Source organism: Actinokineospora xionganensis (assembly GCF_014323725.1).
GTDB lineage: Bacteria > Actinomycetota > Actinomycetes > Mycobacteriales > Pseudonocardiaceae > Actinokineospora > Actinokineospora xionganensis.
Map to the genome: position 1 here is coordinate 113595 of NZ_JABVED010000007.1, position 57671 is coordinate 171265.

The following is a 57671-nucleotide window of genomic DNA, read 5'->3' on the forward strand; positions in this document are numbered from 1 at the left end:
CGACCAGGTGCTCGGCGAGGCTGCAGCCACGCCGCAGGTCGAAGCACAGCGACGGCGCGGCCAGCGGCGGCACGAGCAGCACCGGGTCGCCGGACGCGGGCATGTTCCCCTCCGCGAACCGGTACACCGACCGCATACGGCCCTTGTCGATCAGTGTCCGCGGCATCGGCCGAAGATCGGCCACGCCCCCGCGCGTGACCTTCGCGGCCACGTTCTCCGCCGCCGCCGTGACCCACTCGGTTACGCCCACCGCGCCCACCTCCGCCCCAAGTCTGCCCTGCTCGACGGGACCACACCCGCCGGTCAGGTCAACGAGGCCCGTCTTCGCGCGGATACGTCAGTGAGACCGCCGTTACCTGAGGCCCAGCTCACGCGCGATGAGCATGCGCTGGACCTCGCTGGTGCCCTCACCGATCTCCAGGATCTTGGCGTCGCGGTAGAAGCGGCCGACGGGGAACTCGTTCATGAAGCCGTAGCCGCCGAAGATCTGGGTGGCGTCGCGGGCGTTGTCCATCGCGGCGTTGGAGGCGTGCAGCTTGGCGATGGCCGCCTCCTTCTTGAACGGCTCGCCGCGCAGCATCTTCGCCGCCGCCGCGTAGTAGGCCAGGCGGGCGGTGTGGGCGCGCAGCTCCATGTCGGCGATCTTGAACTGGATCGCCTGGTACTCGCCGATCTTGCGTCCGAACGCCTCGCGCTCGCCGACGTACTTCAGCGACTCGTCGATGCACCCCTGCGCCAGGCCGACCGACAGCGCGGCGATCGCGACCCGGCCCTCGTCCAGGGTGGACAGGAACTGCGCGTACCCGCGGCCCTGCTCGCCGAGGAGGTTCTCCTTCGGCACGCGGACGTCGGCGAAGGACAGCTCACGGGTGTCGGAGGCGCTCCAGCCGACCTTCGAGTACTTCTTCGACACGGTGAACCCGGGCGTGCCCGACGGCACGATGATCGCCGAGATCTCCTTGCGGCCGTTGTCCTTCACGCCGGTGACGGCGGTGACGGTGACCAGCCCGGTGATGTCGGTGCCGGAGTTGGTGATGAACGCCTTGGAGCCGTTGATGACCCATTCGTCGCCGTCGAGGCGCGCTGTGGTGCGGGTGGCGCCCGCGTCGGAGCCGCCGCCGGGCTCGGTGAGGCCGAACGCGCCGAGTCGCTCGGCGGTGGTCAGCTTCGGCAGCCAGGTCTGCTTCTGCTCCTCGGTGCCGAACCGGTAGAGCGGCATCGCACCCAGCGAGACACCGGCCTCCAGGGTGATCGCCACCGACGAGTCCACCCGGGCCAGCTCCTCCAGGGCCAGGCACAGGGCGAAGTAGTCGCCGCCCATGCCGCCGTACTCCTCGGAGATCGGCAGGCCGAACAGGCCCATGTGGCCCATCTTGGCGACGATCTCGTAGGGGAACTCCCCGCGCTCGTAGAAGTCCCCGATGACCGGGGCGACCTCCTCACGCGCGAACTCTTGGACGGTCTTGCGGAGCGCCTCGTGCTCCTCGCCCAGCGTGAAGTTGATCATGACTGGTCCTCCGATGGGGTCACCACGGTGAGAATCTGGTTCAGCGCGACCTGTTGGCCCGCATGGACGTTCAGTTCGGAGACGACACCGTCGACCTTGGCCGTGATGGTGTGCTCCATCTTCATCGCCTCGACGACGAGCAGCGGCTGCCCGGCGGTCACGTGGTCGCCCGCGGCGACCTTGACCACCAGGACCGTGCCCGGCATCGGGCTGGTCACCGGCCCGCCCGCGGCGGCCGACGAGCCCGCGCCTTCGAGCATCGAGTGCTCGGCCACGGCCCAGGCCTGGCCGCAGGCCGCGAGCCAGAGGACGTCGCCGTCCTGGGCCCGGGCATAGCGCAGGTTGCGGCCGCCGTAGGTGACCCGCAGTTCACCGTCCACACGCGACACGGACGCCTGGACGGGGTCGCCGTCGTCGATCGTCACGGTCGCGGCCGACGGGCTGCCCGAGAGCCGGACCCGCACGTCGCGGTCGCCGCAGGTCAGGCGCAGCGGGACCACCGCGGCCCGGCCGAGGCGCCAGCCGTTGGGGACCGACCACGGGTCGATCACCGGTCCGGCGGGCTGCATGGTGAGCAGTTCGTCGAGGGCCGCCGCGGCGAAGACCTCGTCCGACACCGGCACCGCGCGGGTGAGCTCGTCGAGCTTGCGTTCGACGAGTTGGGTGTCGAGCCTGCCCGCGCGCACGTCCTCGTCCGCCAGCAGCGCGCGCAGGAACGTGATGTTCGTGCCGACGCCGAGCACGACGGTGTCGGCGAGTGCGTCGGAGAGTCGGGCCAACGCCTGCTCGCGGTCCTCACCCCAGGTGATGACCTTCGCCAGCATCGGGTCGTAGTCCGAGCCGACGACAGAACCGGCCAGCAGCCCGGAGTCCGTCCGCGCCCACTCCTCGGTGGACTGCGCCAGACCCAGCACGCGACCGCCGGTCGGCAGGAAGCCGGTCGACGGGTCCTCGGCGTAGACGCGGGCCTCGACCGAGTGCCCGCGAAGCTCCACCTCGGACTGCTTGACCGACAGCGGCTCCCCCGCGGCCACCCGCACCTGCTGCTCGACCAGGTCGAGCCCGGTGACCTGCTCGGTGACCGGGTGCTCGACCTGCAGCCGGGTGTTCATCTCCATGAAGAAGAACTCGTCGGGCCGGTCGGCGGAGACGATGAACTCCACCGTGCCCGCGCCGGTGTAGCCGACGGACTTGGCCGCGTCGACCGCCGCGGTGCCCATCCGTTCCCGCATGAGCGCGTCGAGCAGCGGCGACGGCGCTTCCTCGATGATCTTCTGGTGCCGCCGCTGCAGGCTGCACTCGCGCTCGCCGAGGTGGATCACATTGCCGTGCGCGTCGGCGAGGACCTGGATCTCGATGTGCCGGGGCCGCTGGACGAACCGCTCGATCAGCAGGGTCTCGTCGCCGAAGGAGCCACGGGCCTCGCGGCGCGCCGACTCGATCGCCGAGCGGAGCGCGTCGGGCTCGGTGACCAGCCGCATGCCCTTGCCACCGCCGCCGGCGGACGGCTTGAGCAGCACCGGGTAGCCGATCTCGGTCGCGGCGGACACCAGGTCGTCATCGGACATCCCGGGCTCGGTGCGGCCGGGAACGACCGGCACGCCCGCGGCGATGACCGTCAGCTTCGCGCGGATCTTGTCGCCCATGGCGTCGATCGCCGAGGCGGGCGGGCCGATGAAGACCAGCCCGGCGTCCGCGCAGGCCCGGGCGAACTCGACGTTCTCGGCGAGGAACCCGTAGCCGGGGTGCACCGCCTCGGCGCCGGTCTCGCGGGCCGCCGCGACGATGTTCGGAATGGACAGGTAGCTCTCGCGCGCGGCGGCGGGCCCGATGCGGACGGCGACGTCGGCCTCCCGGACGTGCCGGGCGCCCGCGTCGGCGTCGCTGTAGACCGCGACCGACCGGATGCGCATCCGGCGGAGCGTGTCGATGACGCGGCAGGCGATCTCGCCGCGGTTGGCGATCAGAACGCTGGTGAACATCGCACTCACATCCGGAAGACGCCGTAGCCGACAGGGTTCAACGGTGCGTTGGCCGCGGCGGAAAGCGCGAGGCCGAGCACCTGGCGGGTGTCCGCCGGGTCGATCACACCGTCGTCCCACAGCCGGGCCGTGGAGTAATAGGGGTTGCCCTGCTCCTCGTACTGCTGCCGGATCGGCTCCTTGAACGCGTCCTCGTCCTCGGCGGACCACTCCTCACCGCGCGCCTCGATCTGGTCGCGGCGGACGGTGGACAGCACGGACGCGGCCTGCTCGCCGCCCATGACCGAGATGCGCGCGTTGGGCCACATCCAGAGGAACCGCGGTGAATAAGCACGACCGCACATCGAGTAGTTGCCCGCGCCGAACGAGCCGCCGACGACGACCGTGAACTTCGGTACGCGCGCGCACGCCGTCGCCATGACCATCTTGGCGCCGTGCTTGGCGATGCCACCGGCCTCGTAGTCGCGCCCGACCATGAAGCCGGTGATGTTCTGCAGGTACAGCAACGGGATGCTGCGCTGGTCGCACAGCTCGATGAAGTGCGCGCCCTTCATGGCCGACTCGCTGAACAGCACGCCGTTGTTGGCCACGATGCCGACCGGGTGCCCGTGGATCCGGGCGAACCCGGTGACCAGGGTCGAGCCGTACTCCTTCTTGAACTCGCGGAACCGGCTGCCGTCCACGATGCGGGCGATCACCTCGCGCACGTCGTACGGCGTGCGCGAGTCGGTCGGGACGACGCCGTACAGCGTGGCCGGGTCGACCGCGGGCTCCTCGACCGGCGCGACGTCCCAGGGACGTGGAGCACGCGGGCCGAGGGTGCTGACGATGGAGCGGACGATCCGCAGCGCGTGCGCGTCGTCGTCGGCCAGGTGGTCGGTGACGCCGGAGGTGCGCGAGTGCACGTCGCCGCCACCGAGGTCCTCGGCGGTGACGACCTCGCCGGTCGCGGCCTTCACCAGCGGCGGGCCGCCGAGGAAGATCGTCCCCTGGTTGCGCACGATCACGGCCTCGTCGCTCATCGCGGGGACGTAGGCGCCGCCCGCGGTGCAGGAACCGAGGACCGCGGCGATCTGCGGGATCCCCTGGGCGGACATGGTGGCCTGGTTGAAGAAGATCCGGCCGAAGTGGTCGCGGTCGGGGAACACGTCGTCCTGCTTGGGCAGGAACGCGCCGCCGGAGTCGACCAGGTAGACGCACGGCAGGTTGTTCTGCAGCGCCACTTCCTGGGCGCGCAGGTGCTTCTTGACCGTCATCGGGTAGTAGGTGCCGCCCTTGACGGTGGCGTCGTTGGTGACGATGACGCACTCGCGGCCGGACACCCGGCCGACGCCGGTGATGACCCCAGCGGCGGGGGCGTCGTCGCCGTACATCCCGGTGGCGGCCAGCGGGGAGAGTTCCAAAAACGGGGACCCGGGATCGACCAGCGAGTCGACCCGGTCACGGGGCAGCAGCTTGCCCCGCTCGACATGGCGGGTGCGGGCCTTCTCGGGTCCGCCGAGCGCCGCCGTACCGAGGCGTTCCCGCAGGTCGTCGACGAGCACCCGGTGCTCTTTGACGTTGCGCTGGAATGCCTCGTCGGCGGGATCGGCGTCGCTGCGCAGGACGGGCGCGTCCATCTCAGGTCCTCGCGATCGCAGGTTAGTCACCGTTAACTATGTGACCAATGTTAGCGCTCGCTAACGTCCGCGTCCACTCACGGCGAAGGCCACCCCCGATCGGGGGTGGCCTTCGTGGAACTCGGGCGGGGGATCAGCCGGTCACGGCACGCACGGCGGCGTAGTAGCCACCGTTCTGACCAGCCGCGTTCGGGTGGTAGGACTCCTCGACGGGCCAGGCCCAGCTGTTGATCCAGCGGGTCCCGGAGGCACAGATCTCATGCCCGGCGAAGGCGGTGCGGCCGTCGACGAACGTGAAGCCCTTGGCGGCCGCACGGCCCCGGGTGACGTCGGCCAGCACGTCGGCCGACTGGTTGATCGCCGCCCGCTTGGTCTCGCTCAGACCCGCGTAGCAGTAGCCGGGGACCTTGTACATGCGCGGATAGCCGACCACCAGCACCCGAGCGCTGGGCGCGCGGCTGCGGATCTGGGCGTAGACCGCGTCCAGCTTCGGGGGCAACTGGGTGCGGGCGTAGTTCTGCGCCTCCTGGTTGCGCTGCACGCAAGTGGAGTCGGAGCCAAAGTTGCAGTCGGTCATGACACCGGCGAACCCGGCGTCGTTGCCGCCGATGGAGATGGTGACCAGGGCGGTGTCGGCGGTGACCGCGCCGATCTGGTTCGCGAGGACATCGCCGGTGCGCGCGCCGGAACAGGCGACGAAGGCGAAGGAGGACGGGGAGTGGGAGTTGGCCCAGAGCTGGGGATACGCGTTGGAACTGCGCTTGCACGAACCGCTGCTGCCGTAGCTGCCCGCGCCCAGCCCCGAGGAGTAGGAGTCGCCGAGCGCCACGTACTTGCCGGTCGCGGCCGATGCGGGCACCGCGAATCCGGCCATGGATAACAGGGTGAGCAGGGTGATCGCTAGGGACTTGGAGAAACGCATGCCTAACCTCCGCCGTTGGAGGGGATTCCCGACACGACATGACTACCAGCGACCAACCGGATACGGAACTGCTCGGTAACTTATTAAGGGTTGCCGGTTTTACCAGCCGACATCGAACACCAGAGAGACAGCACGCGGGGGCGTGTTTGGCCCGCGATCAACGCCGGCGAGCGAACAGGGGTACCGGGCGCATCGGCGAACGGTTAGCGGTCGCTAACCGCCCTGCAATACGATGTGCCCGTGCCCCCAGCAGCCGAACCAGCGAAAACCGGCCCCAGTCGGCGTGAGCAGATCCTCGCCGCGGCGGCGGAGTTGTTCGCCCGGCACGGTTTCCACGGTGTCGGCATCGATGACATCGGCTCCGCCGTGGGCATTTCCGGACCCGCGCTCTACCGGCATTTCCGGTCGAAGGACGCGATGCTCGGCGAGATGCTGACCTCGATCTCGGAAGAGCTGCTCGACGGGGGCCTCGCCCGCATCAGCTCCGCGACGGGCGCACAGGAGGCGCTGGGCGACCTTGTGCGGTTCCACGTCGACTTCGCGCTGGACAACCCGTCGCTGATCACGGTGCAGGAGCGCAACCTCGGCAACCTGACCGACCCCGACCGGCGCAAGGTCCGCGCCCTGCAGCGCCGCTACGTCGAGGCCTGGGTCGAGGTCATCCGCGACGCCGTCCCGGCCATCCCCGAACCCACCGCCCGCGCCGCCGCGCACGCGGTGTTCGGGCTGATCAACTCCACCCCGCACAGCAGGCACCTCGACCGGGACCAGATGGCCGACCTGCTCACCGCGATGGCCCTCACCGCCCTGGTCCACACCCCTGTCTCCTGACCTACCCCCTAGGCGCGCCTAGATCCCGGGTCTCCGGGAGTTGCAGGAAGCCCGCTGACCGGTAGGTGGCCACCGCGCCGACATTGGCGCTCGGGGTGCTGACGATCGCACTGGACGAACCCAGTTCCCGCAGTGCCGCCGCCGCGGCGAGAGTGATCGCCTTCCCGTAGCCGCGACCCCGGTGTTCGCTATGCACGCCCATCGGCTCGAGCAACCCGGGCTTCCCCGGACCGGCCGACCACACCGTCACCGCCGCCACCGCCTCGCCCTGATCGTCGTAGGCGACCAGACACCGAGCGTCGGCGTACGGCGACCCGGCCGCCATCGCCAGCCAGCGCTCGCCCGTGAACGTCGATTCGCCGAAAGCCGCCCGCTGCACTGCGGCCCGCAAACGCGCCCGCTCCGGCCCGATCGCCTCGATCCGCACATCCGGGTCCTCCACCGGCGCAGTGAGATCACGGCGCAGCGGCGTCCACGGCTCGTCGGCGTTCCAGCCACCATCTAGCAGCAGGTCTTGGACCAACGCGTCCATTGGCGCCTCGACGTACGCCTTCCCGGTGAACACACCGCGTTCTGGCTCGGCCAGGTCCTCGACCAGGCGCCGCGCCAGTTCCTCGTCCTGCCGGGCTTCCGGCGCGATCGTCATCCGCAACAATTCGGGTTCATCCAGCAGCCCGACGGCGAGAATCCGCCCGCCCCGGCTCCACGTCCGGACCGCCGCGGCCGTCGCCTCCGCGCCGAACCGCCAGAACCACCCCAGGTCCCCCGGATGCAGCTGCGTCGGCGGCCCGTCGTGCTGCCACTCCCGCAGCACACCCACCGCCTCGCTCAGCCCGCCGACTCCGGGCGTGCCCAGCACGATCGTCATACGGCTGATCACACACCACGCGCCCACCGCAGGCAGCCCAATTTGAGATTGGTAAGACCACTTGACCTCTAGCCACCTCGCTTCTACCGTCGTGAACATGGTGTTCCAGCCCGTTGCCCGGCGGTCCGTTCCCGACGAGGTGTTCGCCCAACTGCTGCGCGCTGTGATCGACGGCGGTGTCGCGGCGGGTGAGTCCCTGCCCAGCGAGCGCGCGCTCGCCGAAGTGCTCGGGGTGTCGCGGCCCGCGGTCCGCGAAGCACTGCAACGGATGTCGCAGGCTCGACTGGTCGACGTTCGCCAAGGCGATGGCACGGTCGTACGGGACTTCCGGCGCAGCGCGGGCCTCGACCTGCTGCCGCGCCTGCTGCTGCGCGGTGAGACCGTCGACCTCGCGGTGGTCCGCGACATCCTCGACGCCCGGCTGCTCATCGGCCCCGAGGTCGCCGCCCTGGCCGCGGCACGCGCGGGCGACCGCCTCTCCCGGCCGCTGTCGGACGCGATCGACGCGCTCGCCGTGACCGAGGACCCAGTGGCATCGCAGCGGCACGCGCTCGCGTACTGGGACCACTTGGTCGACGGCGCCGACTCGATCGTCTACCGGCTCGTGTTCAACAGCCTCCGCGCCGCCTACGAGCCCGCGCTCGACCTCCTCGGGCCGCTGATGGCCGCCGAGGTGTCGCGCACCGACGCGTACCGCGCGGTCGCCGCCGCGGTCACCGAAGCGAATCCCGACCACGCGCGCTCGGCCGCGCTCGATTTGCTGAGCCCGGCCACCGAGGCGTTCCTGACCGTCATCAAGGAGCTGACATGAGCCGAAGGCAGGTGTCCCTGGCGGACTGCGCGCGGGAGTTCGCACGCCACCCTTCTCCGTGGCTGATCGGTGGCACGCTCGTCGCCGCGGTCATCGCCCGCGTCGCGGTCGGCCACTGGTGGTCGAGCGACACCCTGCTGCCGTTCGTCATGCTGGCCTTGTTCCCGTTCTTCGAGTGGACCGTGCACGTCTGCGTCCTGCACTGGCGTCCGCGCAAGATCGCCGCGTTGACGATCGATCCGCTGCTCGCGCGTAAGCACCGCGAACACCACGCCGATCCGCGCGATGTCCCGTTGGTCTTCATCCCGTGGCCGGTCCTGCTGTGGCTGTTGCCGGTCGTCACCGCGATCGCCCTCACCGCGTTCAGCCGGATCGCGTTGGGGCTCACATTCCTCTGCTTCGTCGCGGCCCTCGGGCTCGCCTACGAATGGACGCACTACCTGATCCACAGCGACTACCAGCCCAAATCCCGGCTGTACCGGGCGGTGTGGCGCAACCATCGGCTGCACCACTTCAAGAACGAGCACTACTGGTTCACCGTCACCACCACGGGTACAGCCGATCGGGTCATGCGCACCTACCCCGATCCGCGTACCGTCACCAACTCGCCCTCCGTCAAGGATTTGCACAACACGTCGCGTGATCCACTGTCGGATCCCCTGGTCGGGTGAGTAATCTCTACGGGTCACCAAGCGATCGCGGAGAGTGGGTGTCGTGGCCGAATCGACGACGTGGGTGCCCGAGGGCATCGACCTGGACAGACCAAGCGCAGCACGGCTCTATGACTACCTCTTGGGCGGCGGGCACAACTTCGCCCATGACCGGGAGCTCGCACACCGGTTCCTGCAGGCGCAGCCGCAAGCTCGGGAGATCGCCCGGCACAACCGGTCCTTCCTCCGCCGAAGCGTGCTGTTCATGATCGAGAACGGCATCCGGCAGTTCCTCGACCTCGGCTCGGGCATCCCGACGGTCGGCAACGTGCACGAGATCGCGCACAACGCCGACCCCGCGTGCCGGGTCGTCTACGTCGACTACGAGGAAGTCGCCTGCGCGCACAGCAACCTCATGCTGGCGAGCAACCCGAACGCGACGATCGTGCAGGCCGACCTGACCATCCCCGAGGACGTGCTGGCCGCCACGCGGGGCACGGGGCTGCTCGACTTCGACCAGCCGATCGGCGTGATCATGGCCGGGGTGTTCCACTTCGTGCCCGACGCGAAGGACCCGAAGCGGATCATCGGGCGCTACCGCGACGCCACCCCCACGGGCAGCATGCTGGCGTTCTCGCAGTTCACCCGGGACCTGATGCCCGAGGAGATGGACCGCATCGTCGAGGTCATGAAGTCCAGCCGCGACCCGATGTTCCCCCGCACCCGCGAAGAGATCATCGACCTGTTCGACGGCTACGAGATCGTCGAGCCGGGCATCGTCCCGACGGCGCTGTGGCGACCGGACGCGGGCCTGGACGACGGCCAGGATCCCAACACGGCGGGCATCCTCGCCGGCGTGGGACGCAAGCGCTGAGACGTTGATGGCCGAGCCCACCGTGCGCGTCCGGACGGACCAGGACACCCTGGTCCGTTCGTGGCTGCGCGCGGTGGCTGCCACCGCATACGTGCCGCGAACGTCGCAGGAGATCACCGCCGACCTCACCGAGATGGTCGACGCACTCGTCGCCGCGATGGCCGCCGAGCCGTTCGACACCGCGCCGGGCACCGCGGTCGGCGAGCGCATGGTCACCGACGGACTGATCGGAGAGACCACGCTGCAGCGGTCGGTCGCCGCCCTCGCCGAAGGTCTGCACGGGTCGGCCGACCGGAAGGTGTCGCTCCTGGTCGCGGTCTCCTCCGGCTACGCGAACGCCCTGCGGAACCGGACGTTGGCGCAGCAGGAGAACATGAAGATCGCGCTGCACAACGCGATGCGCCAGGCCGAGCGCGACCGCCGGGCCACCGAGAGCCGCTTCCGGGAGGTGTTCGCCAGTTCCGCCGTCGGTATCGCGATCACCGAGCTCGACGGTCGGTTCGTGGAGACCAACCCGGCCCTGGCCACGATCCTGGCCTGCGATACCGGCGACCTGGCGGGCCGCTCACTGGCCGAGTTCATCTCCAACGAGCCCGACGTCTCGGGCAGTCCGCTCGCGCACCTGCCCGACCGGCAGCGGCTGCGCAGGCTCAACGGCGAGACGGCGTGGGTCTACGCGAAGTCGTCGCTGCTGCCCGACGAATCCGGCGGGCCCGCCTACCGGGTGACGATGGTCCAGGACCTCAGCGAGCTGCACCTACTGGGCGATCGGCTCAGCCACCAGTTGCTGCACGACGCGCTCACCGGGGTGGCGAACCGGATCAGCTTCGAGTCACGGCTCGAGACCATGCACGGGAAAGCGGCGCCGACCAGCACGCTCACCCTGTGCTGCCTCGATCTCGACGCCTTCTCCATGGTCAACACCACCTACGGGCACGAGGTCGGCAACCGGGTGCTGCGCACGGTCGCGCAGCGACTCGAAGCGGTGGCGGGCGAGAAGGCGGTGGTCGCGCGCGTCGGCAGCGACGAGTTCGCCGTCCTCATCCTCGACGCGCCGCCGGTGTCCCAACTCGTCGACGCGATCAACTCCGAACTGTCCGAGCCGGACTACACCGACGGCGTGGGTCTGGCGGTCAGCGCGAGCATCGGCGTGGTGCGGGCAGGGCCGTCGGCGATGTCGAGCGCCGAACTGTTCCGCGCGGGCGAATCAGCGCTGCGACAGGCGCGCGCGGCGGGCAGGCGGCAGTGGGTCGAGTTCGACCACGACGTCGACAAGCGCGACCGCGCCATCGGGTCCGCGGCGAGCGCGCTGCCCGCGGCGTGGGAGAACGGCGAACTGGACCTGCGCTACGACGTCGTCGCCCGGCTGGCCGACAACAAGCCGGTGCGGGTCAGCGCGGTGCCCGACGTCGAGCGGTCCGCCGCGGGCCTGCCGTCTGCGGTGGACCTGGCGGAGACGACGGGGCTGTCGGTGGCGCTGGGACCGTGGCTGCTGTCCCGGTCCACCGAGCAGGTACCCGTGTGGCGGGCGCTGTTCGGGTCGGAACCGGTGCACCGGGTGCTGCTCTCGCCGCTGCAGTCCGCCGACGCGGAACTGTCGGGGGTGATCAACCGGGCCATCGCGGCCACCGGGATCCCGCCGGGCCTGCTGGAGGTCGGGCTGCACACCGGGACGGTCACCTTCAACGGCGACGCCCAGGACAACCTGCGCACCCTCGGCGACATCGGCGTGGTCACCGCGCTGCACGGATTCTCGGGCGGACCGCGCGAGGTCACCATGGCCGAGCGGTTCAAGGTCGGCTCAGTGCTGCTGGCCGACCCGTTCGAGGGATGGCGGCCGGATTGGCTGCCACACGACTGCGTCCAGGTCGAGACCACCCGCGGCTTGATCGACACGATGCGTTCGATCGGCGTGTCCGTGGGCGTGCGCGGGGTACGTGACCTGGCCGAAGCCCGGTGGTGGGCCGAGTTGGGCGCCGACACCGCGGAGGGACCGGTGTTCGGTGTCGGCTTCGCGGTGGAGGACGTGCTCAGCCGCGTCCGGTCCGCCAAGTGAACGAATCGCCCGGCGTCGATCTCCCCGCGGGCACGCGGGCTGTTGCAGGATGAGGAACGTGGAACCCGACAGCGAGCCGGACCCGAACCGCCGCGAACGCCTCATCGACACCGCGTGCGCGGCTCTCGCCGCCATGCGCGCGGGCGAGGACGACGGGGCACTCGACCAAATCGCGTCGGCCGTCCAGTCCGCGCCCAACAGCCACGCCGACGCGCGCGAACTGATGCTGCTGCTGTTCCACGAGTGCAGCGCGATGGTGGCCGAACTCGGCTCCGGTGGCTCGGCCCCGGTGAAGATGCAGGTCTACGACGACGACGGCCAGGAGGTCCCGATCGACGAGGCCGACCCCCCGGTCCGCACGGCGGTTCGGACCCTGCTCGCCGAGGTCCACGGTGACCAGGACGGGGCGAAGGTCCAGATCGAGATCGCCCTGGCCAACGCGGACCCCGATGAAATGGCGGCCCTGATGGTGCAGGCGCTGCGGTGGACGCTGCGCCTGTCGGACGAATGTCTGAGCCGAGACCTGCCGGTGCCCGCCTGGATTCGCGACTGACAGTCCACAGTAGACTTTCCGGCAGGCCTCCGGGTTGTCCACAGGCCGTCGCACGCCCGTTGACGTGCCCTGACCCGAGGACGACGATCAGGGCATGCGCCCAGCAGCCTTGATCCTCGTCTTGACGATGCTCGCCACCGTCACGATCCCCGCGTCGGCGGCGTCGCCCGGCCGGGACTACGTCGCCCTGGGCGATTCCTACGCGGCGGGGCCCGGCATCCCGGTCCAGAACGCGACCCCGCCGGGCTGCGCCCGCTCCGACCAGAACTACGCCGCGCAACTGGCCCGCTGGCTCAACGTCGACACATTCCGCGACGTCACCTGCAGCGGCGCCACCACAGTGCACATGACCGCGCCCCAACAGGTCTCCGGCGGCCCCAACCCACCCCAACTCGACGCGTTGAGCCCCCAGACCGACCTGGTCACCCTGACGATTGGCGGCAACGACATCGGCTTCGGCGAGATCCTGGCCCGCTGCGGCCAAGAGGGCGCCAAAGACCCGACGGGGAACCCTTGCCGGCGGTACTACACCCAGTCCGGCCGCGACATCCTCGCCGACCGTGTCACCGCCGTCGCCCCGAAGATCGCCCAGACCCTGGACGGCATCAGAAAGCGGGCGCCCCACGCCAAGATCCTCGTGGTCGGCTATCTGAGAATCCTGCCCCCACACACCGGCTGCTGGCCCTCAGTGCCCTTCGCCGCGGGCGACACCGCCTACTTCGACGGTGTCGAACGAGCCCTCAACGCCACCACGGCCGCCACCACCCACGCGGCAGGCGCACACTTCGTCGACCCGTACTACTTCTCCCTCGACCACGACGCCTGCCAACCCCGCGACCGCCGCTGGGTGGAGCCGCTGCAGCCAGCCAACCCCGCCGCCCCCATCCACCCCAACGCTACCGGAATGCGGGTGGTCGCAGGCCTCACCTGGGCAACCCACTTACTCACCCGCCGCTGACCCGGCCTCCGCGACAGGCGACCCAGGCGGCGCTCCTCAGCCGGCCGGCGCTGGCTGATCACCCGCCGAAATCCGGCACCGCTCAGACAACCCTCGCCGGCGCCTGCCCCAGACCGCCTACCACGAGGTGGTCGCTACCCCACCACCAACCGATAGCCCCCCACTGACCCGCACAAGAATCCGAAGACCACCGCCGGCCACCCAACCCTCGCCACTCGATCTCACCAACCAAACGTCACCACCTACACCCCCACCGCGACCGGATGCTCCAGCGCTCCTTGGCCCTTGATACGAGAGAAGATCTGTCCCCATAGGACAAGAGCGCTACCTTGATGCAAAAGGACAAGGGAGCGTCATGATCACCGTGCAAGGAGTCGTGGACCGCGTAGGCCCCACCCTCCTCCGCATAGTCGCCCCACACGACCCCACCCCCCAGGTCAGCGACGTGATCATCGCCGAGGCGGGCAAACGCACCCACATAGCCACCGGCGACCTCGTCCTCGGCATCGCCGTCTCCTCGACCGCCGAGGCCGTCGAACTGGTCCGCCACAGCGGCAGCCACGCCGCGGCGGCCGTGCTCCTCAAACCTCCACACGCCTCCCGCAGCGCCGTCAAGACCGCCGCCCAGCGCGGGGGCACGGCTGTCGTGGAGGTGCATTCCGGCGCCGCCTGGGCCCAACTCGTGTGGCTGTTGCGCTCGGTTCTCGACGCCGCCGCCGACGAGTCCGACTCCTCCGGCACCGTCACCGACGCGGGCCCCTTCGGCGACCTCTTTCGGCTCGCCGACGCGGCCGCTGCCGTCATCGACGCGCCGGTCACGATCGAGGACGCCAACTCCCGTGTCCTCGCGTACTCCGCCCGACAGGACCGGACCGACCCTGCGCGCGTGTCCACGATCATGGGCAGGCGAGTCCCGGACGATGTCCTGGCCCGGTTCCGCTCCCGCGGTGTTTTCCGCGAGCTGAGCCGCGGCCGAACCACGATCTTCGTGCCCGCGCAGCGCGATGGCACCTTGCCCCGCCTGATCGTGCCGATCCGCATGGGCGGGGAGCTACTGGGCTCGATGTGGGCGGTCGTCCCGGGTCCCGTCCAGGACGCGCGGGCCGCCGCGTTCGCCGACACAGCACCGGTCGTGGCCCTGCACCTGTTGCGACGCCGGGCCCGGGAGGACAGCGAGCGCAGGCGGACCGCCGAGTTGGTCCGCTCGGCGCTGCAGGGCACGGGCAGCGCGCGGCTGGTCGCCGCCGAACTGGATCTGGCCCCGGACACCGCCCACCGGGTCGTGGCGATCGACGTGCAGACTGAGGACGCCCTGGGTGGCGAAGGCGTGCGCCTCGCCCTGGTCCAACGGCTGACCGACGGCATCGGCCGCCGCCCCGCGGTGGCCGACATGCATGGCGTCCTCTACGCCGTGGTTCCCGACCAGCCGGGCGACACCGGGTGGACCGAGGTCCGCGCCGCCTTGGCCGCGTCCAGCGGCGCCCTGGTCGCGGCTGGCTCACCGGTGGATGTCGCCGACCTGGCCCGGTCGCGCACCGAGGCCGATGAAGCACTCAGCCTCCTGCGCGCGGGTCTCGTGGAGGGCCCGGTGGCCGTCCACGACGACGTGTGGGCGGTGCTCGTCCTGCACCGGGCGGCGGTGGCCGCGGCCGGGGTCACCTCGTTCGGGCCGCTCGCCGCGCTCCGCGCCGCCGACGAGGAATCCGACGGCTGGTACCTGGACACGCTCTACGAGTGGCTCCGCCACTCCGGCGATCCCCGCTCCGCCGCGGCCGCCCTGCGGATCCACCCGAACACCCTCCGATACCGCATGTCACGGGTGACCGCGGCGCTCGACGCCGACCTGACCGAGCCCGATGTCCGACTCGCGCTACTCACACAGTTAGTAGCCATCCGCTGGGCGTGATGTGCTCGTAGCACAACTGACCCGGGTCAGCCTCGTGCCCACGACACGATGACACCGCCGCACGCGTGTCCGACCGTGGTACAGCACACCCCGAATGGCCCAGAGAGGACATCCCGTTGAAGATCGCCGTCCCCCGCGAGATCAAGAACCACGAGTACCGGGTGGCGCTCACGCCAGCGGGTGCCCATGAGCTGACCAGCCGCGGCCACGATGTCTTCATCGAGGCCGGCGCGGGCTTGGGCTCGGCCATCACCGATGAGGAATACCTCGGCGCGGGCGCGAAGGTCCTCGCGACCGCCGACGAGGTGTGGGCCGAGGGCGACCTGGTCCTGAAGGTCAAGGAGCCCATCGCGGTCGAGTACCCGCGGCTGCGCAAGGGCCAGACCCTCTTCACCTACCTGCACCTGGCCGCCGACGAGGCGTTGACCAAGGCCCTGCTGGAGTCGGGCGTCACCGCCATCGCGTACGAGACCGTGCAGACGAGCAACGGCGCGCTGCCGCTGCTGGCGCCGATGTCCGAGGTCGCGGGCCGGCTGTCCGCTCAGGTCGGCGCGTTCGCCCTGATGAAGCCGTCCGGTGGGCGCGGTGTGCTCCCCGGTGGCGTGCCGGGTGTGACCCCGGCGAAGGTCGTCGTCATCGGGGGCGGCGTCGCGGGTGTGAACGCGGCCACCATCGCTCTGGGCATGGGCGCTGAGGTGCAGGTCCTGGACACCAACGTGGATCGGCTGCGCCAGATCGACAACCAGTTCGGCGGCCGCGTCCGCACTGTCGCGTCGAACCGCTACGCCGTCGAGCAGGCCGCCCGCGAGGCGGACCTGGTGATCGGCGCCGTCCTGGTGCCGGGCGCCAAGGCCCCGAAGCTGATCAGCAACGCGCTGGTGGCGGAGATGCAGCCGGGTTCGGTGCTCGTCGACATCGCCATCGACCAGGGCGGCTGCTTCGAGGACTCGCGCCCCACGACGCACGCGGACCCGACCTACCCGGTGCACAACTCGATCTTCTACTGCGTCGCGAACATGCCTGGCGCGGTCCCGAGGACGTCGACCTACGCGCTGACGAACGTCACGTTGCCGTACGCGGTGGCTTTGGCCGACAAGGGCTGGAAGACCGCCCTGCGCGACGACGCCGCTCTGGCTCTGGGCTTGAACACCCACGACGGCCTGCTGACCAACGCTCCGGTCGCGACCGCCCATGCCCTGCCCGCGACCTCGCTGGACTCCGTCCTCGCCTGAGGTTTCCGTCCCGGCCCCACCCGGCGGGCCGGGACTCCCTCTGGCTTGATTGTTCAACTCTCGATCGGTATCAAGGGCGGCCAGGACGAGGGAGCAGGGGAAGTGCAGGGATTAACGGCATCGCCGGGGCAAGCTGGTTCGGGGTCAGCCTGGGTGTGCGTTTGAGCTGCGATGCGGATGCGGCAACAACAATCCACAGTGAGGCACACACCCACCCACCCCCAGCTTGGCCCGCGCCACTACGCGCAGGTTTGGCAATGGGCCCGGCCCCACTCGCCATCCGCCATCCGCCCGTGGCCCGTGGCCCGTGGCCCGTGGCCCACCGTGCCTCACACCCTGCGACGCGCGCAGCCACTGACTCACACCCGCCGATGCGCGCAGCGCGAGCCCAACTGCCGGGTGCGGACTGGAATGCCCACCGATCCACCGTGGGCGACATGCCTATTGGTTACACACCCGATGCGCGCAGCGCGAGCCCCCACTGGTCCGGCAGGGCTGGGATGGCCACCGATCGCACCGTGGGGGTCCGGGGGGTCGCCCCCCGGGTCAAGATGACGAAAATCCCCCGGCGAGCGCTCTCCGCGAGCATGTGGACGCGGATTTGAGGGCGGCCCGCTCAACCAGCCTGGGGGTCACTGGGAGCGGGCCGCCACCTATAGCTTAGGCATATTCGGTCTTGAGCGCCGCATCGGGGGGCAGGCGAGTTGTGAATATTTGTCCACGGACAGTAGGTACGTTCCGGTGAACTGTTCACGACCAGCGCACATTCGGGTGAATACCCCCGGTAGGGGTAGTGAGTTCCCCCTGTAGGACCGATGTTCCCTCTGTGACTGAGCCCCGGTGGTACGTCGGTTGCCATGATCCGTTCGGCAGGGATCGGGCGTTGACGGTGTTGGTCGAGGATGACCGTGTCGTGTTGGTGCCGCCGCCCGGTGCTTCGGCTGTGTTGTCGGCGCAGCAGACGCGGTCGTTGGGTCTGGTGTTGGATCAGGCCGCGGGCCGCGCGGATGAAGTCCGGGCCTGATGGCAGACGATCCGTTGCGTGAGGCCGTGTTGCGTCGGTTGGCGCTGCTGGACGAGGCCGCGGGCAATGCTGATGCGGATACGTTGCTTCCGTTGGCGCGCAGCGAGATCACCAGGTTGGCCGATGGGTGGCGGCTGTTGCTCACGGTCCACCAGCAGGGGGCTGATCTGCGGTGTCAGGCTTGCCCGCCGGGGTGGGGCGGGTTCCGTGGCAGGCGTTGGCCGTGCCAGGTGTGGAAGATGGCTCATGAGCATCTGATCGGCGAGGGCGTTCCGCACCGTGAGCGGACGAAGCCGCTGCGCAATCCGTTTGGGAAGCCGGGGCGGGTGGTCCCGCCGGAGTCTCCCGCGGAGGTCACGACCGAGATCCCGGTGGTTCGCTGACGGCGATCGTCCATCACGCTGGGTGAACAATGGCGCCAGTCCTCCCGTGTCGCGACGCGGTGTAGTCGTCATGGGGCAAGATGGCCGCCACGACAGCCTGGCGAGCAGGAGGGGCCCTGTGCAGGACGGTAGCGGTCGCATCGTGGTGCAGAACCTGACCAAGAACTTCGGTCAGGTCGCCGCGGTGCAGAACCTGAGTTTCCATGTGGAGCCGGGGTCGGTCACCGGCTTCCTCGGGCCGAACGGCGCGGGCAAGACGACGACGCTTCGGATGTTGCTCGGCCTTGTGCGGCCGACGGCTGGCCACTCGACGATCAACGGGCAGCCGTTCGAGCGGTTGGGCAACCCTGGTCGGGTTGTCGGCGCGGTGCTCGAGGCGCAGGGGTTTCACCCCACACGGTCGGCGCTCAACCATCTGCGGGTTTACGCCGCGGCGATGGGGTTGCCTGATCAGCGTGCGCATGAGGTGATCCAGCTTGTCGGGCTGGCTGGTGCGGCGCATCGGGCGGCGGGTGGTTTCTCGCTGGGTATGAAGCAGCGGTTGGCTTTGGCCACCGCGCTCTTGGGCGACCCGCAGGTGCTGGTGCTCGACGAGCCGGCGAACGGGCTCGACCCGGAGGGCATCGCCTGGCTGCGCACGTTCCTGCGGACGTTCGCCGCGTCCGGTCGGACCGTGCTGATCTCCAGCCACCTGTTGGCCGAGGTCGAGCAGACCATCGACCAGGTGGTGATCATCAGCCGCGGGCAGACCGTCTTCTACGGAATGCTCGACGATCTGCGCCGCTCGCAGCAGTCGCGGGTGCTCGTGCAGCCCGCGGACGCGTCCGCGTTCGTCGCGGCGTTGCAGGCGGCCGGGATCAACGGCATCCAGCCGATGCCGGACGGCAGGGTCGCGGTCACCGACGCCACGATCCAGCAGATCGGCGACGTGGCGGCCAAGGCGGGCGTCGCGACGTACGGCATGCAGGAGGAGAAGGTCGACCTGGAGCAGCTGTTCTTCCGGCTGACCAGCGGCCAGTACACCGCACCGGGCTACGCGGCGCCGGGCTACGCACCACCGCCTCAGCACGGCGGTTACGCGCTTCCCGCTGAGGCCTACCAGCAGCAGCAATACCAACAGCAGCAATACCAGCAGCAGCAATACCAGCAGCAGCAATACCAGCAGCCGCCGCAGCAGGCTTACCAGCAGCAGGCCTATCAGCCGCCGCCGCAGGACTACGCCCAGCAGTACCAGCCACCGGTCCAGGAGTCCTCGCCGTATCAGCCGCCCGCGCCGGATCCGACGCCCGCGCCGCAGCAGGACAACACCGGACAGGGAGGCAACGCCTGATGGGCAACATGATCAAGGCGGAGTTCCGCAAGATCCTGACCACCAAGCTGTGGTGGGCCATGATGATCCCCGCGTTCCTGGTGGCGGGCGGCTGGGCGCTCGGCGGCGCCGCGCTGACCACGGAGATCGCCAACGACCTGTCCCGCGAGGACGTCATCCAGCAGTTCGACATCCCGATCAACGAGGTGTCGTGGTCGGTGATCGCGCTGGCCCGCGCGATGAACATCGCGTCGATCTTCCCGATGCTCTTCGGCGCCCTCGGCCTCGCGAGCGAGTTGCACCGCCGCACGATCACGACCACGTTCCTGACCGCGTCGACCCGCCCGGGCGTGCTCACCGCCAAGGCGATCGTCTACACGGTGTGGGGTGTGATCTACGGGCTGGTCATCGCCGTCGCGGTCTCGTTCGGCGCGCTGCTCGGGTCGGACAGCAACCACCTGCCCGACGGCAAGCAGTGGGCCCTGGTGCTGCTCGCGGGCGTGATCATGTGCACCCTGTGGACGCTGTTCGGTCTCGGGGTCGGCGCGCTGATCGGGTCGCCGGTGGGCACGATCGTGATCCTGCTGATCTACGCGCTCGTCATCGGCCCGTTCGGCGAGTTCGTGCTCTTCTCCGCGACCGACGGCTCGAACCTGCCCGGCTTCCTGCCGAACGGCTCGGCCAATGGCATGACCGGCTCGACCGCGAGCGCGCTGCTGTTCGAGCAGATCCAGGCCCTGGTCCTCAACCTGGGCGGGGAGATGGTCACCGAAGACCGGCGCGAGACCTTCGACCAGGCCATCCGCGCGGTGGCGGGTGCGCCCGGCGCGCTCTCGCTGTGGCTGAGCACCCTGGTCTTCCTGGCCTGGACAGCCTTGTTCTTCGGCACCGGCATGTGGCGCAACCAGACCCGCGACATCACCTGATACTAGTCCGCCACCCCGGAATTTTAGGTTGAGTCACCTTGGCATGCAGCCGCGGCGGAAAGTGGGTAACCGTGGTCAGGCCGCGTCACGGTCCCCTTGGGCGGCGGTCGGTTTGTCGGACAGGACCTAATCTGGCGGGGTGCCCCACAACCCTGGCTGGATCCGCAGACTGACCGCCGCGTGCTGGCGACACCGCCGACTGGTGGTGTTCTCGGTCGTCGCGTCGGTGATCGGTGTCGGTTTCCAGGCGGCCGGTCCGCTCTTGGTCAAATTCGTCGTCGACGACGCCATAGCGGGCACGACGGAGCGCCTTGTCTGGTTGGTGGTCGCGCTGGTCGCGATGGAGCTGCTGACCTTCGGCAGCGCGTTCATGCGCCGGTATCTGGGCGGGCGCCTGGCTTTGGACGTGCAGCACGACCTGCGCCAGGCTGTGTTCGGCGCGGTGCAGCGGCTCGACGGCGGCAAGCAGGACGCGATGCGCACCGGGCAGGTGGTGTCGCGGTCGATCACCGACCTGCAACTCGTGCAGGGCCTGCTGATGATGGTGCCGCTCTCGATCGGCACGGTCGTGTTCGCGTTCATGGCGTTGGCCGCCATGCTGTGGCTCTCACCGCTGCTGACGGTCGTGGCCTTGGTCGTCACCCCCGCCGTCGCCTTCGTGGCGATGCGCAGCAGGCTCACGCTGTTCCCGGCGACGTGGTCGGCCCAGCAGCGCGCCGCCGACCTCGCACAGCACGTCGAGGAGACGGTCACCGGTGTCCGGGTGGTGAAGGGGTTCGGTCAGGAAGCCCGCGAGATCTCCCGGCTGGAGAAGTCCGCCCGGTCCCTGTTCGCCGAGCGGATGCGGGCGGCGGCGCTCACGTCGAAACCGGCCGCGACCTTGGTCGCGATGCCGTCGGCGGGTCAGGTGGCGGTGCTCGCGCTGGGTGGCTGGATGGCGCTCGACGGTCAGGTCACGCTCGGCACCTTCCTGGCGTTCACCACCTATGTGGCGAACCTGGTCGGCCCCACCAGGTTGCTGTCCGGTCTGCTGATCAACGCGCAGCTGGCGCGGGCGGGCGTGGAGCGGGTCTACGAGCTGATCGACTCGCAGCCCGACGTCACCGACAAACCCGACGCGGCCGACGTGCCGGACGGACCGGTCGACGTTCGGCTCGACGGTGTCACCTTCGGCTACACGCGAAGCGATCCGGTGCTCGACGGGGTGTCGCTGCGGGTCTCCCCCGGCCAGACGCTCGCCCTGGTCGGCACAGCGGGCTCGGGCAAATCCACGGTTTCCCTGCTGCTGCCAAGGTTCTACGACGTACACGCGGGGTCGATCAAGGTCGGCGGAGTCGACGTGCGCGATCTCCGGCTGGCGTCGCTGCGGGGCGCCGTCGGTGTGGTGTTCGAGGAGGCGTTCCTGTTCTCCGACTCCGTGCGCGCGAACATCGCCTACGGCCGGGCGGACGCGACCGAGGACGACATCCGGGCGGCGGCGAAGGCCGCGCAGGCGCACGAGTTCATCGAGGCGCTCCCCCACGGCTACGACACGGTGGTCGGCGAGCGCGGCCTGACGCTGTCGGGCGGTCAGCGGCAGCGGGTGGCGCTCGCCCGTGCCCTGCTTTCCGACCCGAGGGTGCTGGTGCTCGACGACGCCACGTCGGCGGTGGACGCGGCCACCGAGTCGGCCATCCACGACACGCTGCGCGAGGTCACCGCCGAGCGCACGACCCTGCTGATCGCCCACCGCCGCTCGACGCTGAGCCTGGCCGACCGCATCGCCGTCCTCGACCGGGGCCGCGTGGTCGATGTCGGCACCCACGCGGAGCTGTCCGGGCGCTGCGAGCTCTACCAGTCGCTGCTGGCCGGTCCGGGTGACGTGATCGAAGATCCGACCCGCGGTGCCGACGAAGACCTGGTTCCCGGTCCCGACGGGATCACCGAGTCGCTCTGGCCCGCCCCGACCGAACCGGACCCCGCGACGGCCGCACCCGCCACCCGAGTCACCGGACGCATGGGCGGGGGCACCGGCGACGCGGCGGCCGCGCTCCCGCCGACGCCTGAGCTCGTCGCCCGGGTCGAGGCGCTCCCGCCCGCGCTCGAACGGCCCGACCTGCCCGGGGAGGACCCGACAGCGCCCGATCCGGGCTTCCGGCTGCGCCGCCTGCTGAGACCGGTCCGCTGGTCCCTCGCGGTCGTGGCGGCCCTGGTGATCGCCGACGCGTTGACCGGCATGGCCATGCCCGCGCTGGTCCGCCACGGCATCGACTCCGGCATCCTGGCAGGCACCTCGGGCGCGCTGTGGGTGGCGACCGCCATCTCCGCCGTCCTGGTCGGCGTCATGTGGATCAACACCGCGGTGACGACCATCCTCACCGCGCGCGTGGGTGAACGGCTTCTCTACCTGCTGCGCGTGCGCAGCTACGCCCACCTGCAGCGGCTCGGCCTCGACTACTTCGAGCGCGAACTCGCCGGCCGGATCATGACCAGGATGACCACCGACGTCGACGCCCTGTCGACGTTCCTGCAGACCGGTGTCACGACAGCCGCCGCGAGCCTGCTGACGGTCGCGGCCATCACGGTCGCGCTGCTCGTCACCGACTTCTCCCTTGCCCTGGCCGCGTTGGCGGTGCTGCCGGTGCTGGCGGTCGCGACGGTCATCTTCCAGCGGCTGTCCTCGGCGGCGTACGCCGAGGCGCGTGAGCGGGTCAGCGCGGTCAACGCGGACATGCAGGAGAACGTCACGGGGCTGCGGGTCTCCCAGGCGTACACGCGGGAGGGCCAGGCCGCCGAGCGCTTCGCCGAGCGCAGCGACGCCTACCGGCGCAGCAGGCTGCGTGCCCAGCGCTACATCGCGACGTACTTCCCGTTCGTCGCCATGCTTTCCGGCTTCGCCCAGGCGGCGGTGCTGGTCGCGGGCGCCCACCGGGTCGCCGAGGGCGACCTCACCCCCGGTGTGCTGCTCGCGTTCCTGCTCTACCTGGGCCTGTTCTTCGCGCCGGTCCAACAGCTCTCCGGCATCTTCGACGGCTACCAGCAGGCCCGGGTCGGGCTGCGCCGGATCTCCGACCTGCTGCGCACGCCGAGCAGCGTCGAGCCGCCCGCCGTGCCGGTGGCCGTCCCGGCCCACCTCAGCGGCGCGGTCGAGCTGCGCGGGGTGACCTTCCGCTACCCCGGCACCGAGACACCGGCGGTGGAGGACGTGTCGCTGCGCGCCGAGCCCGGGCAGACCGTCGCCCTGGTCGGAGCGACCGGGGCGGGCAAGTCGACGGTCGTCAAGCTGATCGCCCGGTTCTACGACCCTACCGAGGGCACGGTCCTCGCTGACGGGACCGACCTGCGCGCGTACGACCTCGCCGGCTACCGGCAGCGGCTCGGCGTGGTCCCCCAGGAGGCTCACCTGTTCAGTGGCGACGTCGCGCGCAACGTCGCCTACGGCGACCCGGACGCGTCGCCCGCCAAGGTCGAGGCCGCCGTCCGCGCGGTCGGCGCGCTGCCGATGGTCGCCGGTCTCGCCGACGGGTTCCGCCAGCAGGTCGGCGAGCGGGGGCAGGGTCTGTCCGCGGGCCAGCGCCAGCTCATCGCCCTCGCGCGGGCGGACCTCACCGACCCCGACATCCTGCTGCTCGACGAGGCGACCGCCGCCCTCGACCCGGCAACCGAGGCCGCTGTCGTGGCCGCGAGCGACCGGGTCACCAGCAGCCGCACCACGTTCGTCGTGGCGCACCGATTAGCCACCGCGGCCCGGGCCGACGCCATCGTCGTGCTGGAGGCGGGCCGGGTGGTCGAGCAGGGCACGCACGACGAGTTGCTGGCGGCCGACGGTTACTACGCGCGCCTCTGGCGCTACGGATCGCCGGAGCACGCCGGACAGGTCTCCGAACTGCCCGAAACGGCTCCGCGGTGAGGCCGGAAACCTCACCGGGACGGGCCCCGAGCAGTGAGAACATCCGGGCTCAATCGATACAGTGCCGAACGCTACGCATGAGGTGGCTCACCCGGGTCCACTTGATTAACACACGCCCTGACCGGGGGACTAGCCTGACGGGGAATGGCCATTACTAAGAGATCGAGATGGATAGAGGCGAGAGCCAGCCGTGTCCAGCAGTAGTCCCGCGTCACAGTTCGGTGCGAACGAGTGGCTCGTCGAAGAGATGTATGAGCAGTTCCTCGCGGACCCGTCTTCCGTAGACCCCGCGTGGCACGACTTCTTCGCCGACTACAAGCCCACACCGCGAGCAGCGACCCAAAGCGCCGCGACGGCGAAGAGTGCGGGGAGTGACACCGGGACGGCGACCGCCACGGCCACCGCTCCCGCCGCCACCCCGCCCGCCAAGCAGCCGCCCGCCAAGGCCGCGCCGCCGGCCTCAGGCAACGGGCAGGCGGCCGCGCCGCCGAAGAAGCCCGCGCCCGCTCCCACCCCCGCGCCCGCCAAGCCGCAGGTGCCCGCGGTCGAGGGTGAGGAACGCAAGCCGCTGCGCGGAGCCGCCGCCGCGATCGCGAAGAACATGAACGCGTCGCTGTCGCTGCCGACCGCGACCAGCGTGCGCGCGGTGCCCGCGAAGCTTCTCGCGGACAACCGCATCGTGATCAACAACCACCTCAAGCGGACCCGCGGTGGGAAGGTCTCCTTCACCCACCTCATCGGCTACGCGATGGTTCGCGCGCTTGAGGCGTACCCGAACATGAACCGGCACTACGCCGAGGCCGACAACAAGGCCTTCGCCGTCACGCCGGAGCACGTGAACCTGGGCCTGGCGATCGACCTGCCGGGCAAGGACGGTTCGCGCAACCTCGTCGTCGCCGCCATCAAGGGCTGCGAGGGGATGACCTTCCAGCAGTTCTGGCAGGCCTACGAGGACCTGATCCGCAAGGCCCGCAACGGCGCGCTGACCGCGGACGACTTCGCGGGCACCACGATCTCGCTCACCAACCCCGGCGGCATCGGCACCAACCACTCGGTGCCGCGGCTCTCGGTCGGCCAGGGCACGATCCTGGGCGTCGGCGCGATGGAGTACCCGGCCCCGTTCCAGGGCGCCAGCGAGTCGAACCTGATCGACATGGGTATCAGCAAGATCATCACGCTGACCTCCACCTACGACCACCGCATCATCCAGGGCGCGGAGTCCGGCGAGTTCCTCGGCCGGATCCACAAGCTGCTCCTCGGTGAGGACGGGTTCTACGACGACATCTTCACGTCGCTGCGGATCCCGTACGAGCCGATCCGGTGGACCTCCGACCTCGCCGAGGGCCCGGTCGACAAGACCGCCCGGGTGATCGGCCTGATCGACGCCTACCGCACCCGCGGCCACCTCATGGCCGACACGGACCCGCTGAACTACCGCCAGCGCAAGCACGAGGACCTCGACGTCCGCTCGCACGGGCTGACCCTGTGGGACCTCGACCGGGAGTTCCCGGTCGGCGGCTTCGCGGGCAAGGAGCGGATGAAGCTGCGCGACGTCCTCGGCGTGCTGCGCGACTCCTACTGCCGCACCGTCGGCGTGGAGTACACCTACATCCTCGACCCGACCGAGCGCCGCTGGATCCAGGACCGCGTCGAGGTCGCCCACGAGAAGCCCGCGGCCGCCGTGCAGAAGTACGTGCTGTCGAAGCTGAACGCGGCCGAGGCGTTCGAGACGTTCCTGCAGACCAAGTACGTCGGGCAGAAGCGGTTCTCGCTCGAAGGCGGCGAGTCGGTCATCCCGCTGCTCGACACGGTCCTCGACAAGGCCGCGGAGTTCGAACTCGACGAGGTCGTCATCGGCATGCCGCACCGCGGCCGCCTCAACGTGCTGGCCAACATCGTCGGCAAGCCGATCTCGCAGATCTTCCAGGAGTTCGAGGGCAACCTCGACCCGGGTCAGGCGCACGGCTCCGGCGACGTGAAGTACCACCTCGGCGCCGAGGGCAAGTACTTCCGGATGTTCGGCGACGGCGAGACCAAGGTGTCGCTGACCGCCAACCCGTCGCACCTGGAGACCGTCGACCCCGTCCTCGAAGGCATCGTCCGCGCGAAGCAGGACCTGCTCGACAAGGGCGACAAGGGCGACGGCTTCTCCGTGCTGCCGATCGCGCTGCACGGCGACGCCGCGTTCGCCGGTCAGGGCGTGGTGGCCGAGACCCTGAACCTGGCGCTGCTGCGCGGCTACCGCACCGGCGGCACCGTGCACGTGATCATCAACAACCAGGTCGGCTTCACCACCGCCCCGGAGCACTCGCGGTCGAGCCAGTACGCGACCGACGTGGCGAAGATGATCCAGGCGCCGGTGTTCCACGTGAACGGCGACGACCCGGAGGCCTGCTACTGGGTCGCGCGGCTGGCGATGGACTACCGCCAGACGTTCAACAAGGACGTCGTCATCGACCTGGTCTGCTACCGCCGTCGCGGGCACAACGAGGGCGACGACCCCTCGATGACCCAGCCCGGCATGTACGACATCATCGACACCAAGCGCAGTGTGCGTAAGGGCTACACCGAGGCGCTCATCGGCCGCGGCGACATCTCCGTCGAGGAGGCGGAGAAGGCGCTGCGCGACTTCTCCAGCCAGTTGGAGCACGTCTTCAACGAGGTCCGCGAGCTGGAGAAGCACCCGATCGTGGCCAGCCCGTCGGTGGAATCCGAGCAGCAGGTCCCGGCCAAGCTGGCGACCGGTGTGCCCGCCTCGGTGCTCGAACGCATCGCCGACGCGCACGTCGATCTGCCCGAGGGCTTCAGCCCGCACCCGCGGGTCAAGCCGGTGCTCGACCGCCGCGCCAAGATGGCCCGCGAGGGTGGCATCGACTGGGCGTTCGGCGAACTGCTGGCGTTCGGCTCGCTCAACCTCGAGGGCCGCACGGTCCGCCTGGCGGGCCAGGACTCGCGTCGCGGCACGTTCACCCAGCGGCACGCGGCGATCATCGACCGCAAGACCGGCCGCGAGTACCTGCCGCTGCAGAACCTGTCCGAGGACCAGGGCAAGTTCATGGTCTACGACTCGGCGCTGTCCGAGTACGCGGCGCTGGGCTTCGAGTACGGCTACTCGGTGGCCAACCCCGAGGCCCTGGTGCTGTGGGAGGCGCAGTTCGGCGACTTCGTCAACGGCGCGCAGTCGGTCATCGACGAGTACATCGCCTCCAGCGAGGCGAAGTGGGGCCAGCGCTCCGACGTGATCATGCTGCTGCCGCACGGGCATGAGGGTCAGGGTCCCGACCACACCTCGGGCCGGATCGAGCGCTGGCTGCAGCTGTGCGCCGAGGGTTCGATGACCGTGTCGGTTCCGTCGACCCCGGCGAACTACTTCCACCTGCTGCGCCGCCACGCCCTCGACGGCGTGCAGCGTCCGCTGGTGGTGTTCACGCCGAAGTCCATGCTGCGCAACAAGGCCGCGACCAGCGCCGTCGAGGACTTCCTCGAGGGCACCCGGTTCGAGACGGTCATCGACGACCCGACCAAGCCGGACCCGGCGGGCGTCAAGAAGCTGCTGTTCGTCTCCGGCAAGCTCTACTACGAGCTGGCCGCGGAGAAGGAGAAGCTGAACGCCACGGACACCGCCATCGTCCGCGTCGAGCAGCTCTACCCGATGCCGCTCAAGCACCTCAAGGCGATCTTCGAGCGTTACCCCAACGCGAAGGACGTGCGTTGGGTGCAGGAGGAGCCCGCCAACCAGGGTTCGTGGCCGTTCTACGGCCTCAACCTGCCGGAGGAGCTGCCCGAGCACATCACCAAGCTCACCCGCGTCTCGCGCAGGCCGATGTCGGCGCCTTCGGCGGGGTCGAGCAAGGTGCACGAGCTCGAACAGCGGGCGCTGATCGAGAAGGCGTTCGCGTAGGAGTCAAAGCACACGCGGAGCCGCCGGACCCAACGGACCGGCGGCTCCGCCGTTTCACGGGAGTCGCACGTGTACTTCACCGACCGCGGTATCGAGGAACTGGAGAACCGACGCGGCGAGGAGGAGGTCAGCCTCGCGTGGCTGGCCGACCGCCTCCGCGCGTTCGTCGACGCCAACCCCGAGTTCGAGACCCCGATCGAGCGCCTGGCCACCTTCCTGGCCCGCGACGACGAGTTCGACGAATGAGCTACCAGGCGTAGGCCTCCGGCGCGGGCTTCGCACCGTTCGGCCCCGGCGCGGGGAACAGCTCGTCGAGCCGCGTGAGGGTGTCCTCGTCGAGCTTGAGGTCGAGCGCGATCAGGCTGCCGTCGAGCTGCTCCAGCGTGCGCGGACCGATGATGGGCGCGGTGACGCCCTCCTGGTGCAGCAGCCACGCCAGCCCGACTTGGGCCGGGTCGGCGCCGATCTCGGCGCACAGCTTCTCGTAGCCCTCGATCGCCCCGCGGTGCTTCTCCAGCGAGTCCCCGGACCGCCCGGACAGACCCCGTGACGCAGTCCCGTCGGCCTGCTTGCGCAGGATGCCGCCGAGCAGTCCGCCGTGCAGCGGTGACCACGCGATGACACCGAGACCGTAGTGCTTGGCCGCGGGGAGGACTTCGAGTTCGACCCAGCGGGTCAGCAGGTTGTAGATCGACTGCTCGCTGACCAGCCCGAGGAAGTGCCGTTCCCGCGCGGCCTCCTGCGCTTGGGCGATGTGCCATCCGGCGAAGTTCGACGAGCCGAAGTACAGGACCTTGCCCTGCTGCCGGAGAACCGAGAACGCCTCCCAGATCTCCTCCCACGGCGTGCTCCGGTCGACGTGGTGCATCTGGTAGAGATCGATGTAGTCGGTCTGCAGCCTGCGCAGCGACGCGTCGGCCGCCCGCCGGATGTTGTGCGCGGACAGGAACGTGTCGTTGGGCCAGTCGCTCATGCTGCCGTAGAGCTTGGTGGCGAGCACCGTCTTCTCCCGCCTGCCACCACCTTGGGCGAACCACCGGCCGATGATCTGCTCGGTGACGCCTTCGCCCTTCTTCCAGCCGTAGACGTTGGCGGTGTCGAAGAAGTTGATGCCGTGCTCGTGCGCGCGGTCCATGATCGTGTGGCTGTCGGGCTCGGTCGTCTCGGGACCGAAGTTCATCGTGCCCAGGACGAGCCGGGACACGGACAGGCCGCTGCGGCCGAGGTGAGTGTACTCCATGTCAGCCAACTTACGCCCGGCCGGTGCTGTCCTCAGGTCGTGCGGTTCCCGGCCCGCCAAACGGTCCAGGTCAGGGGGACGCCGGGGCGGTAGGCGAGGTGGGTTGCCGAGGGCGCGTTCAGGACGTGCAGGTCGGCGCGGGCGCCCGGTCTGATGATGCCGACTTCGTCTTCGCGGCGCAGTGCGCGGGCGCCACCCCAGGTGGCGGCGCGGACGGCTTCGGCGACGGACATGCGCATTTGCAGGACCGCGGTGGTCACGCAGTAGGCCATCGACGAGGTGTAGGACGAGCCCGGGTTGCAGTTGGAGGCGAGAGCGACCGTGGCGCCCGCGTCGAGCAGTGCGCGGGCGTCGGGGAGCGGCTGCCGGGTGGACAGGTCGCAGGCTGGCAGCAGCGTGGCCACCGTGTCGCTGTTCGCCAGAGCGTCCACATCGGACTCGGTCAGATAGGTGCAGTGGTCGACGCTGGCGGCGTTGAACTCCACGGCCAGCCGGACGCCGGGGCCCGGGCCGAGCTGGTTCCCGTGCACCCGCAGGCCCAGCCCCTTGGCGGCGGCGGCGGTGAGCACCGCGCGGGACTGCGACTCGTCGAAGGCGCCGGTTTCGCAGAAGACGTCGGCCCAGCGTACGTAAGGTGCGACCGCGTCGAGCATCTCGCCGGCGACCAGGTCCACATAGGACTGTGGATCGGTGCCCGATGGGACGAGGTGGGCACCGAGGAAGGTGACCTCGTCAGCGTGTTCGGCGGCCAGCCGAGCGGAGCGGACCTCGTCTTCGACCGTGAGGCCGTAGCCGGTCTTGGTTTCCAGGTAGGTGGTGCCTTGGGCGAGCGCTTCGGCGACGTGGCGGCGCAGCCCGGCCGAGAGTTCGTCGTCGGTCGCCGCCCGGGTCGCTTCCACGGTGACCGCGATTCCGCCCGCGGTGTAAGGCTTCCCGGCCATGCGTGCGGCGAACTCAGCGGTGCGGTCGCCGGCGAAGACGAGGTGGGTGTGGCTGTCCACCCAGCCCGGGAGAACGGCTCGTTCCTCGACGTCGACCCGTTCGTCGGCGGCGGGGGCGGCGGCGGCGGACCCGACCCACGCGATTCGCTCGCCGTCGAGCACGACGGCGGCGTCGGCGAGGGTGCCGAGTTCGTCGTCGTTCGTGGTCAGTTCGGCGATGCCGGTCACCAGGATGCTCACGCCCACAGCCCTTCGATCGCCTCGGCCAGCTTCGATCCGACGTCACCGAGCATATGCGCGCCGTCGCGGACGACTACTCGTCCGCCGACGACCACGGTGTCCACATCGGACGCGGTGGCCGCGAACATCGTCTGTTCCGGCAGACAGCCCGCCGTGCGCGGGCTGTCGAGTCGGACGGCGACCAGATCAGCGGGCGCGCCGACCTTGATCTGGCCCGCCTCCGGCCAGCCCAGGGCCGCGTGTCCGGCGCTGGTCATCGCGACCAGCAGGTCGGCCGGAGTCAGTCGGCCGCGCTGACCGGTCCGGAAGCGTTCGCCGTGTTCCAGGGCGCGCGCCTCGACCAGCGGGTCGACAACCGCGTGCTGGTCACTGCCGAGGGACAGCGGCGAGCCCGCGGCCAGCAGCTCACGCGCGGGGCCGAGCCCGTCAGCCAGGTCTCCCTCGGTGGTGGGACAGAAGCACGCGCCGGTGCCCGACCCGCCGAGCAGGGCGATGTCCCCGGCGGTGAGGTGCGTGGCGTGCACGGCCGTCGTGCGGGGGCCAAGAACACCTGCTTCGTCGAGCAGTTCGGTGGGAGTGCGACCGTAGGCGGCTTGACAGGCCTCGTTCTCGGCGGGCTGCTCGGACAGGTGCACATGCAGCGGCCCCGGCCAGGCCGCACCGACCTCGGACAACGCCGCACGGGGAACCGCGCGCACGGAGTGGATCGCGCCGCCGACGCGGGTGGTGGCATCGGGACGCAGGTCTGCGACGCGGCTCGCCCACGCCTGGGCGGTGCCGTCGCTGAAGCGGCGTTGCTCAGCCGACACCGGTGCGCCGATTCCGCCTGCCAGGTAACAGGTGTCGAGCAGCGTGAGGCGAATCCCAGCATCCTTCGCGGCCTGGACCAACGCGACCCCCATCGCGTTTGGGTCGGCGTAGCGGTGGCCGCCGGGGGCGTGGTGCAGATAGTGGAACTCGCCGACGCAGGTGATTCCCGCGAGCGCCATCTCGGCATAAGCGGCACGGGCCAACGCGAGATAGGTATCGGGGTCCAACTTCGCGGCGAGCGCGTACATCCGCTCCCGCCAAGTCCAGAACGTGCCACCATCACCATGCGTCCGCCCCCGCAACGCCCGGTGAAACGCATGCGAGTGACCATTGGCGAACCCAGGAAAAACCAACCCCCGCAACGAGATCACGTCGCCAGACAGCGCCCGCCCCGCGGAGTTGACGGCGGTGATGGTGCCGTCGTCCGCCACGGTGACGAGGACGTCGTCGGTTATGCCCTCGGGGAGCCACGCCCGTTCACACCAGTATGTGGTCATCGGGCGAGGTGGGCGAGGACGTCGGCGAGGGCCACGGCACCCGCGGTGCAGTCGCCGGCTTCGGCGAATTCGGCGGGGGCGTGGCTGATGCCGGTGGGGTTGCGCACGAACAGCATCGCCGTGGGCAGGTGGGCGGCGAGGATGCCCGCGTCGTGGCCCGCACCCGTCGGCAGGGCGGGGACGCCGCCGAGGGTGGTGGCGAGGTCGTCACGCAGGGCCGGGTCGAAGATAACCGTGTCGCCGTAGGATTCCTCGGTCACGGTGACTGTGCAGCCCTCTTCTTCCGCCGCACCCCTTGCCGCGTCGGAGATCTCGGCTACTACGGCGCGGGTGCGGAAGTCGTCCTCGGCGCGGGCGTCGAGCCAGACGTCCACTGTGGACGCGATGACGTTCGTGCCGCCGGGGTTGGGCACGACCTTGCCGACCGTGGCCCGGGCGCCCTCGATGCCCGCGGCGGCGCGGCGGGCGGCGAGAACCACCTGTGCGGCGGGGAGCATCGGGTCGCGGCGGTCGGTCAGCAGTGTGGCGCCCGCGTGGTTTCCCTCACCGGCGAAGCTGAACCGCCAGCGGCCGTGCGCCAGGATCGAGCCGGCCACCCCCACCGGAGCGCCCAGGTCCACCAGTCCCCTGCCCTGCTCGACATGCAGCTCGACGAACACGCCGATCCGGGCCATGGCAACAGGATCAGGTCCCAGCCCGGCCGGGTCGAGACCTGCCGCGCGCACCGCGTCGGCCAAGGTCACACCATCGGGGTCGGTGAGCCGCCGCGCCGCGTCCGGGTCGATCGCGCCGGTCATCAGGCGGGAGCCGAGGCAGGCGACGCCGAACCGGCCGCCCTCCTCCTCGGCGAAAACCGCGATGGCCAGCGGCTTTCCCGGCACAAAACCCCTGGCCCGCAACAGATCCACAGCAACCAGCGCTGACGTCACACCAAGCGGACCGTCATAGGCGCCGCCGCCGGGGACCGAGTCGAGGTGGCTGCCGGTGACGACCGCCCCATCGGCGGGCGGCCCCCACCAGGCCCACATGGTGCCGTTGCGGTCGGTCTCGACGTCGAGCCCGCGGGCGACGGCCTCGGCGCGGAACCACTCGCGCAGCTCCAGTTCCGACTGGTCGAACCCGTGCCGCGAGAACCCGCCGCGCCGGGGATCGGCGCCGACACCGGCGATATCGCCCAGCAGGCCCGCGGCGGTCACGAGCGCGCCATGGGGACGGTCACGCCGCGCTCCGCCGAGACCTCGTCGGCCCGGTCGTACCCGGCGTCGACGTGCCGGATGACGCCCATCGCCGGGTCGTTGGTGAGCACCCGCTCGATCTTCTGCGCCGCCAGCGGCGTCCCGTCGGCGACGGTCACCTGGCCTGCGTGGATCGACCGGCCGATGCCGACGCCGCCGCCGTGGTGGATCGACACCCAGGTCGCGCCCGACGCGGTGTTGATCAGCGCGTTGAGCAGCGGCCAGTCGGCGATCGCGTCGGAACCGTCGGCCATCGCCTCGGTCTCGCGGTAGGGGGAGGCGACCGAGCCGCAGTCGAGGTGGTCGCGGCCGATCACGATCGGCGCGGACACCTCGCCGTTGGCCACCATCTCGTTGAACCGCAGGCCCGCCAGGTGCCGCTCGCCGTAGCCGAGCCAGCAGATGCGCGCCGGAAGCCCTTGGAACTCGACCCGTTCACCGGCCATCTTGATCCAGCGGGCGAGGGATTCGTTCTCCGGGAACAGTTCCAGCAGCGCCCGGTCGGTGGCGGCGATGTCGGCCGGGTCGCCGGAGAGCGCGGCCCAGCGGAACGGGCCCTTGCCCTCGCAGAACAGCGGCCGGATGTAGGCGGGCACGAAGCCGGGGAAGTCGAACGCGCGCTCGCAGCCGCCGAGCTTGGCCTCGCTGCGAATCGAGTTGCCGTAGTCGAAGACCTCGGCGCCCTTGTCCATGAACCCGACCATCGCGCCGACGTGCTCGGCCATCGACTCGCGGGCACGGTCGGTGAACTCGTCGGGCTTCTTCGCCGCGTAGTCGTGCCAGTCGGCCACCTCGACACCGCGCGGCAGGTAGGCCAGCGGGTCGTGCGCGGAGGTCTGGTCGGTGACGATGTCGATGTCCACACCGCGCCGCAGCAGTTCGGGGAACACCTCGGCGGCGTTGCCGATCACGCCGACCGACAGCGGCCGCTTCTCCCGCTTGGCCTGCTCGACCCGGGCGACGGCGTCGTCCAGCGAGTCGGCCAGTTCGTCGAGGTAGCGGGTCTCGACCCGGCGGCGGGCGCGCTCGGGATCGACCTCCACGCACAGCGCGACACCGTCGTTCATCGTGACCGCAAGCGGTTGCGCGCCACCCATCCCGCCGAGACCGGCGGTCAGCGTCAGCGTTCCGCGCAGGGTGCCGCCGAACCGCTTGTTGGCGATGGCGGCGAAGGTCTCGTACGTGCCCTGCAGGATGCCCTGAGTGCCGATGTAGATCCAGGAACCCGCTGTCATCTGGCCGTACATCATCAGGCCCTCGGCCTCGAGCTTGCGAAACTCCGGCCACGTGGCCCAGTCGCCGACCAGGTTCGAGTTCGCGATCAGCACCCGCGGCGCCCACTCGTGGGTGCGCATGACGCCGACCGGCTTCCCGGACTGCACGAGGAGAGTCTCGTCCGCGGCCAGGTTCGTCAGCTCGCGGGTGATCGCGTCGAAGCTGGCCCAGTTGCGCGCCGCCTTGCCGGTGCCGCCGTAGACGACTAGGTCGTCGGGCCGCTCGGCGACGTCGGGGTCGAGGTTGTTGTGGAACATCCGCAGCGCGGCCTCGGTCTGCCAGTTGCGGGCGGTCAGCGTGGTGCCTCGGGCAGCGCGCACGGGTCGGGCGGTGCTCATGCGGTCCTCCGGGTGACGGCGTTCATCAGGTCGCCGGAACGGATCAGGTCCTCGGCGGCGGCGATTTCGGGAGCGAGGTGGCGGTCCGCGCCGGGTCCTTCGACGTGCTCGCGCAGCGCGGCGACGGCGGCTCCGGTCAGCGGGCCGGGCAGCAGCGGCTTGCGCATGTCGAGCGCGCGGGCGGCGGTCAGCAACTCGATGGCGAGGACCGTGGTCAGCCCGTCGACGGCCTTGCGCAGCTTGCGCGCGGCGGACCAGCCCATCGAGACGTGGTCCTCCTGCATGGCGCTGCTCGGGATCGAGTCGACCGACGCGGGGACCGCGAGGCGCTTGAGTTCGGAGACGATCGCGGCCTGGGTGTACTGGGCGATCATGTGGCCGGAGTCGACGCCGGGGTCGTCGGCGAGGAACGGCGGCAGACCGTGCGAGCGGGCGACGTCGAGCATCCGGTCGGTGCGCCGCTCGGCCATGCTGGCGACGTCGGCGACCGGAATGGCCAGGAAGTCGAGCACGTAGGCGACGGGCGCGCCGTGGAAGTTGCCGTTGGACTCGACGCGGCCGTCCGGCAGCACCACCGGGTTGTCGATGGCGGAGGCCAGTTCGCGGTCGGCGACGGTCTCGGCGTAGCCGACGGTGTCGCGGGCGGCGCCGTGGACCTGCGGGGAACAACGCAGCGAGTAGGCGTCCTGGACGCGGTTGCACTCAGGGCCGCGGTGGCTCTCCACGATCGGCGATCCGGCGAGGAAGCGGGACATGTTGGCCGCGGACACGCTCTGGCCGGGGTGCGGGCGCAGCGCGTGCAGGTCGGGTGCGAAGACGCGGTCGGTGCCCAGCAGCGCCTCGACGCTCATCGCGGCGGTCAGGTCGGCGACGTCGAGCAGCGCGTGCAGGTCGGCCAGCGCCAGGCACAGCATGCCGAGCATGCCGTCGGTGCCGTTGATCAGCGCCAGGCCCTCCTTCTCGGCCAGCTCGACCGGGCGCACGTCGCGCTCGGCCATCACCTCGGCGGCCGGGCGGAGCGCGCCCGTGCGGTCGTGGACCATGCCCTCACCCATCAGGGCAAGGGCCACGGCCGAGAGCGGCGCGAGGTCGCCCGAGCAGCCCAGCGAGCCGTACTCATGCACGACCGGGTGAATGCGCTGGTTGAGCAGCTCCTGCATCGTCTCCACGGTCGACTGGCGGACGCCGGTGCGGCCGGTGGCGAGGGTGCGCAGGCGCAGCAGGATCAGGGCGCGGACGACCTCGTCCTCGACGTGCGGACCGGCGCCCGCGGCGTGCGAGCGGATCAGTGAACGCTGTAGGGCGGACCGCTTGTCGAGCGGGATGTGGCGGGTGGCCAGGGCGCCGAAGCCGGTCGAGACGCCGTACGTCGGCTGCTCGGCGTTGGCCAGTTCCTCGATGTGCGCGCGCGACTTGGCGACCGAGGCGAGCGCATCCTCGGTGATGCGCACCCGGGCGGCCGTGCGGGCGACCTTCACGACGTCCGCGCGGGTCAGCGGGCCGCCGTCGATCTCAACCAGTTCCAGCATGCGCCCATCTCAACGCGTGGCCGGGCCGCGCACGAGGGGGGATCGGGTGAGAGTGTCTGAGATACCAGACTGGGCTACCTTGGACGGGTGGGTGCCAGCAGTGACGTGCCCGCGCTGCGGCGCGGTCTGGCGGTGTTGCGCCTGCTCGCGGGCAAGGCGGGCCCGGTGACGGCGGCTGCGGTCGCACGGGAACTGGGACTGCCCCGTTCGACGACTTATCACCTGCTCGGCGAACTGGCCGACGCCGGTTTCGTCACCCACCTGCCCGAGGAGCGACGCTATGGCTTGGGGCTGGCGGCGTTCGAGTTGGGGTCGGCGTACCTGCGGCACGACCCGCTCGAACGGCTCGCCCGCCCGGTGCTGCGGCGGCTGATCGAGCGCACCGGGCACACCGCTCATCTTGGCGTGCTGCATGGCGGCGAGACCCTGTATCTGCTGCGGGAACAGCCTGCGCATCCGCACACCGTGGTGACCGATGTGGGTGTTCGGCTGCCGGCGCATTTGCCTGCTTCCGGGCGGGCGATGCTGGCGCATCTGCCTGCGGCGCAGGTGCGGGCATTGTTCCCGAACCGGGGGGCGTTCGTCGACCGGACCGGTCGCGGGCCTGCTCACCTGCCCGCGCTGCGGGGGTTGTTGGGCGCCGAGCGGCGGCGGGGATGGGCGGTGGAGGACGGGTACGTCACGGTCGGCTTCGCGTCGGTGGCCGCGCCTGTGTTCGACCATGGAGGGCATCCGGTGGCGGCGATCAGCACGACGTTCCGGCACACCTGCGAGACCGAGTGCGGGGAACAATGGCCTGAGTTGGCGGCGGAGACGCGGCGGGCGGCAGCGGAGTTGAGTGGGCGCATCGGCGGACATGACCCGGCGAACGAGAGGTGAGCGAGTTGACGGACTACCGCGACGAAATCCGTGCCTGCCTGGAGCGGGAAGACCTGGCGCTGGACCGGATCAGGGACACCGACGACTATGTGGTGCGCGGCAGGTCGCGGCCCGCGTTCTGGTACGAGCCGGTTTTCACCCTGCCCGTCGAGCTGCTCGCCGAGTATTTGGACAAGATGAGCGAGCAGTACGGCATGCCGGAAGCGCTGTCCCTGACCAAGATCCACGCGGTGGAGTACCTGACCACCGACCACGGGGAAGGGTTGAACGCGACTACGGCGCTCGGCTTCCGGCGCACCAAGAGCGGCGAGGTCGAGTTCTTCCTCGACCAAGACCCGCCCGCATAACCGGGCAGACGCCGGTGCGACGCCTGCCCGGTTAACGGCTCAGATTCCAGCCGAGGCCAGCCACTCCTTGGCGACCTTCGACGCGTCCGGCTTGTCCGGGGCGTTGAGTTTGGTGTTGAGCTCGATCAGGGTCTCGGTGGTCAGCTTCGCCGAGATGGCGTCGAGGACCTGCTTGATCGTGTCGCTCGCCTTGGACTTGTTGATCAGCGGGACGACGTTCTGGGCGGCGAAGTTGGACTTCGGGTCGTCGAGGACGACGAAGTTGTTCGCGGCGATGGCCGGGTCCGTGGTGAACAGGTCGGCCGCCTGCACGACCCCGCTCTTGAGGGCGTCGACGGTCAGCGGGCCGCCCACGTCGAGCGACTTGTACTCCGAGACCTGCAGCCCGTAGCTCGACTGGAGGCCGGGGATGCCGTCGGGGCGCTTCTGGAACTCCGGCGGGCCGCCGAAGACGACCGGGCCCTTGGCGGCGAGGTCGGCGATGGACTTGACGCCCAGCTTGTCCGCGGTCTCCTTGGTGATGACGACCGCGTCCTTGTTCTCCGCCGCCGACTTGGCCGTGACGGTGAGGTTCGCGGGAAGCGCCTTCTGCAGCGCCGCGTAGACCTCGTCGGCCTCGGTTTCCTTGGCCTGCTTGTTCACGTGCTGGAGGAGGACGCCGGTGTACTCCGGGATCAGGTCGATCGACCCGTCCTGCAGGCCCGCGTAGTAGGTCTCGCGGCTGCCGATGTTGAGCTTCTTGGTGACCTTGACCCCCTTGGCCTCCAGCGCGCTCGCGTAGATCTCGGCGAGCAGGGTGCTCTCCGGGAAGTTCGCCGAGCCGATGGCGATCGTGTCCGCCGCCGCAGGAGGAGCGGCGCTGGTCGTGGCGCCCAGCGGGTCGGACCCGCCTCCGCACGCGCTCAGGGTGAGCGCCGCGGCCAGGGTGGCCGCCGCACCTGCGAGTACGCGCTTCATCGAGGATCTCCTCACGTCGTTGCTTTCCGTTTCCTGGTGCGGGTCGGCCGCAGTCCCGGCGAGACCACCAGCCATTGCACACCCGCGAGAACAAGTTCCGCGGTGATCGCGAGCGCGGCGATGAGCACCGCGCCGCCCGCCATCTGGTCGAACTGGCGCAGCGCGTTGCCGTCGATCACGAAGCGGCCGAGGCCGCCCAGGGACACGAAAGCCGCGATGCTGGCGGTCGCGATGACCTGCAGCGTCGCCGCCCGCAGCGCCCCGAGCATCAGCGGCAGCGCGTTCGGGAGCTCGACGCCGAACAGCACTTCCCGCTCACTCATCCCCATCCCGCGCGCCGCGTCCACAATGGAGGGTTCGACGTTGCGGACGCCCGCGTACGTCCCGGCCAGCAGCGGCGGGACCGCGATCAGCACCAGCACGATCGTCAGCGCCTCGAAGGCGAGCAGCAAACCCATGGCGGGCACCAGGAGGACCAGCATGCCCAGCTCGGGCAGTGCTCGGACCGAGTTCAACAAGCCGACGACAAGGGTGCCGCCGCGTCGGGTGTGGCCGATGTAGGCGCCGAGTGGAACGGCGATCAGGGCAGCGATGGGGATCGCGGTGGCGGTGTACCGCAGGTGCTCCAACAAGCGCAGCGGGATGCCGTTGGCGGCCCAGTTGTCCGGGCTCGTGAGCCAGACCCAGACCTGCTCGAACACGCTCATCGAGCGCCTCCCGTTCGAGCCCACGGCGTCAGCGCCCGGCCCGCGACAACGAGGATGATCTCCATCAGGAGGGCCAGCACCAGGATCGCGACGATCGCCGCGATGATCTCGGCCGGATTGCCGCGCTGGTAGCCCTCGGTGAAGAACTTCCCGAGCCCGCCGACACCGATGAGCGCGCCGACGCTGACGAGGCTGATGTTCGACACCGTCGCGACCCGCACACCGGCCAGCAGGACCGGCACCGCCAACGGGAGTTCCACGGCGAAGAACCGGCCCAGCGGGCGGTACCCCATCGCGGTGGCGGCGGCGGTGACGGCGGGCGGGACCGCCGCCAGCGCGTCGGCCACCGACCGGACCAGCAGCGCGACCGTGTAGATGGTCAAGGCCGCGATGACGTTGAGCGGGTCGAGGATCCGGGTGCCGAGGATGAGCGGCATCAGCACGAACAGGGCCAGCGACGGAATCGTGTAAAGCATCCCCGCCGTGGGCACCAGAATCGACTTGGCCAGCCGCCAGCGGCTGGCCATCCAGCCCAGCGGCAGCGAGATCAGCAGGCCCGCGACCACCGGGATCAGGGCGAGCCACAGGTGGTCGAGGCTGGTGGTGAACAGCACGTCGAGGTGGTCGAGAATCCAGGTCACGTGGGCACCTCGCCGCAGCGGCGGGCGTCGGCCAGCGCCTTGACGACGGTGTCCGCGACGACCCCGCCGACCACCGCGCCCTGCGCGTCGATCGCTATGCCCAGGGCGGCAGGGGAACTGAGCGCCGAGTCGAGGGCGGTGCGCAGCGTCCCACTGTCCACTTCGAACAGCGAGCCGCCGGAGACGAGGTCTTCGGGGCGAACCTGATCCACTGTGGACAAGGAACCTTCGGACACCCAGCCCAGGGGACGCTTCGCCTCGTCGACCACAACGGCCCAGCCGTTGTCGAGGCTCGCCCGAGCCTGCTCGGCGGACGCGCCCAGCGCGACGGTGGCGACCGGTCCGACCGGAACACCTTGGGCGGAAAGGAAACCGAGCGCACGGTAGCCACGGTCGCGACCGACAAAGGAGGCGACGAAGTCGTCGGCGGGCCTGGCCAGCAACTCGGCCGGAGTGGCGTACTGGGCGAGCCTGCCGCCGACGCGCAGCACCGCGACCTTGTCGCCGAGCTTGATGGCCTCGTCGATGTCGTGGGTGACGAAGACGATCGTCTTGCCCAGGTCGGACTGCAGGCGCAGCAACTCCTCCTGCAGGCCGTCGCGCACCACCGGGTCGACCGCGCTGAACGGCTCGTCCATCAGCAGCACCGGCGGGTTGGCGGCGAGTGCCCTGGCCACGCCGACCCGTTGCTGTTGCCCGCCGGAAAGCTGCGACGGGTAGCGTTTGCCCAGCTCAGCGGGCAGCCCGACGCGTTCAAGCAGCTCGGCGGCCTGCTTGCGGGCGGTGGATTTGCGGGTGCCGAGCAGCACCGGGACCGTGGCGACGTTGTCGAGAACACTGCGGTGCGGGAACAGGCCGGCGTGCTGGATGACGTACCCGATGCCGCGTCGCAGCTTCGCCGGGGACTGCGCGCGGATGTCGGCGCCGTCGAGCAGGATCGTGCCGGAGGTGGCGTCGATCATCCGGTTGATCATCCGCAGAGAGGTCGTCTTGCCGCAGCCGGACGGGCCGACGAAGACGGTGATGCCACCGTCCTCGATCGTCAGGTCCAGGCTGTCCACCACGACCGTGCCATCGTCGTACCGCTTCGTCACGGCCTGGAACTCGATCACTCGAATCCCCTCGGGTCGCACGGCTCCTTGCCGGCCGTTGATCGTTCGACCTTAACCCGCAGGACTGACAGTGGCAGGGCATTTCCACCATCTAGGCACCCTTGCGGCCGGGCTGTCCACAGTCCTCATAGGCTCTCTTGACTGTGGCCGAATCCCTCGTGAACTTCCTCGCCGATCGTGGCGTGCACTCCCGTCCCCTGCGCGGGCTGGTCGCCCGGCTCGCCGAGGGGCCGCGGACCCTGGACTGGCTGATCCGCACCGCCGCGGTCCCCCGCCGCACGGTCGAAGACCTCCTGGACGCGGCAGGCGCCCGGCGTGACGGCGAGCAGTGGCGGCTCGACAGCGTCGACCCGGCCCTGGTCACGCCCCTGCCCACGGCAACCGATGACGAGTCGCGGCCGGTCTTCGAGCGGTACCTGGACGGGGTGCCCAAGCCCCGGCGCGCGCTCGACCACGTCCAAGCGGACCTGGACACCATGCTGCGTCGGGCCCGGTGGCTCGACGAGACCTACCACCTGCCAGGCGCGCGACTGCTGTGCGTCGGCGACCACGACCTGACCGCGCTGGCCGCCTGCACCCTGCGGCCCGAGCTGTCGGCCACGGTCGTGGACCTCGACGAGGACCTGCTGACCTACATCGACGCGACGGCCCAAGAGCGCGGCCTCGACATCCGCTGCCTGCACGCCGACCTGCGGTTCGGCATGCCCGAGGTGGAAGCCGACCTGGTGTTCACCGACCCGCCGTACACACCGGAGGGGATGCGGCTGTTCCTGGCCCGCGGCGTGGAGTCGCTGCGGCCGGAGGGGCGAGTGGTGGTCGCGTACGGGTACAGCGAGCGGAACCCGGCGCTGGGGTTGAAGGTGCAGCAGGAGGTGCTGCGGCTGGGGCTGGTGTTCGAGGCGGTGCTGCCGGGGTTCAACCGGTACCTGGGCGCGCAGGCGGTGGGCAGTGCCAGCGACCTCTATGTGCTGCAACCGACGGGCAAGTCGGCGAAGCTGGCGCAGGCGGCGGTGCGCGGCGGCGAGACCGGGATCTACACCCATGGCCCCCAGTCGGTGGAGTCCACCGGCCCCGACCCGGAGGCCATCGCCGCCCTCCTGCGGTTGACGCGTGGCGACGACACGGTCCAGCCGACGCTGCTCCGGCCGGGCTGGTCCGCGCCGGTCAAGGCGTCGGGGCCGGTCGCGTTCGACCTCACCGCCGACCCGGGGCCGTGGCTGGCGCGCACGCTGCTGGCCGGTCCCCCGGCGCGGGTGGGCGCGCTGGTGGGCAACAACCACTCGGACATCACCGACCAGCGCGGACAGGTCGCGCTGCGGGAGCTGGTGAGGGCGAAATACCGGCTGACGTTCCACCGCAGCACACCGGACGGCAAGCACGCCGTGGTGATCGCCGAGCCCGTCCCGGCTCAGGGCGTGGCGGCGGCGCTGCTGGAACGCGTCCACGGCAAGCTGGGGAACGTGTGGCGAGAGGCGCTCATCCGGGAGAGCGGGTCGCTGACGAAGCGGGAAGCTCGGGAGAAGATCGCGGAACTGGCACCGGAAGCCGACCTCGCGTCCCGCCTGATCGACCTGCCCCGCCATCGGATCGCGGCGATCCTCGCGGCGGCGCAGAGCGGCTAGAGGTCGGCCAAGCGCTCCGGTGACCACGACGACGGTGTGAGAATCAGGATGCCGCCAGCGAGGTTCTTGGAGTGCCGCAGGCGTGCGCCCTGTTTCAGCTCCGTTCGTAGTCGGCCACCATCCTCTTCAGGAAGTTCACCGTATCGGCGGCCCCCAACGCATGCCTCGCCAACGCGGCTGTCGCCCCTTGGAACTTGTCGATGTCGACGGAGGTGTGGAGAAAGCCGGACACGCCGTGGTTCTCGATGTAGACAATGGGCAGTTCCGACCTGAACCCGTACAACACGTAGGCACCCGGGTTCTTGTATCCGCCGTGCTTGAACGGAATCACCTGGATGGTGACGTGCGGCAAGGCCGCGCGGCCGATCAGCCAGTGCAACTGTTGCACCATCACCTCCGGCCCACCGAATGATCTGCGCAGTACCGCCTCATCGATAATGGCCAAGTACTTCGGGCTGACCCTCTTGGTCAGGATCTTCTGCCGCTCCAATCGGGCGGCGATCCGTTCCTCGCGGCCCTGATCATCGGTGGCCGCAAGGGCCATGATCGCCCGGACGTAGGCCGGTGTCTGGAGCAATCCAGGGATGTATACCGGCGCGAACTCTGCGAGCGATTCGGCCTGGGCTTCGAACCCCACGAACGGAGCCATCAGCCGCAGGCGATCACCCGTTTCCAGCCACTCCCGGGCATCCAGATTCTCCGCCAAATCGAGAATGCGCTCCCGATCGGCTCCGATCACCCCGTACAGCGCCAGGAGCCCGGCGATATCCCTGATCGGCGAGATTCGCTTGGCCGTCTCACTGCGATTCAGCGACGCAATGGACAACCCCATCGCCTTCGCCGCCTGCCGGGTGGTCTTCCCAGAGAGCGCGCGAGCCGCCTTCAACTCCATCGCCAAGGCCCGCAGGCGGGCGGGCTGCCGGTTCCTGATCATTGCTTCATGAGACCCGGGTATCTCGACTCCCGCAACGTCCACGATCGGTGGAACGTTCTCACCCATGGAAACAGTGCGGTCAGGCTCCGCTGGGGATGTGAACGGGGCCCATCTTGAGCATTTCGCGGAAGTCCTTGGCGGGCAACGGGCGCGAGAGCAGCCAGCCCTGGTAGGCGTCGACGCCCACACCCCGCAGCACGTGGAACTGGGTGGCGTTCTCGACGCCCTCGGCGACGCAGCTGCGGCCCATGGCGCGGGCCATGTCGACCAGGGCTCGGGCCACGGCGAAGTCCGACGCGTCGGTTGCCACGCCCGAGACGAAGCGGCGGTCGATCTTGATGATCTGCGCCGGGAGTTCCTTGAGCCGGGCCAGCGACGAGTAGCCGGTGCCGAAATCGTCCACGGCGAAGCGGACACCTCGTTCCACCAGTTCCGCCATGGCCTCGCGGCTGCGGGAGGGCAGGTCGATGAGGCTGGTCTCGACCAGCTCCAGCACCACGCGGTCCCAGGCGATGCCGGTGGCGGCCACCGTGGCGCAGACGACGTCGACGAACTCCGGGTCGCCCGGCACCAGGCCCGCGAGGTTGACGGCGATGCCGACTCCGCCGCCCAGGGTGCTTCCGTTGATCTGCGGCCACTCCGCCGCCTCGGTCAGCGCCGCGCGCAGGACCCAGCGGTCGAGTTCGCCCAGCAGGTCGCCCTGCTCGGCGACCGGGAGGAACTCGCCGGGCAGCAGCAGGCCGCGCTCCGGGTGCGGCCAGCGGACCAGGGCCTCGGCTGACAGCACCGTGCCGTCCGGGCCGACCACCGGCTGGTAGTGCAGGATCAGCTGGTCGTTGGCGATGGCCTCGCGCAGCTGGCCTTCGAGCAGCATCTGACTGTTGGCCGAGGCGATGAGGGCGTCGCTGGCCAGGGAGACCCGGCCGGTGCCGCGGGCCTTCGCGGCGAACATGGCCGCGTCGGCGTAGCGCAGCAGGTCGGCGCCGCTGGTGTCCTGGCCGGACGGGACGGCCGCGCCGATGCAGGCCGACACGCGAAGCAACTGGCCGCGGACCGGGACCGCGGTGCGGAGCAGGGTGGCGGCGAGGTTGGCGAGCGCGTCGACCCCGCCGACTTCCTCCACATCGGAGCAGATGACCACGTACTCGTCACCGGACATCCGGGCGACCGTGCAGCTCGGCGGCAGTCCGCGTTCCAGCCTGCGGGCCAGCGCGGTGATCAGCTCGTCGCCGACGTCGTGGCCGAGGGAGTCGTTGACCCGCTTGAAGTTGTCGACATCGCAGAACAGCAGCGCGATGCGTTCGTAGTCGCGGCCTCCCAGCAGCTTCGCCAGGAGTTCCTTGACCGCCGCTCGGCCCGGCAGGCCGGTCAGCTCGTCGTGGGTAGCCTGGTAGCGCAGCCGTTCCGCGGCCCGTCTGCGGTCGGTGACGTCGGCGAAGACGACCAGCCAGAACCGCTGCCCGTCGTCGGCGACCGACACCGTGGCGTTGAGCTCGCAGTACACCGGCTTGCCGGTCGCGGTGACCAGCACCCGCTGTCCACTGTGGAACGAGTGGGAGCCGCCGCGGGAGGTGGCGCGGTCGTCGGGGTGCGTGAGCTGCTCGGCGGTCATCCCGCGCAGGTGGTCGAGGTCCATGCCCAGCAGCGAGCAGAGGGCGTCGTTGGCGTCGACGAGCCGTTCCGCGTCGTCGAACAGGGCAATGCCGACGGGGGTGATCGCGACCAGGTCGGTGAACCGCTTGCTGGAGCGCTGCATCCGCGTTTCCGTGGAGCGCTGCTCGGTGACGTCCTGGGCGGTGCCGATCATCACGGCGTTGCCGCCGTCGTGCCCGGCCGCCTCACCGCGGATGCGGAAGACCCGGCGCGTGCCGTCGGGCCGGATGATCCGGTGCTCGCACTCCACCGGCCGCTTCGTGCCCGCGAGTTCCTGCCACCGCTGGTCGACCCAGCCGCGGTCGTCGGGGTGGCAGAGCTCAAGATAATCCGCGTATGTGATCTTCGTCCCTGGCTCCACGCCCGCCAGTTCGTAGAGCATCGATGACCACAGACAGTCACCGGTTTCGGTGTTCCACTCCCAGGTGCCGAGCCGGGCGACCCGCTGCGCCTCGCGGAAGAGCCTGCCGTCCTGGGTGAGCTGGCGTTCCATCGCGCGGAACTTCGTGAAGTCCTGCACGGTGCCGTGCACCTTCGACGGCTTGCCGTCTGCGTCGCACTCGGTGCGGGCGCGCACCAGATAGGTGCGCTCGCCGGCGAGGTCGCGCACTTCCAGCTCGATGGGCTGGGCCGATCGGTATCGGCACAGCCGCGAGCGGAAGCGCGCGACCGCAGGCTGGTCGTCCGGGTGGACGAGGGCGAGCAGTTCATCGAGCGTGGCGCGCGGGGACAACCCGCACAACCTGCACAAACCGTCGGATAGGTAGCCCAGACCGGAGGCCATGTCGAACGTCCAACTGCCCAGTCGGGCTATCCGCTGGGCCTCCAGTAACAGGGCGCGTTCCGCGGCCACGTCCGCGAGGACATCGGCGGCACTCGATTCGCCAAGGTCAGGCGCGAGAATGCGGCCGGTGTCGACGTCGAGTGCTCCCGCGGGCATCACTGCCCCGGGAACCCCGACGCGCACGACATGCTCGGCCACGGAGCGATCCCCTCCACCCTCGAGTAGGCGGGTGGGGCACCGCTGCCGAGCATCCCGCCGGCCTCAGGCTACCCCGTCCTCCTTCGCGGCCCTTGCCACCGCCGCCGCGACCTCGGGTGCGACCCGGGGGTCGAGCGCGCTCGGCACGATCCGGTCGACCGCCAGGTCGTCCTCGGCGACGGCCGCGATCGCGTCGGCGGCGGCGAGCTTCATCCGCTCGGTGATCCGGCGCGCGCCGGAGTCCAGGGCGCCGCGGAAGATGCCGGGGAAGGCGAGGACGTTGTTGATCTGGTTCGGGAAGTCGCTGCGCCCGGTGGCCACGATCGCCGCGTACTTGCGGGCGATGTCCGGGTGGATCTCCGGGTCCGGGTTCGACAGCGCGAACACGATGGAGTCCTTGGCCATGGTGGCCACGATGTCCTCCGGCACGGTGCCCGCCGACAGGCCGACGAACACGTCGGCGCCCGCGAGCGCCTCGGTCTGGCCGCCGCGCAGCCCGCTGTGGTTGGTGACCTTGGCCATCTGCTCCTTGATCGGGTTCAGATGGTCGCGGCCCTCATGGATGATGCCGCGCGAGTCGAGCAGCGTCACGTCGCCCGCGCCCGCGGCCAGCAGGATCTTCGCGCAGGCGATGCCCGCGGCGCCCGCGCCCGCGATGACGACCCGCTGATTCGCGATGTCCTTGCTCAGGACCGTGTTGGCCCCGCGCAGCGCGGCGAGGAGCACGATCGCGGTGCCGTGCTGGTCGTCGTGCATGACCGGGCAGTCGAGGGCCTCGATGAGCCGCTCCTCGAGTTCGAAGCAGCGCGGCGCCGAGACGTCCTCCAGGTTGACCGCGCCGAAGGACGGGCGCAGCCGGACCAGAGTCTCGACGATCTCGTCGACGTTGGTGGTGTCGAGCACCAGTGGGATCGAGTCGAGACCGCCGAAGGTCTTGAACAGGGCCGCCTTGCCTTCCATGACCGGCAGCGACGCGCTGGCGCCGATGTCGCCGAGGCCGAGCACCGCCGTGCCGTCCGAGACGACCACTACGAGGCGCGAAGCCCACGTGTAGCGGGCCGCGAGCGAGGCGTCCTCGGCGATCGCGCGGCTCACCTTGGCCACCCCGGGGGTGTAGGCGATCGACAGCGACCTCGGGTCGGCCAGTGGCTTGGTGACCTCTACACCGAGCTTCCCGCCCTCATGGGCGCGGAAGATCTCCTCATCGGTGATCGGTTCTGAATCGCTCACGGCGGTCTTTCGGTAGTCGTTCAGTGCGGTCATGATTGGCGTCCTCCAGGATCTCGCGAAGTGCTCACGGGCACACGCGAGCGGATTGCCGGACGGGCTCCGAGTCCGGACACGGGCTGGGTCTTCCAGTCACAACGGCGCGGTGGTTGCGTCGGTGGTAGACGGGACGGCGGAGCTGGTCGACGGCGGGGGTTCCGGTCGCTTGCCCGGGGTGTGGGCGGGCGGCCGATGGACGCTGCGGTGCGCACAGTGTGACAGGACAAGTGTGACCTGTCTGCGGTCGGGATCACATCGAAGGCCGCCAAAGCCGCACGTCAGAAGCAGTTTCACCAAGACGTCCGTCCGGTTTGGTTTGTGACAGGGCCTATTCGGAGCGTTACACGTGGATAGTGCTCAGTTTTCCGAGAGGTCGATCACTAGGCTCAAACCCATGCAGGTACGCGAGCTGAAGGTCGTCGGCGCCATCGAGTTCTCCCCCCGGACCTTTCCGGACAGTCGGGGCGTTTTTGTCTCGCCGTTCCAAGGCGACGCGTTCGCCGAGGCGGTCGGCCACCGGCTGACTGTCGCGCAGACCAACCACAGCCGCTCGCGCCGCGGCACGATCCGCGGGCTGCACTTCTCCGACGTCCCACCGGGTCAGGCCAAGTACGTGTACTGCCCGCAGGGCGCGCTGATCGACTTCGTCGTCGACGTGCGGGTCGGCTCACCGACCTACGGCGTCTGGGACGCCGTGCGGCTCGACCCGGTCGACTTCCGCGCGGTGTACGTGCCGGAGGGCGTCGCACACGGGTTCGTGGCCCTGGAGGACGACACGGTGCTGTCGTACCTGTGCTCCACCGGCTACAACCCGGGGTCCGAACACGGCCTCAATCCCCTGGACCCGGAACTGGCGCTGCCCTGGTCGGTCGACGATCCGACCCTCTCGGAGAAGGACGCCACCGCGCCGACCCTCGCCGAGGCCGCCGAGACGGGCCTGCTGCCGACCTACGACGCCTGCCTGGCGCGCTACGCGGACCTGCGGGGCTGAATCCGGCCTGGCCGGGGCCACAGCCGCCAGCGGACGACGGCGTGCACCTTGGCGGGACCGAAGTAGCGGGAGTCGAACGAGGCCTCGGCGAAGTCGCCTTCGACGTGCCAGAGGTAGCCTGCCGGCCGGATGGCGCGCTTGACCGAGAGCTGCCCGGGCCTGCTCGGCCAGGTCACCAGCACGACGTCCCCCGGCCTGGGTGTCCCGTGTGTCGCCAGGACGACGTCACCGCCGTCCAGCGCGGGTGCCATCGACGCACCGCGCACCGTCACCCGTCGGACCGGCATTCGACTTCCGAGTATCAACGATCACCTCCGCCTGCCCGCCCATCGTGCCCGGAGTAGGGTCGAATCGTCGGAGCACCCCCGTTCGCCCATGGAGGAACAATGCGACTGTTGTCGCGCTTTCTCGCGCCTCGACTGGAGGCCACAGCCCACTGTGACCTTCCGTGTGGCGTGTACGACCCGGCCCAGGCCCGCATCGAAGCCGAGTCGGTGAAGGCGGTCCAGCAGAAGTACCAGGACAACGAGGACCCCGAGTTCCGCACGCGCGCGGTTCTGATCGCCGAGCAGCGCAGCGAGCTCGTCAAGCACCACCTGTGGGTCCTGTGGACGGACTACTTCAAGCCGCCGCACTTCGAGAAGTACCCGGAACTGCACGACCTGTTCAACCGCGCCACCAAGGCCGCGGGCGCGGGCGGCACCAAGGGTTCGATGGACCCGGCCACCGGCCAGGCCCTGCTCGACCTGATCGGCGAGATCGACAAGATCTTCTGGGAGACCAAGAAGGCCTGACGCCTCAAGCGCGTTGAAACGGCGCTGACCAGCGAGGACATCTCGCCGGTCAGCGCCGTTTCGCGTTGGTCCGCTAAGCCGTCAGCGCGCTCATGCGTCGCTGCTCGACGATCGCGGCGGCGAACACGTCCTGCAATATCCGCGCGGTGTCGGCTGAGGGAAAACGGGCGGTTTCGCCGGGCGGGACGGAGATCCCGATGTTCCCCTCCGCGTCGAGATAGACCGACATCTCACGATGCCGTCCAGCCGCGTCGATACACGGCACGGTTCGTATCCACGGGTGCGAGCTGATCGCGACCACCTCCTGGTGCAGGTGCGAAGGTTCGCACACGGTGTTCCCCGCGCGGGCGGGGCCCGCATGGCCGTCCCGGTCAGGGTCCGCTCCGGGGCGGGGCCAGGGTCTTACCGGATGATCTTGCCGCGGCCGCCGGACAGGCTTGTCCGCATGAAGCCATCACGCCTCGCCGCCACGTTCGCCGCCGCCACCGCGCTGGTCGGCCTCGCCGCCGCCCCGGCCGCCGCGAGTCCGCCGGAGTTCAGCTTCGCCGACTGCCCCACCGTCCTGCCCGCGGGCGCCGATCCCACCAAGTGGCGATGCGAGGAGATGGCGGCCACCGGGACCATCGAGTTCGGCACGCTGCCCACCGTCCACTTGCCCATGCTGCGGATGACCTTCGCCGAGGGCACCCTCGACGGCCGCTTCGCCCAGACCTTCGGGGCGCTGCGGGCGGAGCCGGTGCGCATCCCGCGGAGCCACCTGTCGATGGAGTTCCAGTACGGCGGGTTCTCGGACTTCCAGTCGAACGACCAGCGCATGGGGGAAGTGCACCTCAAGCTCGCCGTCAAGGGATTCGGGCTGCCCTCGACCTGCACGATCGGCACCGACGCGGAGCCGATCCGGTTCGTGGTGAAGCGCCAGACGCCGACCGAGGTGGTGTCGACGAATCCGCTGGTGGTGCGTTTCAGCGTCACCGACACCGCGTTCACGGTGCCTCGGTCGAGCGGGTGCGGGCCGTTCAGCCGGATGATCGACACCCGGTTGGGCCTGCCCTCCGCCGAGGGGAACTCCCTGGTGCTGCACAACAGGGTGGGAATCCGCGGGTACTGACGACCCGGTTGGATAGCGCCGTGCGCATCGGACAACTGCCTCTCGACGAGCAACTGGTGGCCCTGCGCGCGGCGCTGACGCGCAACGAGGTGCTGATGGACGTGCTGGACCGGGCGGCCCGACTCGACCTGCCTGGTTGGTACGTGACGGCCGGAGCCGTGTTCCAGACGGTGTGGAACACGGTCACGGGCCGTCCCGCGACCTTCGGGATCAAGGACTACGACCTGTTCTACTTCGACCCCGCCGACCTGTCCTGGGAAGCGGAGGACCAGGTCATCCAGCGCTCCCGGCCGTTGTTCGAGGAGGTGACGGCCCAGGTCGAGATCCGCAACGAGGCGCGCGTACACCTCTGGTACGAAGCCAAGTTCGGCGTCGCGTGCGCGCCGTACGCAGGCACCGAGGACGCGATCGACTCCTTCGCGGCAACGACGTGCTGCATCGGAATCAGGCTCGACGGCTCCCGGTGGCGGGTTTACGCCCCGCACGGGCTCGCGGACGTGTTCAACATGGTCGTCAGACCCAATCCGGTACTCGCCCCACGGGAGGTCTACGAAGACAAGAGCCGCCGCTGGCGACAAGAGTGGCCCGAACTCACGGTCCTGCCCTGGCCTACTTCGGCGACACCCTGATCGTGATCGTGGCCGCCACGACCTCCTTGCCCTCGGTGTCGACGATCGACACCGACACCGGCACAACAGGGTCGGGCTCACTGGACACCGACCGCGTCTAGTTGATTTGACAGTAGCGCGTCTAGTCCAGTAGACGTATGCTGTGGTCAACAAACGGTTGCGACCCAGCGCCATGCTGAGCCTGGTACGCAAGCGAGCCCGCGCACATAACCTGCGGGTCGCGGAATTGACGGGCAGAGGAAAGGGTTCACACACGCTGTATCTAATGTTGGACGCACGGGACGAGGAGGTCGGCCGATTCGCGTTGACCGGCCACTCACGCGAGATGTCATGGACCGTCATGAACAGCATCGAGCAAGCCCTGACACCGTTGTTCGGCGAGAAATGGACGGAGGATCGATGAGTGATCTCCCGGTCTACCCGGTGACCGTGACCCGGGAGGACGGCCTGTGGGTGGCGGTTGTCGACGGGCTAGCCGGTGGAGCGACCGACGTCGACCGTTTCGACGAACTTCATGACGCCGTATTGGACCTGATCTCGACGCTGACCGACCTCGACCCAGGCGAGTTCTGGATCCAATGGCAATTCCTGCAGGGCAGTTATCAGTTGTTTGAGATGCTTCGGGACCTGCGCCAATGGGAAAAACAGGCCGACTTCGCGGTTTCGAGCCGTGACGCCGCCCGCAGACAACTCGCGGGCGAGTTGCGCGGTGCTGGACTGAGCCTGCGCGAGATCGCCGATGTCATCGGCACCTCACATCAGCGGATCGCGCAGATCCTCGACACAGGACCGGCCAAGGACATCCTTGACCCCAGGTTGTCGGACCTGGTAGCGCAAGCGGGCGACCCGGCGCCCGCGCGACTGGCGAGCACGGTCGCACAACTCACCAGGCTCGCGGACGCGTCCGAACCGACATCTGTCGAATTCGACTACCCGCGCCCGCTCCTGGGAGCCTTCGTCTTCTACCTTGACGCGGCGCTCCATTACGCACCCGGCCCACGGCACGACCTGTTCATCACGACCGCGTCGTTTCTCGATGATGTCGCCGAGGATCCGGCGTTGCGCCACGTTCCCCATTCGGCCTGACGGCGGAGGTCACTGAGCCGCCGGGACAAGGACTACGACCCACGGCCCGACTGACCGCGCTTCCCTGGCCTACTTCGGCGACACCCTGATCGTGATCGTGGCCGCCACGACCTCCTTGCCCTCCGTGTCGACGATCGACACCGGCACCGGCAGGTCGAACGGCTCCGCGCCGAACGTCGGGATCTCGGGGAGTTCGGCGACCGCGCGCAGGCTGGTGGTGGCCTTCGCCGTGTAGGCGACCGTCATGCCCTTCGGGATCCACCGGTGGGTCGTGGGCACGGTGGCCTCGGCGAGCATGCCCATCGCGCACTCGGCGAGGTTGCACGCGGCGATGGCGTGGAACGTGTGGATGTGGTTGTGCACGCCCCACCACTTCGGCGATCGGACCTCGCAGCGGCCCGGACGCATGTCGACGACCGTCGGCAGGATGGTGCCGAAATACGGCACGCGCACGGACATCGCGACGGAGAAGAGGCGGTTGCCCAGGGGACGCTCGGCGAGCTTGCGCCACATCGCGTAAGTCTTGGTCGACGTCATGAGAATGAAGCTACTTGTCAGTAGGTTTTGTGGCAAGCGTGAGCATTTAGGATCCAGGTCATGCATGAGCCGGTGGTCTACCTGCTGCGACACGGCGCGACCGAGTGGTCGGAGAACGGGCGGCACACCGGCCGCACGGACATCGACCTGACCGGCGACGGCGAGGCGGGGGCCCGGCGGGCGGGCGCGCTGCTGGCCGCTCTGCGTGGCGACCGGCCCGCCCTCGTTCTCTCAAGCCCGCGTGTCCGGGCGACCCACACCGCGGAACTGGCCGGGCTCACCGTCGACGAGACGACCGAGGACCTCGCCGAGTGGGACTACGGCGATTACGAGGGGCTCACCACGCCCCAGATCCGCGAGACCGTCCCCGGCTGGACCGTCTGGACGCACCCCTGCCCGAACGGCGAGACCGCCGAAACCGTGGGCGAACGCGCCGCGAGGGTCGTGCACCGGATCCGCGAGGCCGACGGCGACGTCGTCCTGATCGGCCACGGGCACTTCGGCCGCGTCCTGGTGTCCACCTGGATCGGACAGCCCGCCGCCTTCGGCGTCCACTTCGGACTCGAAGCGGCCGGGCTCAGCATTCTCGGCGACGAACGCGGCGTGCCGCAGGTCCGTCGCCTCAACGTCCCCGCCAGGTAAGGAGATTCCCTTGTCAGACCCCAGGATCCGCCGCGTCACCGAGTCCGATGTGGACGCTGTGGTGGGGCTCGTGTACGAGCTGGCCGAGTACGAGCGCGCGCCCGACGAGTGCCACCTGACCGCCGAGCAGCTCCACACCGCACTGTTCGGCGACGCGCCCGCGCTGTTCGGACACGTGGCCGAAGTGGAGGGCGAGGTCGTCGGCTGCGCACTGTGGTTCCTGAACTTCTCCACGTGGCGCGGGGTGCACGGCATCTACCTCGAAGACCTCTACGTCAGCCCGTCGCAGCGCGGGTCCGGCCTGGGCAAGGCGCTGTTGGTCGAACTGGCCGCGGAGTGCGCCAGGCGTGGCCTGGAGCGGCTGGAATGGTCGGTGCTCGACTGGAACGAGCCCGCCATCGGCTTCTACAAGTCGATCGGCGCCGTACCGATGGACGAATGGACCGTCTACCGGCTCACCGACAGTGCCCTCGGTGACCTCGCCGACCTTGCCGCACAGGGCTAATTCGCTGTATATACCCACTTCTACCTGGGAATTCTCCGGTACGTTCGTAGCTTCTTCCGCAGGGTCCATTCGGGTTAACGTTCACCCGATAGGTGCGCTTCGTGACGCTTTGTCACCGAGGGTGGCGCACTCCCCTGCGAAAGGAACATCCCCGTGGTTCACGTGGGTAGAAAGACCTGGGCGGTGGTCGCGGTGGGCGCGGCCGCTGTCGCCGGAACCGGCATCGTGTCGCTGACCGCGACCGCCGCCCAGCCCGCCCCGGCCGCACCCGCGGTCCAGTCCGCGCCGGCCCGCCTGATCGTCGGCTACAAGTCGCAGGCAGAGCAGGCCGGTTCGGACAACGCCGTCAAGGCGCACCTCGCCGCGAAGGCCCAGAGCCTCACCCTGCAGCGCAGGCTCGGCACGGGCGCGGTGCTCGTCGACGTCGGCGGCGCCGACAGCACGGCGCTGATCAAGGCCCTGCAGGCCGACCCGAACGTCGCGTTCGTCGAGCCGGAGCTGCGGGCCACGACCATGGCCGCGCCCAACGACCCCGACTACTCGAAGCAGTGGCACTACTTCGAGGAGAAGGCGGGCATGAACGTGCCGGGCGCGTGGTCCTCCACGACCGGCGCGGGCGTCACCGTCGCGGTGATCGACACGGGCTACGCCAAGCACTCCGACCTCGACGCGAACACCGTCGCGGGCTACGACTTCGTCAGCAACAGCTCGGCCGCGCGCGACAACGACGGACGCGACCCGAACCCGGCCGACCAGGGCGACTGGTCCGCCGCGGGCGAGTGCGGCACCAACTCCCCCGCCGCGAACTCCAGCTGGCACGGCACGCACGTCGCGGGCACCATCGCCGCGGCGACGAACAACGCCAAGGGCGTCGCGGGTGTCGCCTACGACGCGAAGATCCAGCACGTGCGTGTGCTGGCGAAGTGCGGCGGCTCGTTCGCCGACATCGACGACGGCATCGTGTGGGCGTCGGGCGGCACCGTGAACGGCGTCCCGGCCAACAAGACCCCGGCGAAGGTCCTCAACCTGAGCCTCGGCGGCCAGGCGACCTGCCCGACCAACACGCAGAACGCCATCAACGGCGCCGTCCAGCGCGGCTCGGTCGTCGTCGTGGCGGCGGGCAACTCGGGCAAGGACGCGGCCGGTTTCACGCCGGCGAGCTGCAAGAACGTCGTCGTGGTGGCCGCGACCGACCGTGACGGCAACCGGGCGCAGTTCCGCTCGGACAACACCGCGTCGTCGAACTACGGCACCGTCGTCGACATCGCCGCGCCCGGTGGCGAGACGTGGACCGCGTCGGACCGCAGCAACGGCATCCTGTCGACGCTGAACTCGGGCACCACCACGCCGAGCACCGAGTCGTACGCGTTCTACCAGGGCACCAGCATGGCGACCCCGCATGTCGCGGGCCTTGCCGCGCTGATGCTGAGCAAGAAGAGCGACCTCACCCCGGCGCAGGTCGAGGCGGCCATCAAGCAGAACGCCCGGCCGCTGCCCGGCACCTGCACCGGCGGCTGCGGCGCGGGCATCGCCGACGCCGCGAAGACGGTCAGCTCGCTCGGCGACACGGTGGGCGGCCCGGCGGTCACCAACCCGGGCAACCAGACCGGCAAGGTCGGTGTGGCGACGTCGCTGCAGGTCAAGGCGACCGACCCGGCGGGCAAGACGCTGGCCTACTCGGCGTCGGGCCTCCCGGCCGGCCTGTCGATCAACTCGACGAGCGGCCTGATCTCCGGCACGCCGACCACTGCGGGCACGTCGAACGTCACGGTCACCGCGACGAACACCGACAGCAAGTCCGGCAACACCACGTTCACCTGGACCGTCGCGGGCGACGGCACCGGCGGCGCGGTCACCGTGACCCGTCCGCAGGACCAGTGGGGCTTCAAGGGCTGGACGATCCAGGCCCTGCAGATCCAGGCGAGCAGCACCGCGGGCGGCACGCTGACCTTCAGCGCGACCGGCCTTCCCCCGGGCCTGACGATCAGCGCCTCGGGCCGGATCACCGGCACGCCGACGACGAGCGGGAACTACTCGGTCACCGTGACCGCGAAGGACTCCGGCGGCGGCACCGGCAGCACCACGTTCGGTTGGCGCGTCTACTAGACCGCTGAAGGACGGGCCTGACCACTACGGTCAGGCCCGTTCGGCGTTTCAGGGCACCAAGCGCCGGTACATGATGTGGATGTCGGCGTAGCCCTGTGTGGGGTGGCGGAAGGCTCCGGGGACGGTCCCGACGATCTCGAAGCCGAGCGACTCCCACAGCGCGATCGCGCCGGTGTTGGTGGAGACGACGGCGTTGAACTGCATCGCCTGGTAGCGCTGCGCGCGTGCCGCGGAGAGCACGTGGTGGGCGAGCGTTCGCCCGATCCCCTCGCCTGCGCGGTCCGGGTCGACCATGAACCCCGCGTTGGCCACGTGGTCGCCCAGGCCGGGCTGGTTGGGCTTGAGCAGGGCCGTGCCGACGATCCGGCCGTCGTCCTCGGCCACGAACACCGCGGCGGGCGCTGGAAGCATCCACACCGCCCGCGCGCTGTCCTCGTCGGTCGCGGGGTCCCACATGTACGTCTCGCCGGTGGACACCACGCGGTGCCAGAGCGGCCAGATTCGCTCCCAGTCCGCCGAAACGGCCTCCCGCACGCGCATAGTCAGCTTTGGGCCTCTTCGTCGCCCTGGGCCCACACAGAGGACTGGTTGTGGAACAGCAGCACGAGGGTTCCGATGACGACCAGCCCGAACGGGACGCCGAACTCCGGGCGGCCCGATGGGCCGAAGACGTACCAGGCGACGCCCAGAAGCAGCAGCTGCACGACGATCGCGGGTCCGCGCGCCCAGTGCTTGCCCAGGAGCAGTCCGACGCCGACAGCCGCGACACCGCCTGCCAGGACGGTGAAGTACGCGGCTTCGCCGTAGACGTTGTTGCCCGGCGTGGAGCCGCCGCCCGCCGCGTGGATCAGCAGGATGACGGCGAAGACGAGGCCCGTGAGCCCCTGCAGGGCGACCAGCAGGCCCGCGCCGAGGATGGTCCGAGGGGCGTCGGAAGCGATTCGCACGGCGGCCTTTCAGGGAGGTTATTTAGCGCACGATGACACTGCGTGCACACCGCCGATCGTATGCCACCCGGACGGCCGTCGTGCTTTGTCGTACCCAGGGTGGATGATCACGGGTGTCAGTTCCTCGCGGATCGACGAGCAGACGGTCGTCTGGGTGCACTCGTTGAAACCGAGGGCGAGCGGTGTGGTGCGGAAGGAGCTCGAACTCGATCACGGGCGACCCGAAGGGATGACGCCGAGCTCACCCGATTGGGGTGGGCGATGGCGGAGCGGATGCGCATGCTGCCTTACGCTGCGGTTATGCGTGCAGTCCTTGTGGTGAACCCGCAGGCCACGGCGACCACGCCGGCAGGCCGTGACGTGCTCGCGCACGCGCTGGCCAGCCAGGTGAAGCTCGACGTCGTCGAGACCGACTACCGCGGCCACGCGATGGCCGCGGCGGCACAGGCCGCGGTCGACAACGTCGACCTGGTCGTGGCGCACGGCGGCGACGGCACGGTCAACGAGGTCGTCAACGGGCTGCTCGCGGCCGGGACCGCTGAGACGCGACCGATGCTCGGGGTCGTGCCGGGCGGCTCGGCGAACGTCTTCGCGCGGGCTCTGGGACTGCCGCGCCATCCGGTCGAGGCGACGCACGTGCTGCTGCGCGCCCTCGAGGAAGGCCGCAGTCGCCGCGTCGGGCTCGGGTCCGTCGACATCGGGGCGGGCCAACACCGCTGGTTCACTTTCAGCGCGGGCATGGGCTGGGACGCCGATGTCGTCGCCGACGTCGACCGCAAGCGTGGGAAGAAGGCCAGCCCGGCGCTCTACGCGCGGGTCGCCGCCGCGCGGTATGTCCGCCCGGGGCACAGCAGGCCGGACCTGACGATCGAGATTCCCGGCGAGGAGCCCATCGAGGGCCTACGGCTGGCGTTCGTGTC

51 protein-coding genes (2 of these 51 cut by a window edge) are annotated in these 57671 nt (G+C 69.9%); 27 read left to right on the plus strand and 24 right to left on the minus strand.

What is annotated here, in order from left to right; genetic code table 11:
• The 5 genes from GPZ80_RS14110 to GPZ80_RS14130 all read right to left on the minus strand — a co-directional run.
• Positions 1-250: the beginning of an alpha/beta fold hydrolase gene (locus GPZ80_RS14110; RefSeq protein ID WP_312880321.1), read on the minus strand. It extends 809 nt beyond the left edge of the window; 250 of the gene's 1059 nt are visible here — the first part of the coding sequence; it begins with the start codon at positions 248-250; its stop codon lies beyond the left edge, outside the window.
• Positions 251-352: 102 nt separating this feature from the next.
• Positions 353-1507 carry an acyl-CoA dehydrogenase family protein gene (locus tag GPZ80_RS14115; protein WP_187220799.1) on the minus strand — a complete coding sequence of 385 codons (1155 nt, stop codon included), beginning with the start codon at positions 1505-1507 and terminating at the stop codon, positions 353-355.
• The gene (locus GPZ80_RS14120; protein WP_187220800.1) at positions 1504-3489 is read right to left on the minus strand and encodes an acetyl-CoA carboxylase biotin carboxylase subunit; all 1986 of its coding nucleotides are present in this window, start codon (positions 3487-3489) and stop codon (positions 1504-1506) included. The genes GPZ80_RS14115 and GPZ80_RS14120 overlap by 4 nt, the downstream gene beginning before the upstream one ends.
• A gap of 5 nt (positions 3490-3494) precedes the next feature.
• A complete protein-coding gene (locus GPZ80_RS14125; RefSeq protein WP_187220801.1) occupies positions 3495-5108 on the minus strand; it encodes a carboxyl transferase domain-containing protein in 1614 nt (537 codons plus the stop codon).
• Positions 5109-5241: 133 nt separating this feature from the next.
• Positions 5242-6030, minus strand: coding sequence for an SGNH/GDSL hydrolase family protein (locus GPZ80_RS14130; protein WP_187220802.1), 789 nt, complete (start codon positions 6028-6030; stop codon positions 5242-5244).
• 240 nt (positions 6031-6270) lie between these two features.
• Here GPZ80_RS14130 and GPZ80_RS14135 point away from each other — a divergent pair, with 240 nt between their 5' ends.
• On the plus strand, positions 6271-6861 hold the full coding sequence (locus tag GPZ80_RS14135) for an SACE_7040 family transcriptional regulator (protein ID WP_187220803.1): 591 nt from the start codon (positions 6271-6273) through the stop codon (positions 6859-6861).
• Position 6862: 1 nt separating this feature from the next.
• On the opposite strand, the gene GPZ80_RS14140 is transcribed toward GPZ80_RS14135, so the two are convergent.
• Positions 6863-7729 carry a GNAT family N-acetyltransferase gene (locus tag GPZ80_RS14140; RefSeq protein ID WP_187220804.1) on the minus strand — a complete coding sequence of 289 codons (867 nt, stop codon included), beginning with the start codon at positions 7727-7729 and terminating at the stop codon, positions 6863-6865.
• 97 nt (positions 7730-7826) lie between these two features.
• Here GPZ80_RS14140 and GPZ80_RS14145 point away from each other — a divergent pair, with 97 nt between their 5' ends.
• The 14 genes from GPZ80_RS14145 (at position 7827) to GPZ80_RS14210 (ending at position 28447) form a co-directional block, all read left to right on the plus strand.
• Positions 7827-8540, plus strand: coding sequence for a FadR/GntR family transcriptional regulator (locus GPZ80_RS14145; protein ID WP_187220805.1), 714 nt, complete (start codon positions 7827-7829; stop codon positions 8538-8540).
• The gene (locus tag GPZ80_RS14150; RefSeq protein WP_187220806.1) at positions 8537-9211 is read left to right on the plus strand and encodes a sterol desaturase family protein; all 675 of its coding nucleotides are present in this window, start codon (positions 8537-8539) and stop codon (positions 9209-9211) included. Before GPZ80_RS14145 ends, GPZ80_RS14150 begins: the two co-directional genes overlap by 4 nt.
• Positions 9212-9254: 43 nt before the next feature.
• The gene (locus GPZ80_RS14155; protein ID WP_187220807.1) at positions 9255-10064 is read left to right on the plus strand and encodes an SAM-dependent methyltransferase; all 810 of its coding nucleotides are present in this window, start codon (positions 9255-9257) and stop codon (positions 10062-10064) included.
• A 7-nt stretch (positions 10065-10071) separates the two neighbouring features.
• Positions 10072-12120, plus strand: coding sequence for a diguanylate cyclase domain-containing protein (locus GPZ80_RS14160; RefSeq protein WP_187220808.1), 2049 nt, complete (start codon positions 10072-10074; stop codon positions 12118-12120).
• Between the two features lie 49 nt (positions 12121-12169).
• On the plus strand, positions 12170-12673 hold the full coding sequence (locus GPZ80_RS14165; RefSeq protein ID WP_187220809.1) for a hypothetical protein: 504 nt from the start codon (positions 12170-12172) through the stop codon (positions 12671-12673).
• Positions 12674-12767: 94 nt separating this feature from the next.
• A complete protein-coding gene (locus GPZ80_RS14170; RefSeq protein ID WP_187220810.1) occupies positions 12768-13631 on the plus strand; it encodes an SGNH/GDSL hydrolase family protein in 864 nt (287 codons plus the stop codon).
• Positions 13632-13986: 355 nt separating this feature from the next.
• Positions 13987-15537: a PucR family transcriptional regulator gene (locus GPZ80_RS14175; protein WP_187220811.1), complete on the plus strand. Its 1551-nt coding sequence runs from the start codon at positions 13987-13989 to the stop codon at positions 15535-15537.
• Positions 15538-15653: 116 nt separating this feature from the next.
• The gene (gene ald / locus GPZ80_RS14180) at positions 15654-16769 is read left to right on the plus strand and encodes an alanine dehydrogenase (protein ID WP_187220812.1); all 1116 of its coding nucleotides are present in this window, start codon (positions 15654-15656) and stop codon (positions 16767-16769) included.
• A 1023-nt stretch (positions 16770-17792) separates the two neighbouring features.
• A complete protein-coding gene (locus tag GPZ80_RS14185; protein WP_246477095.1) occupies positions 17793-18176 on the plus strand; it encodes an AraC family transcriptional regulator in 384 nt (127 codons plus the stop codon).
• A 118-nt stretch (positions 18177-18294) separates the two neighbouring features.
• Positions 18295-19506, plus strand: coding sequence for an ATP-binding cassette domain-containing protein (locus GPZ80_RS14190; protein ID WP_187220813.1), 1212 nt, complete (start codon positions 18295-18297; stop codon positions 19504-19506).
• Positions 19506-20411, plus strand: a complete 906-nt coding sequence (locus GPZ80_RS14195; RefSeq protein WP_187220814.1) for an ABC-2 transporter permease — start codon at positions 19506-19508, stop codon at positions 20409-20411. Before GPZ80_RS14190 ends, GPZ80_RS14195 begins: the two co-directional genes overlap by 1 nt.
• Positions 20412-20550: 139 nt before the next feature.
• Entirely contained in the window at positions 20551-24300 is a 3750-nt protein-coding gene (locus GPZ80_RS14200; protein WP_187220815.1) for an ABC transporter ATP-binding protein, read from the plus strand.
• Between the two features lie 190 nt (positions 24301-24490).
• A complete protein-coding gene (locus GPZ80_RS14205; protein ID WP_187220816.1) occupies positions 24491-28201 on the plus strand; it encodes a multifunctional oxoglutarate decarboxylase/oxoglutarate dehydrogenase thiamine pyrophosphate-binding subunit/dihydrolipoyllysine-residue succinyltransferase subunit in 3711 nt (1236 codons plus the stop codon).
• Between the two features lie 69 nt (positions 28202-28270).
• On the plus strand, positions 28271-28447 hold the full coding sequence (locus tag GPZ80_RS14210; RefSeq protein WP_187220817.1) for a DUF6104 family protein: 177 nt from the start codon (positions 28271-28273) through the stop codon (positions 28445-28447).
• A gap of 1 nt (position 28448) precedes the next feature.
• On the opposite strand, the gene GPZ80_RS14215 is transcribed toward GPZ80_RS14210, so the two are convergent.
• The 6 genes from GPZ80_RS14215 to hutH are packed head-to-tail and all read right to left on the minus strand — an operon-like array spanning position 28449 to position 36306.
• Positions 28449-29441 (minus strand): aldo/keto reductase, encoded by a 993-nt coding sequence (locus GPZ80_RS14215; protein WP_187220818.1) that lies wholly within the window; start codon positions 29439-29441, stop codon positions 28449-28451.
• A gap of 32 nt (positions 29442-29473) precedes the next feature.
• Entirely contained in the window at positions 29474-30622 is a 1149-nt protein-coding gene (gene hutI, locus GPZ80_RS14220) for an imidazolonepropionase (RefSeq protein ID WP_187220819.1), read from the minus strand.
• Positions 30619-31929, minus strand: a complete 1311-nt coding sequence (locus GPZ80_RS14225) for a formimidoylglutamate deiminase (protein WP_187220820.1) — start codon at positions 31927-31929, stop codon at positions 30619-30621. The genes hutI and GPZ80_RS14225 overlap by 4 nt, the downstream gene beginning before the upstream one ends.
• A complete protein-coding gene (locus GPZ80_RS14230; RefSeq protein WP_187220821.1) occupies positions 31926-33125 on the minus strand; it encodes an allantoate amidohydrolase in 1200 nt (399 codons plus the stop codon). The genes GPZ80_RS14225 and GPZ80_RS14230 overlap by 4 nt, the downstream gene beginning before the upstream one ends.
• Positions 33122-34777 (minus strand): urocanate hydratase, encoded by a 1656-nt coding sequence (gene hutU / locus GPZ80_RS14235; protein WP_187220822.1) that lies wholly within the window; start codon positions 34775-34777, stop codon positions 33122-33124. Before hutU ends, GPZ80_RS14230 begins: the two co-directional genes overlap by 4 nt.
• Positions 34774-36306, minus strand: a complete 1533-nt coding sequence (hutH, locus tag GPZ80_RS14240) for a histidine ammonia-lyase (protein WP_187220823.1) — start codon at positions 36304-36306, stop codon at positions 34774-34776. The genes hutU and hutH overlap by 4 nt, the downstream gene beginning before the upstream one ends.
• Positions 36307-36393: 87 nt before the next feature.
• On the opposite strand from hutH, the gene GPZ80_RS14245 reads away from it, so the two are divergent.
• On the plus strand, positions 36394-37185 hold the full coding sequence (locus GPZ80_RS14245; protein WP_187220824.1) for an IclR family transcriptional regulator: 792 nt from the start codon (positions 36394-36396) through the stop codon (positions 37183-37185).
• Complete coding sequence (locus GPZ80_RS14250; RefSeq protein ID WP_187220825.1) at positions 37182-37532, plus strand: hypothetical protein; 351 nt, start codon at positions 37182-37184, stop codon at positions 37530-37532. The genes GPZ80_RS14245 and GPZ80_RS14250 overlap by 4 nt, the downstream gene beginning before the upstream one ends.
• 39 nt (positions 37533-37571) lie before the next feature.
• On the opposite strand, the gene GPZ80_RS14255 is transcribed toward GPZ80_RS14250, so the two are convergent.
• From GPZ80_RS14255 to GPZ80_RS14270, 4 genes are read right to left on the minus strand one after another with little or no spacing between them, the layout of a single operon-like run.
• Positions 37572-38489, minus strand: coding sequence for an ABC transporter substrate-binding protein (locus tag GPZ80_RS14255; RefSeq protein ID WP_187220826.1), 918 nt, complete (start codon positions 38487-38489; stop codon positions 37572-37574).
• Between the two features lie 11 nt (positions 38490-38500).
• Entirely contained in the window at positions 38501-39196 is a 696-nt protein-coding gene (locus GPZ80_RS14260) for an ABC transporter permease (protein WP_187220827.1), read from the minus strand.
• Positions 39193-39837 carry an ABC transporter permease gene (locus GPZ80_RS14265; RefSeq protein ID WP_187220828.1) on the minus strand — a complete coding sequence of 215 codons (645 nt, stop codon included), beginning with the start codon at positions 39835-39837 and terminating at the stop codon, positions 39193-39195. The genes GPZ80_RS14260 and GPZ80_RS14265 overlap by 4 nt, the downstream gene beginning before the upstream one ends.
• The gene (locus GPZ80_RS14270; RefSeq protein ID WP_187220829.1) at positions 39834-40949 is read right to left on the minus strand and encodes an ATP-binding cassette domain-containing protein; all 1116 of its coding nucleotides are present in this window, start codon (positions 40947-40949) and stop codon (positions 39834-39836) included. The genes GPZ80_RS14265 and GPZ80_RS14270 overlap by 4 nt, the downstream gene beginning before the upstream one ends.
• Positions 40950-41092: 143 nt before the next feature.
• Here GPZ80_RS14270 and GPZ80_RS14275 point away from each other — a divergent pair, with 143 nt between their 5' ends.
• Complete coding sequence (locus tag GPZ80_RS14275) at positions 41093-42571, plus strand: bis-aminopropyl spermidine synthase family protein (protein WP_187220830.1); 1479 nt, start codon at positions 41093-41095, stop codon at positions 42569-42571.
• Positions 42572-42665: 94 nt separating this feature from the next.
• Here the strand turns inward: GPZ80_RS14275 and GPZ80_RS14280 are convergent, their stop codons facing one another.
• The 3 genes from GPZ80_RS14280 to GPZ80_RS14290 all read right to left on the minus strand — a co-directional run bounded on the left by GPZ80_RS14280 (position 42666) and on the right by GPZ80_RS14290 (position 47403).
• On the minus strand, positions 42666-43505 hold the full coding sequence (locus GPZ80_RS14280) for a helix-turn-helix domain-containing protein (RefSeq protein WP_187220831.1): 840 nt from the start codon (positions 43503-43505) through the stop codon (positions 42666-42668).
• A 79-nt stretch (positions 43506-43584) separates the two neighbouring features.
• A complete protein-coding gene (locus tag GPZ80_RS14285; protein WP_187220832.1) occupies positions 43585-46140 on the minus strand; it encodes a bifunctional diguanylate cyclase/phosphodiesterase in 2556 nt (851 codons plus the stop codon).
• 63 nt (positions 46141-46203) lie between these two features.
• A complete protein-coding gene (locus GPZ80_RS14290) occupies positions 46204-47403 on the minus strand; it encodes an NAD(P)-dependent malic enzyme (RefSeq protein ID WP_187220833.1) in 1200 nt (399 codons plus the stop codon).
• 397 nt (positions 47404-47800) lie between these two features.
• Between GPZ80_RS14290 and GPZ80_RS14295 the strand changes: the two genes are divergently transcribed.
• The gene (locus tag GPZ80_RS14295) at positions 47801-48397 is read left to right on the plus strand and encodes a dTDP-4-dehydrorhamnose 3,5-epimerase family protein (RefSeq protein WP_187220834.1); all 597 of its coding nucleotides are present in this window, start codon (positions 47801-47803) and stop codon (positions 48395-48397) included.
• Here GPZ80_RS14295 and GPZ80_RS14300 read toward each other — a convergent pair.
• Positions 48376-48684 carry a S26 family signal peptidase gene (locus tag GPZ80_RS14300; RefSeq protein ID WP_187220835.1) on the minus strand — a complete coding sequence of 103 codons (309 nt, stop codon included), beginning with the start codon at positions 48682-48684 and terminating at the stop codon, positions 48376-48378. The genes GPZ80_RS14295 and GPZ80_RS14300 overlap by 22 nt on opposite strands.
• Before the next feature lie 99 nt (positions 48685-48783).
• Here GPZ80_RS14300 and sodN point away from each other — a divergent pair, with 99 nt between their 5' ends.
• Positions 48784-49191: a superoxide dismutase, Ni gene (sodN, locus tag GPZ80_RS14305; protein WP_091381659.1), complete on the plus strand. Its 408-nt coding sequence runs from the start codon at positions 48784-48786 to the stop codon at positions 49189-49191.
• Between the two features lie 73 nt (positions 49192-49264).
• Here sodN and GPZ80_RS14310 read toward each other — a convergent pair whose 3' ends face one another.
• Positions 49265-49420 carry a hypothetical protein gene (locus tag GPZ80_RS14310; RefSeq protein WP_187220836.1) on the minus strand — a complete coding sequence of 52 codons (156 nt, stop codon included), beginning with the start codon at positions 49418-49420 and terminating at the stop codon, positions 49265-49267.
• A gap of 216 nt (positions 49421-49636) precedes the next feature.
• Between GPZ80_RS14310 and GPZ80_RS14315 the strand changes: the two genes are divergently transcribed.
• From GPZ80_RS14315 to GPZ80_RS14325, 3 genes are all read left to right on the plus strand, one after another.
• Positions 49637-50299, plus strand: a complete 663-nt coding sequence (locus tag GPZ80_RS14315) for a hypothetical protein (protein WP_187220837.1) — start codon at positions 49637-49639, stop codon at positions 50297-50299.
• Positions 50300-50319: 20 nt separating this feature from the next.
• Entirely contained in the window at positions 50320-50928 is a 609-nt protein-coding gene (locus tag GPZ80_RS14320) for a nucleotidyltransferase family protein (protein ID WP_312880323.1), read from the plus strand.
• Positions 50929-51327: 399 nt separating this feature from the next.
• Positions 51328-52014, plus strand: coding sequence for a hypothetical protein (locus GPZ80_RS14325; RefSeq protein ID WP_187220838.1), 687 nt, complete (start codon positions 51328-51330; stop codon positions 52012-52014).
• A 69-nt stretch (positions 52015-52083) separates the two neighbouring features.
• On the opposite strand, the gene GPZ80_RS14330 is transcribed toward GPZ80_RS14325, so the two are convergent.
• Complete coding sequence (locus GPZ80_RS14330) at positions 52084-52551, minus strand: hotdog fold domain-containing protein (protein WP_187220839.1); 468 nt, start codon at positions 52549-52551, stop codon at positions 52084-52086.
• Between the two features lie 60 nt (positions 52552-52611).
• Here GPZ80_RS14330 and GPZ80_RS14335 point away from each other — a divergent pair, with 60 nt between their 5' ends.
• The 3 genes from GPZ80_RS14335 (at position 52612) to GPZ80_RS14345 (ending at position 55804) form a co-directional block, all read left to right on the plus strand.
• Positions 52612-53193, plus strand: a complete 582-nt coding sequence (locus tag GPZ80_RS14335; protein WP_187220840.1) for a histidine phosphatase family protein — start codon at positions 52612-52614, stop codon at positions 53191-53193.
• A 10-nt stretch (positions 53194-53203) separates the two neighbouring features.
• Positions 53204-53698, plus strand: a complete 495-nt coding sequence (locus tag GPZ80_RS14340; RefSeq protein WP_187220841.1) for a GNAT family N-acetyltransferase — start codon at positions 53204-53206, stop codon at positions 53696-53698.
• Between the two features lie 162 nt (positions 53699-53860).
• The gene (locus GPZ80_RS14345) at positions 53861-55804 is read left to right on the plus strand and encodes a S8 family serine peptidase (RefSeq protein ID WP_222719282.1); all 1944 of its coding nucleotides are present in this window, start codon (positions 53861-53863) and stop codon (positions 55802-55804) included.
• A gap of 48 nt (positions 55805-55852) precedes the next feature.
• Here GPZ80_RS14345 and GPZ80_RS14350 read toward each other — a convergent pair whose 3' ends face one another.
• Together GPZ80_RS14350 and GPZ80_RS14355 are read right to left on the minus strand one after the other, a co-directional pair.
• On the minus strand, positions 55853-56344 hold the full coding sequence (locus GPZ80_RS14350; protein WP_187220843.1) for a GNAT family N-acetyltransferase: 492 nt from the start codon (positions 56342-56344) through the stop codon (positions 55853-55855).
• 2 nt (positions 56345-56346) lie between these two features.
• Entirely contained in the window at positions 56347-56751 is a 405-nt protein-coding gene (locus GPZ80_RS14355) for a hypothetical protein (protein ID WP_187220844.1), read from the minus strand.
• A gap of 300 nt (positions 56752-57051) precedes the next feature.
• On the opposite strand from GPZ80_RS14355, the gene GPZ80_RS14360 reads away from it, so the two are divergent.
• Positions 57052-57671, plus strand: the 5' portion of a protein-coding gene (locus GPZ80_RS14360) for a diacylglycerol/lipid kinase family protein (RefSeq protein ID WP_187220845.1). Its footprint extends 310 nt past the window's final position; only the first 620 of its 930 coding nucleotides appear in the window; it begins with the start codon at positions 57052-57054; its stop codon lies off the right edge, out of view.

Bases quoted from the DNA above. Each gene is read 5' to 3' on its own strand.
- GPZ80_RS14175 (WP_187220811.1), top strand. From the start codon at position 13,987: ATGATCACCGTGCAAGGAGTCGTGGACCGCGTAGGCCCCACCCTCCTC.
- GPZ80_RS14300 (WP_187220835.1), bottom strand. From the start codon at position 48,684: ATGCCGGTCCGACGGGTGACGGTGCGCGGTGCGTCGATGGCACCCGCG.
- GPZ80_RS14350 (WP_187220843.1), bottom strand. From the start codon at position 56,344: ATGCGCGTGCGGGAGGCCGTTTCGGCGGACTGGGAGCGAATCTGGCCG.
- GPZ80_RS14170 (WP_187220810.1), top strand. From the start codon at position 12,768: ATGCGCCCAGCAGCCTTGATCCTCGTCTTGACGATGCTCGCCACCGTC.
- GPZ80_RS14330 (WP_187220839.1), bottom strand. From the start codon at position 52,551: ATGACGTCGACCAAGACTTACGCGATGTGGCGCAAGCTCGCCGAGCGT.
- GPZ80_RS14165 (WP_187220809.1), top strand. From the start codon at position 12,170: ATGAGGAACGTGGAACCCGACAGCGAGCCGGACCCGAACCGCCGCGAA.
- GPZ80_RS14255 (WP_187220826.1), bottom strand. From the start codon at position 38,489: ATGAAGCGCGTACTCGCAGGTGCGGCGGCCACCCTGGCCGCGGCGCTC.
- GPZ80_RS14225 (WP_187220820.1), bottom strand. From the start codon at position 31,929: ATGACCACATACTGGTGTGAACGGGCGTGGCTCCCCGAGGGCATAACC.
- GPZ80_RS14195 (WP_187220814.1), top strand. From the start codon at position 19,506: ATGGGCAACATGATCAAGGCGGAGTTCCGCAAGATCCTGACCACCAAG.
- GPZ80_RS14130 (WP_187220802.1), bottom strand. From the start codon at position 6,030: ATGCGTTTCTCCAAGTCCCTAGCGATCACCCTGCTCACCCTGTTATCC.
- GPZ80_RS14260 (WP_187220827.1), bottom strand. From the start codon at position 39,196: ATGAGCGTGTTCGAGCAGGTCTGGGTCTGGCTCACGAGCCCGGACAAC.
- GPZ80_RS14215 (WP_187220818.1), bottom strand. From the start codon at position 29,441: ATGGAGTACACTCACCTCGGCCGCAGCGGCCTGTCCGTGTCCCGGCTC.
- GPZ80_RS14160 (WP_187220808.1), top strand. From the start codon at position 10,072: ATGGCCGAGCCCACCGTGCGCGTCCGGACGGACCAGGACACCCTGGTC.
- GPZ80_RS14290 (WP_187220833.1), bottom strand. From the start codon at position 47,403: ATGACCGCACTGAACGACTACCGAAAGACCGCCGTGAGCGATTCAGAA.
- hutH (WP_187220823.1), bottom strand. From the start codon at position 36,306: ATGCTGGAACTGGTTGAGATCGACGGCGGCCCGCTGACCCGCGCGGAC.
- GPZ80_RS14115 (WP_187220799.1), bottom strand. From the start codon at position 1,507: ATGATCAACTTCACGCTGGGCGAGGAGCACGAGGCGCTCCGCAAGACC.
- GPZ80_RS14315 (WP_187220837.1), top strand. From the start codon at position 49,637: ATGAAGCCATCACGCCTCGCCGCCACGTTCGCCGCCGCCACCGCGCTG.
- GPZ80_RS14145 (WP_187220805.1), top strand. From the start codon at position 7,827: ATGGTGTTCCAGCCCGTTGCCCGGCGGTCCGTTCCCGACGAGGTGTTC.
- GPZ80_RS14335 (WP_187220840.1), top strand. From the start codon at position 52,612: ATGCATGAGCCGGTGGTCTACCTGCTGCGACACGGCGCGACCGAGTGG.
- GPZ80_RS14310 (WP_187220836.1), bottom strand. From the start codon at position 49,420: ATGTCGGTCTATCTCGACGCGGAGGGGAACATCGGGATCTCCGTCCCG.
- GPZ80_RS14125 (WP_187220801.1), bottom strand. From the start codon at position 5,108: ATGGACGCGCCCGTCCTGCGCAGCGACGCCGATCCCGCCGACGAGGCA.
- GPZ80_RS14120 (WP_187220800.1), bottom strand. From the start codon at position 3,489: ATGTTCACCAGCGTTCTGATCGCCAACCGCGGCGAGATCGCCTGCCGC.
- GPZ80_RS14185 (WP_246477095.1), top strand. From the start codon at position 17,793: ATGGCAGACGATCCGTTGCGTGAGGCCGTGTTGCGTCGGTTGGCGCTG.
- GPZ80_RS14325 (WP_187220838.1), top strand. From the start codon at position 51,328: ATGAGTGATCTCCCGGTCTACCCGGTGACCGTGACCCGGGAGGACGGC.
- GPZ80_RS14140 (WP_187220804.1), bottom strand. From the start codon at position 7,729: ATGACGATCGTGCTGGGCACGCCCGGAGTCGGCGGGCTGAGCGAGGCG.
- hutU (WP_187220822.1), bottom strand. From the start codon at position 34,777: ATGAGCACCGCCCGACCCGTGCGCGCTGCCCGAGGCACCACGCTGACC.
- sodN (WP_091381659.1), top strand. From the start codon at position 48,784: ATGCGACTGTTGTCGCGCTTTCTCGCGCCTCGACTGGAGGCCACAGCC.
- GPZ80_RS14150 (WP_187220806.1), top strand. From the start codon at position 8,537: ATGAGCCGAAGGCAGGTGTCCCTGGCGGACTGCGCGCGGGAGTTCGCA.
- GPZ80_RS14280 (WP_187220831.1), bottom strand. From the start codon at position 43,505: ATGATCAGGAACCGGCAGCCCGCCCGCCTGCGGGCCTTGGCGATGGAG.
- GPZ80_RS14295 (WP_187220834.1), top strand. From the start codon at position 47,801: ATGCAGGTACGCGAGCTGAAGGTCGTCGGCGCCATCGAGTTCTCCCCC.